At 68.1% G+C, this 54252-nt stretch carries 59 protein-coding genes, 1 tRNA gene and 1 riboswitch (1 of these 61 cut by a window edge); of the genes, 26 read left to right on the forward strand and 34 right to left on the reverse strand.

The window, feature by feature from the left end; genetic code table 11:
- On the forward strand, positions 1-3132 hold the 3' portion of the coding sequence (locus ACGFU7_RS07565; RefSeq protein ID WP_393693288.1) for a DUF3427 domain-containing protein. Its footprint begins 9 nt before the window's first position; the window shows 3132 of its 3141 coding nt (coding positions 10-3141); its start codon lies beyond the left edge, outside the window; the stop codon is at positions 3130-3132.
- Here the strand turns inward: ACGFU7_RS07565 and ACGFU7_RS07570 are convergent.
- The 7 genes from ACGFU7_RS07570 to ACGFU7_RS07600 all read right to left on the reverse strand — a co-directional run bounded on the left by ACGFU7_RS07570 (position 3129) and on the right by ACGFU7_RS07600 (position 8309).
- Complete coding sequence (locus ACGFU7_RS07570) at positions 3129-4112, reverse strand: YDG/SRA domain-containing protein (protein ID WP_393693290.1); 984 nt, start codon at positions 4110-4112, stop codon at positions 3129-3131. The two genes, ACGFU7_RS07565 and ACGFU7_RS07570, sit on opposite strands and share 4 nt — an antisense overlap.
- A gap of 546 nt (positions 4113-4658) precedes the next feature.
- Positions 4659-4997 carry a hypothetical protein gene (locus ACGFU7_RS07575; RefSeq protein ID WP_393693292.1) on the reverse strand — a complete coding sequence of 113 codons (339 nt, stop codon included), beginning with the start codon at positions 4995-4997 and terminating at the stop codon, positions 4659-4661.
- 181 nt (positions 4998-5178) lie between these two features.
- On the reverse strand, positions 5179-5400 hold the full coding sequence (locus ACGFU7_RS07580; protein WP_148020455.1) for a helix-turn-helix transcriptional regulator: 222 nt from the start codon (positions 5398-5400) through the stop codon (positions 5179-5181).
- Positions 5400-5891: a DUF2975 domain-containing protein gene (locus ACGFU7_RS07585; RefSeq protein ID WP_393693294.1), complete on the reverse strand. Its 492-nt coding sequence runs from the start codon at positions 5889-5891 to the stop codon at positions 5400-5402. Before ACGFU7_RS07585 ends, ACGFU7_RS07580 begins: the two co-directional genes overlap by 1 nt.
- 276 nt (positions 5892-6167) lie before the next feature.
- Positions 6168-6686 (reverse strand): DinB family protein, encoded by a 519-nt coding sequence (locus ACGFU7_RS07590; RefSeq protein WP_393693295.1) that lies wholly within the window; start codon positions 6684-6686, stop codon positions 6168-6170.
- Complete coding sequence (locus ACGFU7_RS07595) at positions 6683-7084, reverse strand: VOC family protein (protein WP_393693297.1); 402 nt, start codon at positions 7082-7084, stop codon at positions 6683-6685. Before ACGFU7_RS07595 ends, ACGFU7_RS07590 begins: the two co-directional genes overlap by 4 nt.
- Positions 7085-7349: 265 nt before the next feature.
- Complete coding sequence (locus ACGFU7_RS07600) at positions 7350-8309, reverse strand: hypothetical protein (RefSeq protein WP_393693299.1); 960 nt, start codon at positions 8307-8309, stop codon at positions 7350-7352.
- A 713-nt stretch (positions 8310-9022) separates the two neighbouring features.
- Here ACGFU7_RS07600 and ACGFU7_RS07605 point away from each other — a divergent pair.
- Together ACGFU7_RS07605 and ACGFU7_RS07610 are read left to right on the forward strand one after the other, a co-directional pair.
- Positions 9023-9829, forward strand: a complete 807-nt coding sequence (locus tag ACGFU7_RS07605; protein WP_393693301.1) for an alpha/beta fold hydrolase — start codon at positions 9023-9025, stop codon at positions 9827-9829.
- A 286-nt stretch (positions 9830-10115) separates the two neighbouring features.
- Positions 10116-10487 (forward strand): VOC family protein, encoded by a 372-nt coding sequence (locus ACGFU7_RS07610; RefSeq protein ID WP_393693303.1) that lies wholly within the window; start codon positions 10116-10118, stop codon positions 10485-10487.
- A gap of 222 nt (positions 10488-10709) precedes the next feature.
- Here ACGFU7_RS07610 and ACGFU7_RS07615 read toward each other — a convergent pair whose 3' ends face one another.
- Together ACGFU7_RS07615 and ACGFU7_RS07620 are read right to left on the reverse strand one after the other, a co-directional pair.
- Positions 10710-11267 (reverse strand): TetR/AcrR family transcriptional regulator, encoded by a 558-nt coding sequence (locus ACGFU7_RS07615; RefSeq protein ID WP_393693305.1) that lies wholly within the window; start codon positions 11265-11267, stop codon positions 10710-10712.
- 5 nt (positions 11268-11272) lie between these two features.
- Positions 11273-11635 carry a DUF1304 domain-containing protein gene (locus ACGFU7_RS07620; protein ID WP_393693306.1) on the reverse strand — a complete coding sequence of 121 codons (363 nt, stop codon included), beginning with the start codon at positions 11633-11635 and terminating at the stop codon, positions 11273-11275.
- A 431-nt stretch (positions 11636-12066) separates the two neighbouring features.
- On the opposite strand from ACGFU7_RS07620, the gene ACGFU7_RS07625 reads away from it, so the two are divergent.
- Complete coding sequence (locus ACGFU7_RS07625; RefSeq protein WP_393693308.1) at positions 12067-13065, forward strand: WD40 repeat domain-containing protein; 999 nt, start codon at positions 12067-12069, stop codon at positions 13063-13065.
- A 112-nt stretch (positions 13066-13177) separates the two neighbouring features.
- Here the strand turns inward: ACGFU7_RS07625 and ACGFU7_RS07630 are convergent, their stop codons facing one another.
- Positions 13178-13726: a winged helix-turn-helix transcriptional regulator gene (locus ACGFU7_RS07630; RefSeq protein WP_393693310.1), complete on the reverse strand. Its 549-nt coding sequence runs from the start codon at positions 13724-13726 to the stop codon at positions 13178-13180.
- 99 nt (positions 13727-13825) lie between these two features.
- Here ACGFU7_RS07630 and ACGFU7_RS07635 point away from each other — a divergent pair, with 99 nt between their 5' ends.
- The 8 genes from ACGFU7_RS07635 to ACGFU7_RS07670 all read left to right on the forward strand — a co-directional run bounded on the left by ACGFU7_RS07635 (position 13826) and on the right by ACGFU7_RS07670 (position 20573).
- On the forward strand, positions 13826-14608 hold the full coding sequence (locus ACGFU7_RS07635) for an SDR family oxidoreductase (RefSeq protein ID WP_393693312.1): 783 nt from the start codon (positions 13826-13828) through the stop codon (positions 14606-14608).
- A 19-nt stretch (positions 14609-14627) separates the two neighbouring features.
- Entirely contained in the window at positions 14628-14984 is a 357-nt protein-coding gene (locus ACGFU7_RS07640; RefSeq protein ID WP_393693314.1) for a nuclear transport factor 2 family protein, read from the forward strand.
- Positions 14985-15141: 157 nt separating this feature from the next.
- Positions 15142-15453, forward strand: coding sequence for an ArsR/SmtB family transcription factor (locus ACGFU7_RS07645; protein WP_393693316.1), 312 nt, complete (start codon positions 15142-15144; stop codon positions 15451-15453).
- Positions 15454-15538: 85 nt separating this feature from the next.
- Entirely contained in the window at positions 15539-16747 is a 1209-nt protein-coding gene (locus ACGFU7_RS07650; RefSeq protein WP_393693318.1) for an MFS transporter, read from the forward strand.
- Between the two features lie 117 nt (positions 16748-16864).
- Positions 16865-18754, forward strand: coding sequence for a serine/threonine-protein kinase (locus tag ACGFU7_RS07655; RefSeq protein WP_393693320.1), 1890 nt, complete (start codon positions 16865-16867; stop codon positions 18752-18754).
- 31 nt (positions 18755-18785) lie between these two features.
- Entirely contained in the window at positions 18786-18953 is a 168-nt protein-coding gene (locus ACGFU7_RS07660) for a DUF664 domain-containing protein (protein ID WP_393693322.1), read from the forward strand.
- Positions 18954-19129: 176 nt separating this feature from the next.
- A complete protein-coding gene (locus tag ACGFU7_RS07665) occupies positions 19130-19963 on the forward strand; it encodes a hypothetical protein (protein WP_393693324.1) in 834 nt (277 codons plus the stop codon).
- Between the two features lie 133 nt (positions 19964-20096).
- Positions 20097-20573 carry a GNAT family N-acetyltransferase gene (locus tag ACGFU7_RS07670; protein ID WP_393693325.1) on the forward strand — a complete coding sequence of 159 codons (477 nt, stop codon included), beginning with the start codon at positions 20097-20099 and terminating at the stop codon, positions 20571-20573.
- Between the two features lie 37 nt (positions 20574-20610).
- On the opposite strand, the gene cpt is transcribed toward ACGFU7_RS07670, so the two are convergent.
- Both cpt and ACGFU7_RS07680 read right to left on the reverse strand, forming a co-directional pair.
- Positions 20611-21132, reverse strand: a complete 522-nt coding sequence (cpt, locus tag ACGFU7_RS07675) for a chloramphenicol phosphotransferase CPT (protein WP_393693572.1) — start codon at positions 21130-21132, stop codon at positions 20611-20613.
- Between the two features lie 105 nt (positions 21133-21237).
- Entirely contained in the window at positions 21238-23061 is a 1824-nt protein-coding gene (locus ACGFU7_RS07680; RefSeq protein WP_393693574.1) for an acyl-CoA dehydrogenase, read from the reverse strand.
- A gap of 494 nt (positions 23062-23555) precedes the next feature.
- On the opposite strand from ACGFU7_RS07680, the gene ACGFU7_RS07685 reads away from it, so the two are divergent.
- Entirely contained in the window at positions 23556-23903 is a 348-nt protein-coding gene (locus tag ACGFU7_RS07685; protein ID WP_393693327.1) for a hypothetical protein, read from the forward strand.
- Positions 23904-23998: 95 nt separating this feature from the next.
- Entirely contained in the window at positions 23999-24553 is a 555-nt protein-coding gene (locus ACGFU7_RS07690) for an NADPH-dependent FMN reductase (protein WP_393693329.1), read from the forward strand.
- A gap of 36 nt (positions 24554-24589) precedes the next feature.
- On the opposite strand, the gene ACGFU7_RS07695 is transcribed toward ACGFU7_RS07690, so the two are convergent.
- Entirely contained in the window at positions 24590-25420 is an 831-nt protein-coding gene (locus ACGFU7_RS07695; protein ID WP_393693331.1) for an alpha/beta fold hydrolase, read from the reverse strand.
- A 181-nt stretch (positions 25421-25601) separates the two neighbouring features.
- Here ACGFU7_RS07695 and ACGFU7_RS07700 point away from each other — a divergent pair, with 181 nt between their 5' ends.
- Positions 25602-26114, forward strand: a complete 513-nt coding sequence (locus tag ACGFU7_RS07700) for a MepB family protein (protein WP_393693575.1) — start codon at positions 25602-25604, stop codon at positions 26112-26114.
- A gap of 23 nt (positions 26115-26137) precedes the next feature.
- Here the strand turns inward: ACGFU7_RS07700 and ACGFU7_RS07705 are convergent, their stop codons facing one another.
- From ACGFU7_RS07705 to ACGFU7_RS07715, 3 genes are read right to left on the reverse strand one after another with little or no spacing between them, the layout of a single operon-like run.
- Positions 26138-26704, reverse strand: a complete 567-nt coding sequence (locus ACGFU7_RS07705) for a hypothetical protein (protein WP_393693332.1) — start codon at positions 26702-26704, stop codon at positions 26138-26140.
- Positions 26705-26764: 60 nt separating this feature from the next.
- Positions 26765-27361: a TetR family transcriptional regulator gene (locus ACGFU7_RS07710; protein WP_393693334.1), complete on the reverse strand. Its 597-nt coding sequence runs from the start codon at positions 27359-27361 to the stop codon at positions 26765-26767.
- A complete protein-coding gene (locus ACGFU7_RS07715; RefSeq protein ID WP_393693336.1) occupies positions 27358-28860 on the reverse strand; it encodes an MFS transporter in 1503 nt (500 codons plus the stop codon). The genes ACGFU7_RS07710 and ACGFU7_RS07715 overlap by 4 nt, the downstream gene beginning before the upstream one ends.
- 176 nt (positions 28861-29036) lie before the next feature.
- Here ACGFU7_RS07715 and ACGFU7_RS07720 point away from each other — a divergent pair, with 176 nt between their 5' ends.
- Positions 29037-29339: a hypothetical protein gene (locus ACGFU7_RS07720; protein WP_393693338.1), complete on the forward strand. Its 303-nt coding sequence runs from the start codon at positions 29037-29039 to the stop codon at positions 29337-29339.
- A 147-nt stretch (positions 29340-29486) separates the two neighbouring features.
- Here ACGFU7_RS07720 and ACGFU7_RS07725 read toward each other — a convergent pair whose 3' ends face one another.
- Positions 29487-30869: a DUF445 domain-containing protein gene (locus ACGFU7_RS07725; protein ID WP_393693340.1), complete on the reverse strand. Its 1383-nt coding sequence runs from the start codon at positions 30867-30869 to the stop codon at positions 29487-29489.
- 146 nt (positions 30870-31015) lie between these two features.
- Here ACGFU7_RS07725 and ACGFU7_RS07730 point away from each other — a divergent pair, with 146 nt between their 5' ends.
- Positions 31016-32266, forward strand: coding sequence for a GDSL-type esterase/lipase family protein (locus tag ACGFU7_RS07730; protein ID WP_393693341.1), 1251 nt, complete (start codon positions 31016-31018; stop codon positions 32264-32266).
- 44 nt (positions 32267-32310) lie between these two features.
- Here ACGFU7_RS07730 and ACGFU7_RS07735 read toward each other — a convergent pair whose 3' ends face one another.
- The 4 genes from ACGFU7_RS07735 to ACGFU7_RS07750 all read right to left on the reverse strand — a co-directional run bounded on the left by ACGFU7_RS07735 (position 32311) and on the right by ACGFU7_RS07750 (position 35765).
- On the reverse strand, positions 32311-32991 hold the full coding sequence (locus ACGFU7_RS07735; protein ID WP_393693577.1) for a DUF1707 domain-containing protein: 681 nt from the start codon (positions 32989-32991) through the stop codon (positions 32311-32313).
- 69 nt (positions 32992-33060) lie between these two features.
- Positions 33061-34053: an ATP-binding cassette domain-containing protein gene (locus ACGFU7_RS07740; protein WP_393693343.1), complete on the reverse strand. Its 993-nt coding sequence runs from the start codon at positions 34051-34053 to the stop codon at positions 33061-33063.
- A gap of 37 nt (positions 34054-34090) precedes the next feature.
- Complete coding sequence (locus ACGFU7_RS07745) at positions 34091-34951, reverse strand: ABC transporter permease (RefSeq protein WP_393693579.1); 861 nt, start codon at positions 34949-34951, stop codon at positions 34091-34093.
- A gap of 13 nt (positions 34952-34964) precedes the next feature.
- Entirely contained in the window at positions 34965-35765 is an 801-nt protein-coding gene (locus ACGFU7_RS07750) for an ABC transporter permease (RefSeq protein ID WP_393693581.1), read from the reverse strand.
- Positions 35766-35935: 170 nt separating this feature from the next.
- Here ACGFU7_RS07750 and ACGFU7_RS07755 point away from each other — a divergent pair, with 170 nt between their 5' ends.
- A complete protein-coding gene (locus ACGFU7_RS07755; protein ID WP_393693345.1) occupies positions 35936-38353 on the forward strand; it encodes a transglycosylase domain-containing protein in 2418 nt (805 codons plus the stop codon).
- Here the strand turns inward: ACGFU7_RS07755 and ACGFU7_RS07760 are convergent.
- The 3 genes from ACGFU7_RS07760 to ACGFU7_RS07770 form a co-directional block, all read right to left on the reverse strand.
- Positions 38347-38667, reverse strand: a complete 321-nt coding sequence (locus ACGFU7_RS07760) for a DMT family transporter (RefSeq protein WP_393693346.1) — start codon at positions 38665-38667, stop codon at positions 38347-38349. The two genes, ACGFU7_RS07755 and ACGFU7_RS07760, sit on opposite strands and share 7 nt — an antisense overlap.
- A gap of 40 nt (positions 38668-38707) precedes the next feature.
- A riboswitch (guanidine-III (ykkC-III) riboswitch) is annotated at positions 38708-38772 on the reverse strand.
- A 62-nt stretch (positions 38773-38834) separates the two neighbouring features.
- Entirely contained in the window at positions 38835-39173 is a 339-nt protein-coding gene (locus ACGFU7_RS07765) for a GroES family chaperonin (RefSeq protein WP_393693347.1), read from the reverse strand.
- Positions 39174-39234: 61 nt separating this feature from the next.
- Positions 39235-39555, reverse strand: coding sequence for a DUF3618 domain-containing protein (locus ACGFU7_RS07770; RefSeq protein WP_393693349.1), 321 nt, complete (start codon positions 39553-39555; stop codon positions 39235-39237).
- 128 nt (positions 39556-39683) lie between these two features.
- Between ACGFU7_RS07770 and bcp the strand changes: the two genes are divergently transcribed.
- The 5 genes from bcp to ACGFU7_RS07795 all read left to right on the forward strand — a co-directional run bounded on the left by bcp (position 39684) and on the right by ACGFU7_RS07795 (position 43418).
- Complete coding sequence (gene bcp / locus ACGFU7_RS07775) at positions 39684-40151, forward strand: thioredoxin-dependent thiol peroxidase (protein ID WP_393693351.1); 468 nt, start codon at positions 39684-39686, stop codon at positions 40149-40151.
- A gap of 139 nt (positions 40152-40290) precedes the next feature.
- Entirely contained in the window at positions 40291-41787 is a 1497-nt protein-coding gene (proP, locus tag ACGFU7_RS07780) for a glycine betaine/L-proline transporter ProP (protein ID WP_393693353.1), read from the forward strand.
- A 163-nt stretch (positions 41788-41950) separates the two neighbouring features.
- Positions 41951-42610: an HNH endonuclease gene (locus ACGFU7_RS07785; RefSeq protein WP_393693355.1), complete on the forward strand. Its 660-nt coding sequence runs from the start codon at positions 41951-41953 to the stop codon at positions 42608-42610.
- A complete protein-coding gene (locus ACGFU7_RS07790) occupies positions 42607-43272 on the forward strand; it encodes an HNH endonuclease (protein WP_393693357.1) in 666 nt (221 codons plus the stop codon). The genes ACGFU7_RS07785 and ACGFU7_RS07790 overlap by 4 nt, the downstream gene beginning before the upstream one ends.
- Positions 43273-43344: 72 nt before the next feature.
- Positions 43345-43418: transfer RNA gene (locus ACGFU7_RS07795), tRNA-Leu, on the forward strand.
- Positions 43419-43469: 51 nt separating this feature from the next.
- Here the strand turns inward: ACGFU7_RS07795 and rdgB are convergent.
- The 4 genes from rdgB to ACGFU7_RS07815 form a co-directional block, all read right to left on the reverse strand.
- Positions 43470-44072, reverse strand: a complete 603-nt coding sequence (rdgB, locus tag ACGFU7_RS07800; RefSeq protein WP_393693359.1) for an RdgB/HAM1 family non-canonical purine NTP pyrophosphatase — start codon at positions 44070-44072, stop codon at positions 43470-43472.
- Between the two features lie 21 nt (positions 44073-44093).
- Complete coding sequence (locus tag ACGFU7_RS07805; RefSeq protein WP_393693361.1) at positions 44094-44486, reverse strand: hypothetical protein; 393 nt, start codon at positions 44484-44486, stop codon at positions 44094-44096.
- A 102-nt stretch (positions 44487-44588) separates the two neighbouring features.
- Positions 44589-45326 (reverse strand): ribonuclease PH, encoded by a 738-nt coding sequence (gene rph / locus ACGFU7_RS07810; RefSeq protein ID WP_393693362.1) that lies wholly within the window; start codon positions 45324-45326, stop codon positions 44589-44591.
- 146 nt (positions 45327-45472) lie between these two features.
- Positions 45473-45706: a glucose PTS transporter subunit EIIB gene (locus tag ACGFU7_RS07815; protein WP_014156020.1), complete on the reverse strand. Its 234-nt coding sequence runs from the start codon at positions 45704-45706 to the stop codon at positions 45473-45475.
- A gap of 222 nt (positions 45707-45928) precedes the next feature.
- Here ACGFU7_RS07815 and ACGFU7_RS07820 point away from each other — a divergent pair, with 222 nt between their 5' ends.
- Together ACGFU7_RS07820 and ACGFU7_RS07825 are read left to right on the forward strand one after the other, a co-directional pair.
- Positions 45929-47239, forward strand: a complete 1311-nt coding sequence (locus tag ACGFU7_RS07820) for a PTS transporter subunit EIIC (protein ID WP_393693363.1) — start codon at positions 45929-45931, stop codon at positions 47237-47239.
- A 258-nt stretch (positions 47240-47497) separates the two neighbouring features.
- Positions 47498-48763, forward strand: a complete 1266-nt coding sequence (locus ACGFU7_RS07825) for a PTS transporter subunit EIIC (protein WP_393693364.1) — start codon at positions 47498-47500, stop codon at positions 48761-48763.
- An 81-nt stretch (positions 48764-48844) separates the two neighbouring features.
- Here the strand turns inward: ACGFU7_RS07825 and ACGFU7_RS07830 are convergent, their stop codons facing one another.
- Positions 48845-49597: an MBL fold metallo-hydrolase gene (locus ACGFU7_RS07830; protein ID WP_393693366.1), complete on the reverse strand. Its 753-nt coding sequence runs from the start codon at positions 49595-49597 to the stop codon at positions 48845-48847.
- Positions 49598-49774: 177 nt separating this feature from the next.
- Between ACGFU7_RS07830 and ACGFU7_RS07835 the strand changes: the two genes are divergently transcribed.
- On the forward strand, positions 49775-50281 hold the full coding sequence (locus ACGFU7_RS07835) for a type II toxin-antitoxin system PemK/MazF family toxin (protein ID WP_393693368.1): 507 nt from the start codon (positions 49775-49777) through the stop codon (positions 50279-50281).
- Between the two features lie 296 nt (positions 50282-50577).
- On the opposite strand, the gene ACGFU7_RS07840 is transcribed toward ACGFU7_RS07835, so the two are convergent.
- From ACGFU7_RS07840 to ACGFU7_RS07860, 5 genes are all read right to left on the reverse strand, one after another.
- Entirely contained in the window at positions 50578-51528 is a 951-nt protein-coding gene (locus ACGFU7_RS07840; RefSeq protein WP_393693369.1) for a PLP-dependent cysteine synthase family protein, read from the reverse strand.
- A complete protein-coding gene (locus tag ACGFU7_RS07845) occupies positions 51528-51806 on the reverse strand; it encodes a MoaD/ThiS family protein (protein ID WP_393693370.1) in 279 nt (92 codons plus the stop codon). Before ACGFU7_RS07845 ends, ACGFU7_RS07840 begins: the two co-directional genes overlap by 1 nt.
- Before the next feature lie 106 nt (positions 51807-51912).
- Positions 51913-52038, reverse strand: coding sequence for a putative leader peptide (locus tag ACGFU7_RS07850; protein ID WP_393693372.1), 126 nt, complete (start codon positions 52036-52038; stop codon positions 51913-51915).
- 144 nt (positions 52039-52182) lie between these two features.
- Positions 52183-52614 carry a Mov34/MPN/PAD-1 family protein gene (locus tag ACGFU7_RS07855; RefSeq protein ID WP_393693374.1) on the reverse strand — a complete coding sequence of 144 codons (432 nt, stop codon included), beginning with the start codon at positions 52612-52614 and terminating at the stop codon, positions 52183-52185.
- 135 nt (positions 52615-52749) lie between these two features.
- Positions 52750-54189 carry an amino acid permease gene (locus ACGFU7_RS07860; RefSeq protein WP_393693376.1) on the reverse strand — a complete coding sequence of 480 codons (1440 nt, stop codon included), beginning with the start codon at positions 54187-54189 and terminating at the stop codon, positions 52750-52752.
- Positions 54190-54252: the final 63 nt, after the last annotated feature.

The raw sequence follows: 54252 nt of genomic DNA on the forward strand, positions 1-54252 counted from the left end.
GACTCTGCGGACGACGCGGCTCCGGTAGCTGGGCTCTACGAGACGCTGATCACCCATCGTCTCGAAGAGCGCATGAAGCAGCTCGACTCCACGGGCTGGCGCTTCATCGATGGAATAGTCGGCCATGAATCCGTGCCTCACGTGCTGTCGCGCCATATCGCGAACGTCGTGCGCCACGTCCTCCAGGGCCTCTCGCCTGCAGAGCAGGTGATCGCCGCCAACCACATCCTGGAGTCACTGAACACGATCGAGGGTGCGGCCGCGTGGGCCGATCTCGTAATTGAGGGCCCCCGACAGTTGCTTGCAGTCGCGGAGCAAGAGGCTCCTGGCGTCTACGCGATTCGCCCGGCTACGCCGCTCTCCGAGACCGCACTGATCACCAACTCACCTGACGACCCGAGTCTGGGCTTCGAGCTGCGCGCTGAGTTGGCTACGGCAGACCGTGTTGATCTCCTCTGTGCCTTTGTGAAGTGGCACGGACTCCGAGTCCTTGAGCAGTCGCTCTCCTCCGCGCGCGATCGCGGCGTCCCCGTCCGCGTGCTGACAACCACCTACATCGGAGCCACGGAACGTCGCGCGCTGGATCGCCTGGTTCGCGAGTTCGGTGCCGAGGTGAAGGTCAATTACGAACTCCGCTCAACACGCCTTCACGCCAAGGCCTGGCTCTTCCGTCGCGAGAGCGGCTTTGATACGGCGTACGTAGGCAGCTCGAACCTGTCCAAGGCCGCGCTTCTTGACGGGCTCGAATGGAACGTTCGACTGTCGTCGGTAGCCACGCCTTCCGTCCTCCGCAAGTTCGAGGCGACATTCGACGCGTACTGGAGTGAGCGCTCCTTCGAGCCGTACGACCCCGACAGCGACTCGCAGCGACTCGACGAAGCGCTGTCTCAGGCTGGCGGATCCAACCGGAACGGTGGCACCACCATCACACTCTCCGGACTTGAAGTCCGCCCCTACCCGCACCAGCGCGACATGCTGGAGCGCCTCGAAGTGGAGCGCACCGTCCACGGTCGAAACCGCAACCTTCTCGTTGCCGCGACCGGCACAGGCAAGACCGTGATGGCAGCACTGGACTTCAAGAGCCTGCGGCGGACGCTGGGCCGTGATCCGCGGCTGCTCTTCGTCGCCCATCGCAAGGAGATCCTGGAACAGTCTCTGCGCGTCTACCAGAACGTGCTGATTGACGCGAACTTCGGCGAGCTCTTCGTCGGTGGAGAGATTCCCGACAACTGGACGCATGTGTTCGCCAGCGTCCAGTCGCTCAACCCACGTGTGTTGGAGCGCTTCGCTCCAGATCACTTTGACGTCATCGTGATCGACGAGTTCCATCACGGCACGTCCCCCACGTACCGGCGGATCCTGGATCACTTCGAGCCACAGCAACTGCTGGGACTCACCGCCACTCCGGAACGCATGGATGGGCTGAACGTCCAGGACGAGTTCTTTGAGGGCCGGATCGCCGCAGAGATGCGCCTCTGGGAGGCCCTGGAGAACGACCTACTCAGTCCGTTCCACTACTTCGGCGTCACCGACAACACCGACATGAGCGCCATCACCTGGAAGCGGGGATCGTACGACGCCACGGCCCTCAGTAATCTCTTCACTGGCAATGACGCACGAGCCAGGCTCGTCGTGCAAGCCGTGAAGGACAAGGTTGCCGACCCGGGCTCGATGCGCGCTTTGGGCTTCTGCGTTTCAGTCGCGCACGCCGTCTTCATGGCCGACTTCTTCCGTCGAGCCGGCCTCAACGCGGTCGCCCTGTCCGGCGAGACCTCACGTCATGAGCGCAAGGACGCCCTAGATCAGCTCAAGGCAGGCGCGCTCCAAGTCATCTTTTCTGTCGACCTGTTGAACGAGGGTCTCGACATCCCTGACGTCGACACTCTGCTCCTCTTGCGCCCTACTTCTAGCGCCACAGTGTTCCTCCAGCAGCTGGGACGAGGCCTGCGTCGTACCGAGGACAAGGCCGTCCTCACTGTTCTGGACTTCATCGGTCAGCATCGCAAGGAGTTCCGCTTCGAGGAGCAGTTCCGCGCGCTGACCAACCTCACGCGCAATCGCCTGCTCGCCAACATCGAGCACGACTTTCCGCAGCTGCCGTCTGGCTGCCAGATCATCCTTGAGCCGAAGGCCAAGGAGCTGATCATTGACAACATCCGCAGCCAGATCAGCGTCAACGTCACTCAGCTTGCACGCGAGGTCGCCGACTACGCCGAACCTCGGCTCGCCCATTACCTCAAAGAGAGCGGTCGCGCGCTCAAGGAGCTCTACCGGGGCAACGGGAACTCATGGACGGGTCTGCTCCGCCGGGCCAAGCTCCTCCCCGAGACCGTGCCGGAGGGAGAAGCTTCGCTACTGAAGCGCGTATCGGCGTTCCTCCACGTTGATGACCCGCTCCGAGTTGCTGCGTACAGCAAGCTCCTGGCTGACGACGCCCCCACATACGGCGATCTCAGTGAACAGGAACAGGCCTACGCCCGCATGTTCTTCTTCTCGCTGTGGCCGTTGGGCAACGACTTCAGCAGCTACCAGGAGGGCTTCGACACCCTTCACCCTCAGCACGCCTTCCGCGACGAGCTCCGCCAGGTCCTCGCCCACGTCCTGGACCAGGCCGACCACGTACCCGTCCCGCTGCTCGGCGGCCATGCGAGCCTGCCGTTGGCAGTCCACGCTTCATACAGCCGCGAAGAGATCCTCCCCGCCCTGGGACAGTCCTACGTTGGCGGTTTCATGCCGGGACACTTCCGCGAAGGTGTGAAGTGGTGCGAAAACATCCAGACTGACGCACTACTCATCACCCTCGAAAAGGACGAAAAGGACTTCTCGCCAGAGACTCGCTACAAGGACTACGCGCTGAACGAGTCCCTGTTCCACTGGGAATCCCAGAACCAGACTTCAGAGACATCCCCCACCGGCATCCGCTACCAAACTCACAAGGAGAAGGACACCCACGCCCTGCTCTTCGTCCGCCGCTACAAGAAGACGGACATCGGCGGGCCGCAGCCGTGGATGCTCCTTGGCCCCGCCGAGTACGCCGAACACAAGGGCAGTAAGCCCATGGGCGTTGTCTGGAAGCTTCAACATGAGATTCCGGCGGATGTGTGGACCTACTCAGCCATTGCTGCGGGTTAGCGATCCAGATCACTTATACGCCAGAAGCGGCGGTGTGCTCGCAGGAATCGCTTCCCAATGCGGTGCTGTGCCACCGTCCTCAACGGAACCGTTAGCGAGGTCAGACCTTCTACATAGCGATCCACAACATGAAAATCATCGGTCAGATAAAGGGCACCACGGTCAAGTCGCACATGGCAGTTAGGGCATAGACACAACACATTCCCTTCGACATCGGGACCCCCGGCCGAGCCTCCAAGCGCTTGTATGTGCGCTCCCTCGGCATAGCTCTTACCCCCGGCCCCAACCGTCAGCGTCAGAGCACAGATCTGACACGTGTACTCGTGCCACCGCTTGACCCGGCGGACAACAGCCGTGTCGCGGACGATGCGTTCGACCGTGGCCTTCCGTCGCTGCGTAGCCACCCCAGGAACGTCAGCACTGTTCTCATCGGCCGCACCTTGACCTTGCCGGTCGAGGATGTCTCGGACCTGCTGCTCAACGGGCGTAAGTTCCTGCGTTTCAGCTGGGAGGCGACGCAGCCTAAACCGACAGATCCGAAAGCCGGCCTTACCGACTTCGGTCCACTCCTCGACGATCTGGTAAAGGCCGTCATACCGGTACCCGCTTGCAGGCGAATAATCTCGCTCACCTTCACTGCCCCGGATGACCCGTATAGGGTTGGCCAATATCCGACTTCTCCGGAGACCCGCGTTCCCGCGGTTCTCCCAAGTCTGATCCTCTATCTGCCGACCAGTGTTGCGATCCCGACCACCAGCACCCGTGTAAATGACCTCATCCCACTTGTCGAGATCGTCTTCATAGCCCTGATTCAGCACGATCGCATCGGCAGCTCTCTCCCCGTTGGCATCAAGTCCCCACGAGATGCCTGCCTCGCGCTCTTTATGAAGCTTGGCATCCTTAACAGCTTGCCGGGATTCAAAATGGACGCCCGGAAGGCATTCATCCACATGTCCAAAGAAAGCTCTGTACGCAGCCATGCGAACATACTTCCGGCCATTCGATCATTTTCGATCACCCCTGCCACCTTGTGAGGCTAAGTGGCTGAATTCCTCCTACACTTGACCTAAAGGTGACCACCGGCTGGGCCCGGTCCGGCACCTCGTCGGGGCCATGGCCGCGAGCACAGCCGGTGGGGAGATCGGCGATCTGGACTACTCATTGGAACGACTCGCAGCGTTCTCGTAAAAGGCCACAAGCAACTTCGAGCACACTTCGCCGATCCTCGCCAACAGATGGCTGATCGCCGCCGTCCCGGTTCCCGGGGCTGGAGGTTCGATTTCGCGCCAGTGGATGGATGCTGTGGCCAACACGATCGTCGGCGCCACTTCAACAGTGATGAGGAAGAAGTCGTCCCGCCGACCGAGGGGCACGAGTTGGTACACCGATACTCCGGGCAAGAAGCCGCAATACTGCGCAGCGCACACGAGGCACCACAGGTTGTACGAGTCTGCCCAGTCGCAGTCCGCGTCCAAGTCATCCAACTCTTCGGCGATTTCGAAAAAGTTCTTCAGACAAGGGCTGCTTCACGCCGGATCGACCGCCTCAGCCTCGAAGTGCGTTTGCGCGCAATCGAGGGCCTCGTCCGGATCACAGCCGTGGGCACGGAGCCAGTGAAGGAGGTCGACGATGAGATCGATCGCCATCTCCCTGCCCAAGGTCAGACTCAGTGGTTCATGACGGGAGTTCGCCGGGACGACGCCGAGCCCGCAAAGCCCTAACAGCGCTTCCGCCTTCGCGACTTGGGGACCATCAACGTGATCACTTGATGACCGGAGGCCGGTGGCCAGTTCGCACCAGGTGACCTTGGAGTCACCGCGCAGGATGACGCCCCAGCGATCTGCGACACCGTCCACAAGGGCCACGCCCCGCCCCGCCTCACTCTCCCCCGCTGTCGACCAGGACGTTGCGGTGCAGGTCAACCGGAATCTACCCAACGGGGTCGGGACGGCGCTGCGGGTGATCGGCGATCCACGTCCATGCGGTCCATGTGCCGTGTCACGGGCCGGTGGTGCCAGGCGCGTTGACGCCCGCCCCGGGGGTACGTCATCCGCCCGCGGCGTCCTCGGCCTCCCAGCGCAGCAGGTCGCCCGGCTGGCACTCAAGCACCTCGCAGAGCGCGGCGAGTGTCGCGAAGCGCACCGCCTTGGCGCGGCCGTTCTTGAGTACCGCCAGGTTGGCGGGCGTGATCCCTACGCGGTCCGCGAGCTCGCCCACGGACATCTTCCGCCTGGCCAGCATCACGTCGATGTCGACGGTGATCGGCATCAGATCACGTCGTCCAACTCGGCCTGCATCTGCGCCGCTTCGACGTCGCGCGCGACGGCCTGGGCGAGAAGCATCCGCAGCACGAGCACGATGAGCGCGACCCCCAGGATGGCCAGGCCAACCCCGCCCATGATGACGGTGACGCCCGGGTCGTCCCGCTGGCCCGGCGCATTGAGGACCGTGACCGCGAACCACACGAGGGCAGCCGCCACGATCGCGCCGATCACGGCGTCCACGTACCGGAATGCGGTGTGGGAGAACACGGTTCCGCGTCGCACCATCGTCACCAGCCGCCATACGCAGACCAGGGCGACCTGGGCCGACACCATGCCCAGGATCGTGATCACGCGCAGCGGGGTCAGCGGGAGCGATCCGTCTTCCGGGTCACTCCCGCCGGCCAACGCCCACACCATGCCTGCCTGTACGAACACGGTGCCGGCGAGCACCACCACGAGCACGGCGCGCAGCGCACGCACTGTCAGCTTTCCCATGACCCATCCTTCCATCGAATCACGATGGGAATCTATCGACTTTCGATAGGTGAAGCAAGGGCTGGGGCGGAGGGTGGGCGGCGGTTTCGCACCGTGGCGGGACGTCGCCGCCCCCTCCCACGGCATGGCGGTTGCGCGAACCGTCTTGATCTTGTCGAAGTCGGCCTCGCTTGAGCACAAATCGGACGCCACCCGGCTACGCCGAAGCCCCGACCCCCGGCCCACTCCACAGCCTCAGCCTCAGCCATTCTCCGGCCGGTCATCCGAGACGGGCCACTAGGCCAGGACCATCCACCGCCGACCGTCGATGAGTTCTCGTGCCGCATCGAGGTGGCCGGCGTGGCACGCGGTCTCGGTGATGACGTGCAGCAGGACGTCCCGAACGGTGTGCAAGTGCGGCTCACCGAAGAGATGTTGGGGCCACCAGGCCAAGGGGGTGTCCGCAGCCGCAGCGGTGATGACGGTGTCCGCGAGATCCGCCTCCGTGCGGTAGCGGTCGAGGACATCGGCGCCCGGAACGTCGGGCCCCACCTGCCAGGCATCGTCGATGTCGTCCAGGGCCTTGATCACGTCCTTGTCACCGGCGACCACGGCACGGAACCAGAACCGTTCGACGTCGAGCGCGAGATGCTGGACGAGCCCCAGGCAGCTCCACCCGGATGGCAGCACGGGCCGTCGCAGCGCATCCTCGTCCAGCCCGTCGAGGATGCCGAGGACATGACGGCGCTGTCCGGCCAGGAACGACAGCAGCGTTCGGATCTCAGACTCGGAGTCCGGTGTTGCGGTCGCGGTCACTGTGCGATCTCCCAGATGTGCCCGCCGGGATCACGGAAACTGGCGGTCCGTATCCCCCAGGGCCGGTCCATCGGGCCATTCAGCAGCGTCACGCCGCGGGCGGCCAGCTTCTTGCACATCGCATCCACGTCGTCCACGGGGAGGGTGAGCTGGAGGCGGGAGCCGGCGCCGGGATCGGCGACCCGTGCGGGGTCGATCAGCTCCCGTGCCGCGGTGGTCCTCAGCAGGTTGATGAGGGTGTTCCCGAAGCCGAATACGGCCGAGTTGTCGTCCTCGAACGTCACCGGCAGTCCGAAGACCTCCCGGTAGAACCGCTTCGTAGCGTCCAGGTCCTCGACGAACAGGGTGATGGCACTGATGCCTGTGGGCCACCTGAGATCGTGTGTTGTGTCGGTCACAGCTACAGAGGATCTACGAGTGGGTGTGCCGTGCATAGAGGACCGGCTCAGGAAGTCTTTTGGACTTGCTTGTGGGACTTGTTGTGCGCCTGTTTCCAGGCGAGGCAGTTCCTCGCCCTTGCGGCGACGGTGCGGCATCACCGGGCCGGTGACCGTACAGCCGCCGTCAGCGATCGTGGTGGTGCTTCCGGCGCGTCCGTACGCCGTTTGCACGTCGTCGTTACGCGGGCGAGCTCTCGGGTCGCAGTCCCGGCGGCAGGCGGCGTCACCCCTCACCCGGCGGGGCCGCCGCCGTCCCGTTGATCCTCGCGATCCGCTCCCGCCACGGGATGCGTTCCGGCTCCGGGGAAGCGCCCCCGTAGAAGGTCGTGGACGCGGTGGACCGGCGGCATGGGGCACATTCCGTCTCGTCGGCCACGGGGCGGAAGAGGTGTTTCTCGCCCTGGCCCCCGCATTCGATCAGCTCGCGGACGGGCGGGGGCTCGTAGGGCCGGTGTTGGACCTGGGACTCGGGGAGTTTCTGGATGAGGCGGTAGCGGAGGAAGCCGACGGCTGAACGCACGCCGTTCTCCGGGCGTTCGGCGAGGAGGGCCTGGCGCAGGTCGGACTCGCTCAGTCCGCGCTCCAGCCACTCGACCGCCTCCACGGCCAGTGCGCGGGCCTCGCGTACGCCCAGGTGGAGTTCGCGGCGGGAGTGGCGCAGAGAAAGCAATACCCGTTCCGCTCTGGCCAGTTGGATGGGGTCTGCTGTCGAAGCCGGCAGCTCCGGTTCGGAGGGTGGGTGGGGAGTGGTCTTATCACTGTGGTCTTCTACCGGTTTATAGCCGCCGGTCGGCCGGGCAGCCGGTTCGCCGACCGTCGGGAACTGCGTACTCGGCGGCGGGGTTGCGGTGGGCGAGACTCCTCGTACGCGTACCGCCTGCTCACTCGTCAGGGGGTTGTTCGCGACCAGTTGCTCGGTGAGCCAGCGGCCCCCGCCGCCCTGGCTTCGCCACTCGTGCACGTACCCGTGCTCGACCAGCTGTTGCTTGGCCTTCTGGTACGCGCGGCCCTTGATGCCCAGTTTCCGGGCGAGTTCGCTCAAGGGCTTGTACGCGGAGTTCTCGGGGAGGCCCTGGACGTACAGGAGCAGGATCTTCGCGTCACTGCTCAGGCGCGGATGGCGGACGACATCGTGCGATGCCTTCGTATAGCGCGCGGACGGCGCGATAGCATGACGCAGCATTTCCGGTGGCCTCTGGTTCCACTGGTGGTGTAGGCCCTCGGTTGGTGTTGACGCACCGCCGGGGGCCGCTCCATGTGCGCGTGAACACACAGAGCGTGATGATTTCGTCACCGTACCGCATTGTTTTCATCTCCCGCCATGTGAACGGGATTTCACGCCGCACCCTCAGCTCCGGTCAGGCGAGCCAGATCGAGCTGTGCCGGTGGTTCGCCGGTGGTACGTCCACCGTGTCTGCGGCTTCGCGCGCGAGTTCTCCGGTGGGTGTGTTCACCAGGCACCGGAGGATTCCTGTCCGCATGCGGAGGCGTTGGCGGGCCCTGCGTTCTGCCAGGGCTGAACCCCGTGAGACCCCGCGGTCGCGGTTGTGTCGGGGGAAGCAGTAGACATCCACCCGGCGCCGGACACGTTGCGGCCGGGGTCTGCGCCCCTCGCCTGCCGCTTCGGTGAGGCTTCGGGTGCTGTATCGGAGATCGTTCAGGGCCACGGAGTGCCAAGGACTGCTCACTCGGTCGTCATAGGTCTTCTTGGTCTGCGAAGGGGGAAGGTGATGAGCGGTGCGTGCCACAGGGCTCCGTCGGTAGCAACCAGCAGGGATGGATCTCCTGGCGGACTACCGAGAAGGGCATCCGCCGGGGCGGGCGGCCGCTGTCGGCGGCACGGAATGTCGGCAGACTGTCGGCGCGATGTCGGCCGACAGGTCCAGACTTGTGCGCATGACTGAGCTTCTCGCATCATCCGATGACGGTCGACTCATTACCGCTCTCGACGACGGACGCGGGCCGAACCTGCTGGTGGTCCACCCGGGCGGCGGAGACGCGACAACCTGGGGCGGCGTCACACGTCAACTGACCGACGACTTCCGCGTCGTCAGGATCCACCGACGGGTCTACGCTCCCGGGGCGGACATCGCGCTGCTCCATTCGATGGCCGTCGAGGCAGCCGACATCGTCGCCGTCGCCGAACTCCTCAAGCCCCCTGTGCTTCTCGTGGGGCATTCCTCGGGTGCCGTCGCCGCGATGGAAGCCGCATTGCTCGCACCGTCGGCGTTCGCCGGGCTGTTTCTCTACGAACCTCCCATGCCCACCCGGGAGTTGGTCGCCGGAGAGGCGGGAGTTCGCGCCCGTTCCGCGCTCGACGCGGGCGATCCGGTCGAGGCGATGCGGATCCACATGTGCGACATCGTCCGCATGCCCGCAGACGCGGTCGATGCGATGTTCGCCGACCAGCGGGTGCGAGCGGCGTTCTCCGCCCACGCGGCGGCGCAGATCGCCGACGACGAGGCGATCGACGCGCTCGGCGTCGGCATGGATCGCTTCGCAACGCTCGGAATGCCGACGCCCCTGGTCGAGGGTGATCTCAGTCCCGCCCACTTGCGCGAGCGCCTGGCCGACCTGGCGGCAACCCTGCCGAACGCGCGGATCATCACACTCGCCGGCCAGGGACACATCGCCCACCTCACCGCTCCTGACACCCTGGCCGACGCGGTCCGGGAGATGGCGGAACAGGTTCTCCACGCATGAGGCATCCGGGCCGCTCCGTCAGCCACCTTGCCTGCCTTTGACCGGCGGAGCGCCTCCACGCCTGTTGTGCCTGCCCGGCCATGGCCGATGGGAGGACCTTGTCCGTGGACTCGGAGCATGCTCTTCCCCGGTGTCCTGTCCCGGATAACCGTGGGCAGGGCGAGGCTCTGACCTGCGGCGCCTACGGTGTTCTGGGACAAAGTGGGTGGTCGGTGTCCCGCTCATCCGTAGGCATCCGCCTCTAGGGTGTTCATTGCGGAAGTCCAGTGGTCGCCCCGGAGGTGTCATGCCCCTGCAGATGAAGTTGAGCGCGATAACACTCGACTGCCCTGATCCGTTGGCTCTGGCGGCGTTCTATCAGCAAGCCACCGGCCTCGAACCGCACCCGAAGTCGGACGCCGACTTCGCGGGTCTCAACCGTGAGGACGGCCTCTTCATCGGTTTTCAACGGGTCGACGGCTACCGGGCTCCACGCTGGCCCGACCAGACCGTTCCCCAACAACTGCACCTTTGCTTCGACGTCGTGGATCTGGACGAGGCCGAGGCCCGGCTGCTGGAGCTGGGCGCGGGCAAGCCGGATCACCAGCCTCATGAGGCCGCCAGGGCGCGGGTTCTCACTGACCCGGCCGGTCATCCCTTCTGCATCTGCCAAGGCTGACCGGGGGATTCAGGAGGCTTCGATCTGTCTGGCTGTGGCCGTGATGGTTGTGCTGAGCCATGTTCGGCTGGTGCCCCTGCACATGACCGGGGCCCAGCCGTACATGCCTGCAGAAGAGCGGGACTGCCTGCACAACACGCGCTTCGCGCCGGCGCCGACTCGCCCCGGGGCACTGGCGGTCAGCGGCGACATGAGGCGGGGCCCGTCACGGCAGGGGGCCCGTCACGGCAGGGGGGTTCGGTGGAGTGCGACGAGCAGGCGCCAGGTCTGGTGAGCGATCTCGGTGGGGGTCTTCTCGATGAGCCCGTGCAGCCAGTCGGCGAGCACTCCCGCGAAGGTCGCGGCCACGGCCGAGGCGATCAGGTCGGGCTGTGGTGCCCCGGCCAGGGTGCGCTCAGTACGGCTGCGGGCGCGCAGGTCCTGATGGAGTACGTGGCCGAGAGGGCCGCCGCCTCCCGGACGCAGCAGCGCCCGGTAGAGGCCGGCGTGCGGGGCAAGGCCGGTGAAGAAGGCGATGAGTGCGGGCGGCGGGGAGGCGGGGTCGGGGGTGCCGCGCCATGCGTGCAGGGCATCCACGGCGTCGCGGACGACGTCGGCACAGGCATCGACGGCCAGCGCTTCCAAGTCGCTGTAGTGGAGGTAGAAGGTGGCGCGGCCGACTCCGGCCCGGCGCACCAGCGCGGCGACACTGACGTCCGTCAGCGGGTGCTGCGCGCACTCGTCCAGCAGGGCCCGGCGCAGTTTGGCCCGGGTCCGGGCGGCCCGGGGGTCTTCCTGCATGGCGGTCATCGGGCCAGAAGGACGGCGGCGAGGGCCAGCGCGCCGGGCAGTGCCTGCGCAATGAGGATGCGCCGGTTCGCGGTGACGCCGCCGTACAGGCCGGCGACGACCACGCAGACGAGGAAGAAGATCTGGACCCGGAATCCGGTCGGGTCACCGGCGATCAGGCCCCAGACCAGCCCGGCGGACAGGAATCCGTTGTAGAGGCCCTGGTTCGCGGCCAGCGGTGCGGTGGCGCGGGCCATGGCGGCGTCGAAACCGGAGAGCTTGCGGCCCGGCTTCTTCTCCCACAGGAACATCTCCAGAACCAGGATGTACATGTGCAAGGCGGACACCAGGCCGACCAGAACATGTGCCGTCGTCTCCATCGTCATCACCACCGCCTACTCGAATCTCATGGACAGGTGTCCAGCATACATGGACAGCTGTCCAGGAAGTCCATTCGTTGCACCTCAGGGCTCCGGGGACCCTGCGCCACGGCGTCCGCCCCGGCGGGCGCGGATCGGAAACGGCACCCGCCCAGGGGCCCTGCGCCCAAGATCCCGATCACCCAACGCGGCACCGTCGCCCGCACGGGTAGCGAGCACGTCAAGCCGGCCCTGTCCCCCGCACACAAAACTGACCCACCGCCAACTCCCGAAGGATTTCGGGCGTCGGCCACCAAGGGTCGTCGGGGTCTTCTGACTGGCCCGACACTGCAGGTCGGCGTGGAAGGGAACGATTCCGAGGCCGACAGTGTCCCTACCGATGACGCCGGCCGGGCGGTCCAGATGTCAGAGCCGGGCCCTACCCTCGCCGTATGTCTGACGCACCGCTGCTGCTGAGCAGCGAAATACCTTCCTCGTCCCCGATCATCGACCTTGCGGTGGTCGAGGTGGGCGGCGGTCCACTGGTGGTCTGCGCCGACCGCGACGATGCCGTGTGGACCTGGGATCCGCAGCGGGACCTGTGGCAGAAGCGGTTATTGGCATACGCCTTTGCCGGAGATCCACTCGCCGTCCAGTATCCCGATGCTGAGAACGAGCTGGATTCGGTGACCGCGGCCGTTTCCGGCGGCCGCGTGCTGCTGGCGGCCGGTGGCCCTGAACAGGGCTCCGCCCTCTGGGATTTGGAGAGCGGCGAGGTGCTCCGGGGGGCGATGTACGGCGATCCCTACGTCGGGTCCATGGCCACCGTGAAGGGGGAGGGGCCACCTCGGTTCGTGACGGGTTCGGATGCCGGAGTCCGGGTGTGGGGACTGTCCGTCGAGGAGCCCCTGGTGGAGCTGCCGGACAGCGATATCGACGGCATCTGCACGGTCGCCACCGCACGGATCAACGGCCGCTCGCTGGTCGTGGCCGGCGGTAGCGACGTGGGCGTGTGGGATCTCGCGGGGGACGAGCAACTGGCTTCGTTCTACCCGGATGACGGCAGGATCGAAGCGGTCGCTGTGTCCCGGATCGCCGATCGTCCGATCGTGGTGGCGGCGGCGGATCCGGGAGAGATTTACGTATGGGGACTGTCGGGGGACGAGGCCGGTGAACCGATCCACGATCCGATCACGGGTCACGAGGGCAGCATCTGCGCCATGGACACCGCCACGGTCGGCAATCGGTCCCTCGCGGTGACCGGTGGCGCGGACGCGACCGTACGCATGTGGGACCTGGCCGAGGGCGTGGGAATCGGTGCCCCGCTGACCGGCCATCGGGACGGCGTCGCGGCAGTGCGGACCACAGTGCTCCGCGGCCGCGAAGTCGCCCTGAGTGCGGGCGGGGACGGCGTGATACGCATCTGGGACCTGGCCGCCTTGTTGTCGTAGCGGTCGGCTTCGGAGGTCCTTCGGCGGTTGATCAGGCAGCGAGCACGGCGGAGAACCACCGATCAGCACACGTCGCCTTCCGGGTGATCGGCGAGGACTTCGTGCGCACGGTTCACCCGGAAGCCGGGGCGGCGCCCTGGTCGTGTGTCTCCCGGACACGCGCGTGGCGCTGCCGCTCAAGTTCGGTGTAGCGGGCGCGCATTGCCTCACTGGCGCCCGGACCCGCGGTGAAGACGAAGGTCTCGCTGTCGTCCAGGTTTCGCCCGGTACGCGCGTCCACCACGACGGGTTCGGCCTCCTCGCCGGTCCGCGCGTCGACCAGGATCATGGTGCGGTCCTCCGGCGCGAGGTGCTGATTGCCCCAGGCGGCCAGGGCGACGACCACAGGCCGCAGGGACCGGCCGCGTTCGGTCAGTACGTATTCGTGACGCACCGGATTGGTCTGGTAGGGGCGCCGCTCCAGAAGGCCGTCGGCCACCAGGGTCTTCAGCCGGGTGGTGAGCATGCTGGTGGAGATGTTCAGGCTCTGCTGGAACTGGTCGAAGCGCGTGTAGCCGTCGAAGGCGTCGTGGAGGATCAGCAGCGTCCACCACTCCCCGACGTGCTGCACCGTCGTCGACAGCGGGCAGTCACGGTCCTCCAGCCTGATCCGGCTTGCCATGGCGACACCCTCCCGAGTTACTGCTAATGTGAAAGTTACTAGGTTCTAGTTTAGCAGTAACAAGGGACGTGCCCTGCGTGCATCCCGGAACGGACAGCCTTGTCTGCCACCATCGACGATTCCCTCGCCGGCCGTCGCGCACTGGTGACCGGCGGCACCAAGGGCACGGGAGCAGCGATCGCGGCCCGGCTGCGGAAGGCCGGTGCGACCGTACTGGTCACCGCCCGCTCCAAGCCCGACGACGTCCCCGAGGAAGACTTTGTCGGCGCCGACCTGACCACGCCGGAAGGCGCCGAGTACGTCGCGCACGAGACGCAGCAGCGACTGGGCGGCACCGACATCCTGGTCCACACGCTCGGCGGCTCGGCCGCGCCCGCCGGCGGCTTCGAGGCAATGTCCGAGGAGGTCTGGCAGCAGGAGCTCAGCCAGAACCTGCTCGCCGCGGTCCGCCTGGACCGCGCCCTGATCCCGAGCGTGATCGAACAGCGGCGGGGTGCGGTGGTTCATGTCTCCTCGATCCAGCGACGCATGCCGCTGTGGAACGGCACTCTGGCCTACGCCGCCGCCAAGGCCGCCCTGAGCACCTACAGCAAGGGCCTGGCGAACCAGGTGGCACCGCACGGTGTACGCGTGAACACGGTCTCCCCCGGGTTCATCCGGACCGGCGCGGCCGACGCACTCATCGACCGCATCGCCCAGCAGACCGGTGACCGCGAATCCGCCCTGGCGTCCCTCATGGACTCCCTCGGCGGCATCCCTCTCGGACGCCCCAACCGCCCCGAAGAAGTCGCCGAACTCGTCGCCTTCCTCGTCTCCGACCGGGCCTCCGCCATCGTCGGCGCCGAGCACGTCATCGACGGCGGAACCGTCCCCACCCTCTGAAACCATCAGCGAGGCAGTCATGACCGACACCACCACGCCCATCGACGCCACCGACCTGCCCGACGCCATCAAGCAGTATCTGAAGGCGCACGACGAGCGCGACGCCCCTGCGGCCTCAGCCGCGCTGACGTCGGACGCGACCGTCGTCGACGACGGCCACACCTACGAGGGGATCCCGGCCATCGAACAGTGGCTGAACCATGCCGCGTCCGAGTACACCTACACCACCACGCTCATCGGGGCCGCGCACGACGGCCCGGACCGCTACACCGTCACCCAGCACCTCGAAGGCAACTTCCCCGGCGGCACCGTCGACCTGCACTACCGCTTCACCCTGAATGAGGGGCTGATCAGCCACCTCACCATCGCTCCCTGACGTACCGGCAGCACTCCGAAGCCCCTGCTCGTCGAAGGCGTGGATGACATCGCGCACACAGTTCTCGCCGACCTGGTGGAACATCGATTTGACTTGCCACTACATATCGCGAAAGCTAGATGCATCCCGGTGGAGAGGCAGACGGAGAGGCAGACCGGTGGACCCCCTGGCCGTACACAAGGCGCTCGCCAACCCCGCGCGCCTGCAGTTCATGCAGTGGCTCAGGGAGCCGTCGAAGTACTTCGACGAGGATTCCTACCGGCAGCAGGGGCTCGGCTTCCATGTCGGTGTGTGCGTCGGCGACATCCAGAAGCGTGCCGGGCTGGCGCAGTCCGTGGTGTCCGGGTACCTGCAGACCCTGAAGGACGCGGGGCTGCTCACCTCGGAGCGCATCGGCAAGTGGACGTACTACCGGCGCAATGAGCCGGCGATCGCGGAGTTCGCCGCGCACGTCCGCGACGAGCTGTAGCCCAGCCGGTTCCCGCACATGCCCTGCACATGCTCTGCTCCACAGCTCAATGCATCTACTTTTCTAGATTTGATGAAAGGTCACGATGAGAAAGACCTCCCTCACCGTCCTGGTACTCGCCCTGGGCGTGTTCGGGATCATCACCACCGAGATGGGCATGGTCGGCGTGCTCCCCCAGGTCTCGGCCGAACTCGGTGTCACGCCGTCCGCCGCGGGGTGGCTCGTCGGGGTCTTTGCCCTGGTCATCGCCGTGTCGGGGCCGTTCACCACACTGCTCGCCTCCGGCGTCGACCGTAAGAAGGTGCTCGCCGCCGCAATCGCGGTGTTCGCCGTCTCCAATGCCGTCTACGCACTCACCACGCAGTACGAGGTGATGCTGGCCTTCCGCGTCGTTCCCGCCCTCTTCCATCCGGTGTTCTTCGCGGTCGCGCTCGCGACCGCCGCACGGCTGGTGCCCGCCGGGGACGCGACCCGCGCCACGACGACCGTGTTCGGCGGAGTCACCGTCGGCTTCGCCTTCGGGGTGCCGCTCACCTCGTACCTCGCCGAGCATGCGTCCCTGGCGTCGGCGTTCTGGTTCGGCGCGCTCGTCAACCTGATCGCCTTCCTCGGCATCCTGCGGTTCGTACCGTCGACGCCTGTCGGGCAACGGGTGTCCTACGGTGCACAGTTGAGCATTCTCAAGCGGTCCCGGATGTGGCTGACCATCGCGTCGGTCGTCCTCGTCTTCGCGGCGATGTTCTCGGTCTACGGCTACTTCGCCGAGTACCTGGGCCAGGTCACGCACATGGACGGCACCTGGGTCAGTGCCATGCTGATGGCGTTCGGGATGGTGATGATCCTTGGAAACTTCGCCTTCGGTGGGCTGTTGCGGCGCGATCCGACTCGTACCGTGGTCGCCTACCCAATTCTGTGTCTGCTCGTCTACGTGCTCCTGTACGCCGTCGGCCCGATGTTCGCGCCGATGGTCCTGGCCGTACTGGTCTGGGGGGCCGTGCACTCCGGCGGGCTCATCGTGAGCCAGAGCTGGCTGGGGAGGGAAGCCGTCGACGCACCCGAGTTCGGCAACAGCCTCTTCATCTCGTTCTCGAACCTCGGCATCACCGTCGGAACCGCGGTCGGGGGCTGGATCATGGCCGAGTACGGTGCCCGTCAACTCGCCTGGGCAGGAAGCGGGTTCGCGGTCGCCGCTCTGATTGCCATCGCTCTGCGGCTGGGACTGGACCGTACCGGTGCGCGGCAGGCGCCGGTGTCCGGCCAGGACGTACGTACGCTCGGAGAGGTTCGGAGTTGAGACGACCGGTCCGGGCATCGGGGCTCCGGCGGCCCCGGTCGCCCGAACAGGCGCCGACGGCCGTCCTTGGATAGGGTGCCGTTCGATATCGGCGCTCTTCGGGGGAGAAGTGAATTGATGAGCAGTCAGCAGCCGGAACGAGGCAATGCCTCGCAAGTCTTCCAGCCACTCGCGGCGGACGACCCGACCACCATCGCCGGATACCGGCTCGCCGCCAAGCTCGGCGCGGGCGGCATGGGCAAGGTGTATCTGTCGTACACGCCCGGCGGACGGCCCGTGGCCATCAAGGTGATCCGGCCGGAGTTCGGGGAGGACCCCGAGTTCCGTCGTCGGTTCGCCCAGGAAGTGCAGTCCGCGCAGCGCGTCCAGGGCCTGTTCACCGCGCCCGTCATCGACGCAGACACCAACGGCGCGCAGCCCTGGCTGGCCACCGCGTACGTGCCGGGCCCCTCGCTCGCCGATGCGGTCGTCGCGCACGGGGCGCTGCCTGCCGAGGCGGTGCTGCTGCTGATCGCCGGCATGGCCGAGGCGTTGCACGTCATCCACGGCGCGGGCATCGTGCACCGCGACCTCAAGCCGTCCAATGTGCTGCTCGCCGCCGACGGGCCCCGCGTCATCGACTTCGGTATCGCCTACGCCGCCGACGCGACCTCGCTCACCGGTAGCGGCGTCACCATCGGCACCCCCTCGTTCATGGCCCCCGAGCAGGCTGCGGGGCGCAAGGTGACCCCGGCCACCGACATCTTCGCGCTCGGCCAGGTCGCGGCGTACGCGGCCACCGGATCCCCGGCCTTCGGCGAGGGGACCTCGCACGGCGTGCTCTACCGGATCGTCCACGAGGAGCCCGATCTCACCGCGGTCCCCGAGAAGCTGGTCGAGCTGGTCACCCGCTGCCTCGCCAAGGACCCCGAGGCCAGGCCGACGATCACCGAGATCATCGCGCTCTGCCAGTCCGCGAACGCCGAGACGGTGCTGCGCCGCCCCGAGGACTGGCTGCCGGGCTCGGTCGCCGCCGACATCACCGTACGCGCGGCGGCCCCCGCCCCGGTCCAGACCCCGCCTCCCCCGTCCTCCGCCCCGCCCGCGGCCTACTCGCCCACCACGCCGGCGGCCCCGGCCACCCCGCCGCCGGGTTACGGCCCGCCCGTGACGCACCAGCCCACCCAGCACGCACAGCCCACTCAGGCCGCTCAGCACGCACAGCCCACTCAGGCCGCTCAACCCGCACAGCCCCGCGGGCCGTACGCGCAGCCCCAGGGGCCGTACCGCACACCGGCCCAGGCTCAGTCACCGGCCCAGGCGCAGGCACAGGCCCGCGCCTACGCCCCGACCCAGGTCCCGACGCACGCGCAGATGCACCCCGGCCGCCCCGTGCCCCTGACGCCCCAGCCCGCGAAGCGTGCGGGCAACCGGGGCGCGGTCATCGCCCTCGCCGCCGCGCTGATCTTCGGGATTGCCGGTGGCGGCACGGCGTACTTCCTGCTCAAGGACAACGGGAAGCAGACGCAGAGCGACGACTCCGCACAGGGAAACAACTCTTCACCGGGCAGCGAGAAGAAGAGCGACGGGGGCACGGAGAGCAGCCCGAAGCCGAGCGCCAAACCCGAGCCGAAGCCCATCGACTACAAGGGCATCAACCTCACCGCCGGCTACCACCTGACTCTCGGGGACGACAGTGTCCGGCCCCAGGAGGGCGAGGACGGTGGGTACGAACTGTCCTACGACACCGGTGGATACCTCGACGCGGAAAGCGTGGACGGAAACCTGGTCCTGCTCGATCCGGGGCAGGAGGGATCGCTCGCCGCCTGCCGCGCGGACACCCGATTCACCGAGACCATCTACGTGAACAAGCTCTCGAAGGGGCGGCAGGTCTGCGTCATCACAGGTACGGGACACATGGGCCTCGTAACGGTCCAGGGCTTCTCGTCCGAGGACTCGCCCAGTACGTACATGACGCTGGACCTGACTGTCTGGCGCAACGCTGTGAGTTCCGGCTCGGGCAACTGAGCCTCCGGCGGGCGGCATGGATCCCCTGGCCATGACCGTCCGCCACGTGCTGTTGCATGTCTTCCGGGAGATCGCGCACCACAGTGGGCACGCGGACATCATCCGCGAGGCGGCCGGACGGTGCCGGCGCTACGGCTGGAGGAGGGTCGAAGGAGGGGCCGGCTCCGACGAAGCATGTGAAGCAGGTGCGGCCAAATGAGTGCCGATCCGGCCATCTCCGGGACGCGCGGCAGGGAGTTTCAGGAGACTGGCAGCCAGTGCTGAAAGTGGCTCCTGGCAGTTCGCGCAGAAGGTCGATTTCCGGCCACAACACAACGCCCCGTACGCTGCAACACATCGGTCACCAACGGTCGGCCGGGACAGAAGGACGACACCATGACCTCCGAGATCAACACGCTCGACACCATTGATGCAACAACTGCCTTGCTGCAGGCGGAACTTCCGCGCCTGGAAGAGCACCAGCAGGCTCTGGAAAAGGAACTCGCGACGGTCACCGAGCGTCTGGAGTCGGTGCGGACTGCTCTGACGGCCCTGCGTGTGCTGTCCACTGCTCCTGCTCCCGTCGCGAACGCGGAGGTGAAGGCGGACGACGTCAAGGCTGAGGACGTCAAGGCCGAGGTGGCGACGGAGAGCGTTGCCGCTCTCAAGATTCCGCAGCAGGCGAAGGGGTCCATCGACTCCGCCGTCCCGGCAGAGGCCCCGCAGGAGCCGGCAGCGGCCGCCCCCGCGCGCCGCACCGCCCGGAAGACGTCTGCGCCCAAGGGCCGCAAGCAGGCTCCCGCCAAGCCGAAGAGCGAGCGCGGGCAGGCCAAGAAGGCCGTCGCCACCAAGTCTGCGAAGGCTGCCGCGCCCGCCAAGGACGTCAAGGACGCCAAGCCCGCGAAGGCCGCCGCTCCTGCGAAGGCCGCCGCCCCCGCGAAGGCCGCCGCTCCTGCCAAGGCCGCCGCCCCCGCGAAGGCCAGGGCGCCGAAGAAGGCAGCGCCTGCCGCGCCGGCCGTCGACGACAGCGGCAACCTCACCGAGATGGCCATGAAGGTGCTGTCCACGTTCGGCGACGCCCCTGTCCGCGCCCGTGAGGTCACGAAGGCTCTGGGGCGTGAGCTCACCCCCAACAGCATCAACACCGTACGCAGCACCCTCGACCGGCTCGTCGCCACCTCCCGGGCGCACCGCGCCGGCCGAGGCCTGTACCAGGCGCCCGCCAACTGACGCTTCCCGCAAGGGACTCGGTGCAGACGCCCCCGTCACGGCCCGAAGGCCGTAGCGGGGGCGAAGGCGCTCCCGCATCGTGCGTCAGCGGTTAATCCCGGTGGCTTTCCGGCACGCTCTGTAGGTTGCAGACATGCCTTCATCACTTCGCCTCGAAAAGGTCACGTCCGACAACGTCGAGGCCGCCTGCCTGCTGAAAGTACGCCCCGACCAGGACGGGCTCGTGAAGCCGGTCGCCTGGTCGCTGGCTCAGGCGTACGCCGCACCCGAGGTCGCCTGGCCCCGGCTGGTCTTCGACGGTGAGCGGCTCGTGGGCTTCGTCATGGCCTTCTTCGATGTCCGGTTCGATCCGGACAAGCCGGATGACAGGCTCCGCTCCGGGCTCTGGCGGCTGAACATCGCCGCCGATGGACAGGGTCGCGGTTACGGCCGCTTCGCCGTGGAGGCCGTGTGTGAGGAGATACGGCGGCGCGGGCAGACGCGTACGACCGTGACCTGGGTTCCCGGGGCGCACGGGCCCGAGAAGTTCTATCTGAAGCTCGGGTTCCGGCCGACCGGGGAGATGAGCGGGGATCAGGTCGTCGGCGAGCTGGAGCTCGGCGACGTGTAGTGCTGTGGCCGGAAACGGATAACAGCGACCCAACGGATCACTCGATGCGGTCGGCGATGATCCGCGCGCACTCCATGGACTCGCTCCGCGTCGTGTCCACCTCCAGGTCGTAGATCACGCCCTGGTGGACCACGTCCGCCTGCGACGCCGCCATTCCCGTGACCCGGTCGCCGCGCGCGACCTCACGGGCTGCGGCAACCGCACTCTCACACCGGACGCCGACCCACAACACCCGCACCCCACCGAGCGCCTTCTGCCATCGCTGCTGGGACGCCGCTCCGCCGAGGAAGATCTCGTCGACGACGACCCTGGCTCCGGCACGGGCCATCGTGGCGACCCCCTCGATCCACGCCGTCTCCAACGTACGGAACTCGGGGCCGGCCATCACCTCACCGTCCGGAGCGAACTCGATGCCCGCGTCCGACGCACGCATGGACGCGGGCATCGCCTGGATCAGTGTGTCGACCCCGAAAGCCGGCCAGGGGTCCGGCAGGACCGCCTGCAGACACCGGGCGATCCCGGACTTCCCCGAGCTGGAGCCACCGTTGAGCACGATCATCCGGGTCGTCACGGCGCACTCCATGGTTGTGTCCCATGTGGTGACACACCCATTCCCGGCGCGACGCCGCCGTGCGCACGGCGCGGAGATCTCACTCCGAGGCCGTCACCGGGGCAGCAGGCTGCCGTCGATGCCGTCGAAGGCAGCAGGATGGTTGATGGGATGGTCGAGGAGAACGTCCTCCACGGCGGCGAATCCGTTCGTGAGGGTCAGGGCCTCGGGTGCGAGGTCTGCGACGACACCCTCGGCCGCGTCGGGGAGCTGCCTCACCTGCGCGCTGGTCAGGTACCCCTCCGCAAGCAGGTCTCCACTGTGAGCCGCTACACGGCGCAGGGTGAACAGGCGGTGCAGCAGACGCAGCTGCTGCTGCGCTTCGGGGTGGGGAGCCTGGCCGGCGGCATCCAGAAGAGCTTGGGCGGCCTGGCGGTGTGCGTAGGCGTCGACCAGTTCCAGAGCCGGTGTGACGGTGTTGTTCCATCGGTTGAGGGGATTGCCGGCCGTTCCGCTACGCAGGCGCGTACGTGCACGCTGGTGCCAGATGCGTTCGATGTCCGCCAACAGGTCTTGGAGGAAGACCGGATCGTCGAGGTCGCGAGCCTCGGGCGGCGCGTCATGGGGCTCCTTCGGAGTGAAGTGTCCAAGAAGCATTTCACCGGCGGCCTTGACCCAGATGACGAGGTTGTCACCCTCCGCTGTGATGGTTCCCTCGTTGGCTGCCAACTGGCCCGCGATTCCGTTGGCCAGGAAGAGCCCCTGCGCACCGCAGCGTTCGCGGCACTCGGTCATGACGGCGCGGGCCCGCCAGGTGACCCAGCCCTTGACTATGGCTGCGAACCGCTCACCGTCCTCCCGCTCCGGCTCCGTTGCCTGCGCCCACTGCCGTACCGCGGCGCGGTGCAGGAGAGTCGCTGCGTAGGTGGTGGCAATGGCGTCGAGGAGCGGAGCGTGGTGGCTGCGGTGAGCGAACAGCGGAACGGTGCCGCCGGCTGTCACGCCGGAAGTCTGCCTCGCGTGGGCGTGCCGTACGGCTACGGCGAGCGCGTGGCGCGTGACACCGAGGCTGTAGGCGCTCATACAGAGCTTGCCGGCGGTGACGCGACCGATGGAGTGCAGGAAGCGCTTGCGAGGGCTGCCGATCGAACTGGTGAAGACGCCTTCCGGTGTGAGACGTCCGTGGTCGGACTGCAGAAGCGCTTCGTGTGGCAGACGGACGTTGTCAAAGGAGGTGATGCAGTGGTCCACAGGGGCGGTGGCTGTCTGTGGCAGCCTGCGTATCCCGACTCCCGGCATCGGGAGCCCGGTCTCGTCGCTGAGCTGAGCGAGAAACAGGAAGACGCCCTGGTCCTTGCCATCCGTGATGAGACGTGCGGCGACAACAGCGGTTTTGGGACCGCCGGTGGAGCTGGTGTTCGGCATGAACTTGCGGGCGGCCGCACTGGGAGTGTTCAGCACGAACTCGCCCGCGGTCCGGTCGTACGTGGCGGTGGTCTCCAGTTGCGATGCGCTGTTGCCGTGCCCGACCTCCGTACACAGAAACGTTCCTGTACGCCGCAGCTCGACGAACTCCCGCAGATCGCGGTTCGGGCCCGAGGTGTGTTCGAGGAGGCTGCCGAGGAAGAGGTTGTAGTGGATGCTCGCCACCGTTCCCAATCCTGCGTCCACCGGGCCGACCCATTCGTGGAGTGCCGTGAGTCGTTCCACATCGACCACGAAGTCCTCGGGGTCGTCGAGCGCTTCGTTGATCAGACGTAAACGCTCGTAGGACAGTGCGGCACGTTCATCGGGTGACAGCCCTTCTCTGAAGCTGAATGGCTCAGTACTGAACAGCTTGCGCCAGGGCTCGTGGAGCTGATCCAGTCGTTCGCCGAAGAGCGCCCGCGTCAGCGCTGCGACGGTTGAAGATGCCTGGTCAGAGGGGAGCGAGGTGATGATCACGTTCCGGAACGCTAGCTCATACGCTCAGTCAGCACGGCGTGATGATCAACACGATTGAGATCACCTGGATGTTGGTACTTGCTCGCTCCAGGCTCGGGCCGATTGCGAGAAATTCACCGAGTCGCGCTCGCACGCCTTGCCGGGAATCCGTGTGCGCGCGGGCAGCAATCACCACCGCCGCAACCGGCGGCGGAGCACAAGTACGCTCCAGGAAAAGGACGTTGAGCCGAAGAGATCCAACAGGACGCCGCCCACGACTCCGCCACCGGCCATGGCCGCGTTCCACAGTGTGACGAGCATGGCCTGCGCGCCCTGCGCCGCGTCGCGGCGGTCAACTCCGCGAGCCGGGCGCATGACCCACATGGCCGTCGGCAGAACCGATTCGGCAGCTCCCGTCCGGGTGACGGAACCCCACATCTGACAGTAACCGCAGGTCAGCGGCACAGACTTGAGCCGGTTCCGATTTTTTCGCACAAGGAGTGCCCTTCATGCGTCTTCGTTCCACCGTGGCTGCCGCCTTCGGCGCGCTCGCGCTCATCGTGGCTGTGCCGTCCTCGGCCAGTGCGGCCACCGGCGAGTTCAGCTACACGTACAGCGGTCTCGACGGCTCCCCGCAGGTCGCCTTCCTGTTCGACCCGCCGAGCAGGGTGTGCATCACCCTGCCCGAGGTCGCCGACCCCGGTTCGTCGAACCCGGCCCACACTCCGTGGAACCACACCGACGCAACCGCCACGGTCTTCAGCGGCGTCGACTGCGAGGGCGAGTACTTCTCCCTCCGTCCGTTCGGTGGCCATGCCTCCAGCCGGCTGAAGCTCCGTTCCGTCATCTTCAGCTGATCCCGCCACCACCGCACAGACCGAGAGGGGCCGTCCCGGGGGCGGCCCCTCTCTCATGCGGGGAATGAGGCCCGGCCTTCGCCGGTTGACCGGACATGTCGACGCCCCGTGTGATCCTTCTGCTGTCCGGAAGTCTGCGCAGCGGTTCCTCCAACGAGACCGTGCTGCGCACCGCGCAGGCCGTGGCGCCTGCGGGTGTACGGACTGTTTTCTACGGTGGCCTCGCGGCGCTCCCGCACTTCAATCCCGATGACGACGCCGAGCCGCTGCCGGAGCCGGTGACCGCGCTGCGTACGGCGATCGACGAGGCGGATGCCGTTCTCGTCTGTACGCCGGAGTACGCGGGAACCCTGCCGGGGTCGTTCAAGAACCTGCTGGACTGGACCGTCGGCGGCACCGAGATCTGCGACAAGCCGGTCGCCTGGGTGAACGCCGCCGCCCCCGGCCGCGGCCAGGGCGCCGAGGCCACGCTGCGGACGGTGCTCGGCTACACCGGTGCGGACATCGTGGAGCCGGCCTGCGTACGGATCGCCGTGGACCGGAATGCGGTCGACGCGGACGGCCTCCTCACCGATCCGGACGCCCGCGAGCAGCTCGGGAACGTGCTCGGGCTGCTGACGGGGCGGGCCGCGGAGATCGAACAGGGGTAGGGCGGCTCCCCTTGGTGACCGGCCCCGTGCCCGCCCTCACCCCGCCAGCGTCCTCCGCAGCACCTCGGCGAACTCCTCGGGCCGGCCCAGGAAGCCGCCGTGGTCGCCGGGGAACTCGACCGGCGGCGTACCAAGGAGCTCGGCCAGGGCGATGGACGTCCGATACGTGAGCAGGCCTCCCGAGGCGGCGCCGACCCCGACGACGACGCGGGCCGGTGCGGCCTTCAGCGCGGCGATGTCGGGCACGTAGCGGGCGGTGCCCCGCAACTCGTGGCCGAAGAAACGGGCGCCGTTGGCGATGTCCTGCAGCGAGGGCTCCCCCGGCGGCGGTGTGGGGGCGCCGCCGCAGTCGCCGTCACCACCACCGTCGCCGCTGTCGAATCCGGCGCCGGCCATGAACTTCATCCAGGCCGCCCCCTGCCCCTCCCGGTGGAAGGTCTCGACGATGTCGTCGGTCATGGCGCGCTGCTCGGCGGCGTCGGGAAGGAGTTCCATGACGGGAGGCTCGTGCGCGACGAGCGTCCCTACCCGGTCCGGGTGCCGTGCGACCAGCGCGAGCCCGGTCACCGCGCCGCCGCTGCTGCCGAACACGTCGGCGGAATCGGCCCCGAGCGCGTCCAGGAGGGCTGCCATGTCGTCCGCGCGCAGCTCGGGCGTGGAGTCCTGGTCGGGGTCGTCGTGGGTGCTGCCCGAGATGCCGCGCGGGTCGTGGGTGACGACGGTGTGGTCGCCGGCGAGCACGTCGGCCAGCGGCGCAAAGGCCCCGGCGTCCATCGGCGACCCCACGACCAGAAGCAGTGGTCCCGCGCCGCGGACCTCGTAGTGCAGGTGCGCGCCCGGGACGTCGAGGGTGTGGGTGGCAGTCATGCCGGTGGTCCTTCCTCATGTGGCCGCCCGCGATTGCGGTGACAGAGGTAGGACTCCGCACTACGGGGAAACTCATCGCCCGCCCGGTCGGCGTGCTGACAGAATGGGGTGAATGATGACGTCTCGCGAACCCACGCCCGAGCCCGATCCCGAGCCCGAGGCCTGGTCGTCAGGCGGCCCGATGCACGCCGACCTTCTCGCGGCGAAGGCGCTGGTCTACGACCCGAGCGGGTTCATATGCTCCCGGCCGGTGCCCGAGGCGGAGAGTGCCGAGTACGGGGCGCATGTCTTCACCGTGGACGGCGCCGCCGTCAGGTTCCGGGTGGCCAGGACGACCCCGACGAAGGTCGGCCAGTTCGTGACGGTGTGGAAGCGGTCCGCCGGCGGGCCGATTCAGCCCTACGACTCCGAGGACCCTGTCGATCTCTTCGTCATCAGCACCCGTGACGCCGACCATTTCGGGCAGTTCGTGTTTCCGCGGAACGTGCTCTGCGAGCAGGGCATCGTGTCGCGGAACGGTTCCGGTGGGAAGCGCGCCTTCCGCGTCTATCCGCCCTGGGTGACGACGACCAATCGCCAGGCCGGCCGTACGCAGGAGTGGCAGGCGGACTATTTCCTGCGAATCGGCGGCCTGCCTGCGGAAGAGGCTGGGGCGGTCGACCCGGTCCGGTCCCGGGCGCTCTATCACCCGTGACCGGACCGCCGGGTCCGGCGGTGTCAGCGGTAGTCCTCCGGGTGGCCCTGCATCCAGGTGTTGATGCGGTCGCGGGTGCCGATCAGTTCGGAGCGGTGCTTCTCCAGGTTTTCCGTGGAGGTGTCGCCGTCCAGCGTCTTGCGCAGGGTGCTGATCCGGGCCAGCGGTTCCTTGAAGTGGCCGGGGCCCTGAGCGTCCGCCTTCATGGCCTTGTCCAGGCGGGCCAGTTCGTCGTTGACCCGGCCCAGGAAGTAGGCGCAGTTCGCCGATCCCGGGGTGCAGTTGTCGTACAAGGTGGCCTGGAGGCCCGCGAAGGCGTCGCGTACGGCCTCTGGCCTGTTCCTGGCGGCCTCGGCCGCCGCGGCGTCCTCCGCTCTCGCGCTCGCCTCGTCCGAGGCGCTCTTCGCGGCGGCGGCGTCGTCGGCCGCCTTGGCCGCGACTGCCGCGTTCACGGACGGGGCCACGTAGGGAACGTCGTCACCCGGTCCCTGCGAAGTGGTGGCGCTGGTGCAGCCCACCAGGAACGCGCCGAGAACTGCTGCCGCTGCCATGGCCGTCGTAGCGCCGCGCGCGTTGGTGCGGATGAACATGAGGCCCCCCTCGTCCGGTTGGCCCAGACCATACAACCCCGGCCCGGTGTCGCGGCTTCCTCACCCCGTGATCAGGGTCTGCAGCGCGGGCGCGTACAGGTCCGCGAGGTGTTCGGGGGTGGCCTGTGCGCCTGCGCCCTCGCGGTGGAGGCTGAGGGTGGCGCCGAGGCCGAGGAGGTGGCCGGCGATCAGTTCGGCGCGCAGGGTGCGTTCGGGGCCGGTGAGGCGGGCAGCCAGGGCGTCGGTGACCTGTTCGTGGAAGCGGTCGCGCAGCAGGGAGCGTTCGTCGCGGTTGCCGAGCGAGAAGACGACCCGCAGCAGGGGGTCGGACTGCAGTACCCGGCGGCGGCTCACCAGTGTCACCACCATGTGGCGGCCCAGCATGTCGAGCGGGGCATCGAAGAGTTCGGCGGCCGCCGGACCGAAGTCGGCGACGGTGTTGAAGAGTTCTTCCTTGCGGCCGAAGTGCTTGACGACCAGGGACGGGCTCACTCCGGCGTCGGCCGCGATCCCCCTGATGGTCACCTCGGCGTACGGACGCTGTGTGAACGCCCGGCGGGCGGCGCGCAGGATCGCGTCCCGGCCCGTGCCCGGATCGACAGCGGCCGGGGCCGGCTCCGGAGCCGGAGCCGGAACGGTGGCCTGGCGGCTGGTCATGCGCCCTCCTGGATCGGCATCGTCCGCACACCGTCCTTCCGGTCGCCCGGGGTGTTGCGGCTCTCTTCGACCGTACCCGCCGCGGGCGTACGGCTGCCCGGCAGGCACAGCGTGACCAGCAGCGCAGCGAGCGCCGCGCCCGCCGCGATCAGGAAGACCAGCTGGTAGGCGTGGAGCGTCGGGGCCGTCCGGCCGCCCACCAGGAACGTGATGTTGGCGAGGACCGCGGCCACCGTCGCGCTGCAGAAGGCCTGCCCGATCGACCGCATCAGAGTGTTGAGGCCGTTGGCCGCGCCCGTCTCGCTGACCGGGACACCGCGCATGACCAGCGCGGGCAGCGCCGAGTACGCGATGGCCGTGCCGGACGCGACGACCGTCGCACCGGCGATGATCAACCAGAGGCTGTGGCTGGTGAAGTACCGCACCACATATCCGGCCGCGATCACCCCCGCCGCCAGCGCCAGGCTGACCTTCGGACCGTATTTCGCGGAGATCCGCGCCGAGACCGGCGAGAGCGCCACCATCATCACGCCGCCCGGCAGCAGACACAGCCCACTGACGACGAGCGAGGCGCCGAGGCCGTAACCCGTCGCCTTCGGCTCCTGCACCATCTGCGCGGTGACCAGGGAGTTCGCATAGAAGGCGAAGCCGATCAGGAGGGCGGCGACGTTGGTGAGCAGGACGGCCGGGCGGGCCGAGACCCGCAGATCGACCATGGGCGACGGGACGCGGAGCTCGTACGCACCCCAGACCAGCGCCACGACGACGGCGGCCACCAGCAGACCGGCCGTCCGCGGCGATGTCCAGCCCCAGTCGGCGCCCTGGGTGACCGCGAGCAGCAGACAGACCAGGGCCCCGGACAGCCCCAGCGCGCCGAGGGCGTCGAAACGGCCGCGGGTGCGGAGCGGGGATTCCGGTACGCACCACAGCACCAGCACGATGTCGATGACGCCGATCACTCCCGAGACCCAGAACATCGTGTGCCAGTCGAAGTTCTCGACGACGAGCGCCGCGACCGGCAGCCCGACCGCCGCGCCGATGCCGAGCGTCGAGCTCATCAGCGCCACGGCGGACAGCACCCGCTCGGGCGGGAGTTCGTCGCGCAGGATGCTGATGCCCAGCGGTACGACGGCGAGCGCCGCACCCTGCAGGGCGCGGCCGGTGATCAGTACTCCGATGTGCGAGCTGACCGCGCACAGGACCGAGCCCACCACCAGCACCATGAGCGAGGCGACGAGCACCCGCCGCTTGCCGTACATGTCACCGACCCGGCCCAGGACGGGCGTGAAGACGGCGCCGGTGAGCAGGGTGACGGTGACCAGCCAGCTGGCGGCGGCCGGGGTGGCGCCGGTGAGGGCCGGGATGTGCGGGAGCAGCGGTACGACGATCGTCTGCATGACCGCGACCACCACACCGCAGAAGGCCAGCACGCCGACGGCGAAGCGGGGGTGCGGGGCCTCATCGGCGGTGGTGGTCGGGGCGGGTATGTCCGCGGGCATGGCTCTCCGTACGGTGCTCGTCGGCAAGGGCGTCGCGCAGGGGTGCACGCTCGTTCACCCCCTAGGGTAAACGCTTGTGCACCCCCTCGGCGACAGGAAGTCCCTGCGCCGCGTTAGCCTCGAAGACCCGGGCTACGGGTCCGGGCGACACAGACAAGAAGGCGAAGGTGGCTGCGATGGCGAAGGTTCCGGCAGCGGCGGTGGCGGCGAGCGGGCTGGTCGGCGGGTACGCCGTCGCGCGGTGGACCAGGAAGCGGCCGCTGGGCGGGGTCGCGCTGGCCGCCGCGGGCACCGTCGCCGCGTACGAGTGGAACCGGCAGGCCGGACCGCGTGCGGCCGTCGGGCTGACCACCGCGTATGTCGCCGCGTTCGCCGGTTCGCACCCGCTGGCCAAGAAGGTCGGCGCCTGGCCCGCCGTCTTCGCCGTGGCGGGCGGCGTGGCCGCCGCGTCGTGGGCGGTCACCCGCCGGGCCGCCTGAGAAATTTCCCTCCGCGGGGCTGAACGCCGGCGCGGCGGGGCCCGTATTCAAGGGCACTCCCCCGCGTAAGCCGGGTGCGTATCCGTACGACAGGACGGGTACGCACCCGGAACCCTCAAGGCCCGGACGAGCCGGAACCCCCGGGCCCTACGCTCCCAGCGCCCGCGACACCGTATAGATCAGCAGCCCCGCCAGCGCACCCACCACCGTGCCGTTGATCCGGATGAACTGCAGGTCACGGCCGATGTGCGCCTCGATCTTCTTCGACGTCTGGTCCGCGTCCCAGCCCGCGACCGTGTCACTGATCAGCGAGGTGATCTCCGCGCGGTACGTCGTGACGACATAGACCGCCGCGTCCTCCAGCCAGCCCTCCAGCTTGGCCTGCATCCGCCCGTCCGTCGCCAGCCGCGCGCCGAACGTCAGCAGTGAGGCCCGCGCCCGCAGCCGCAGCTCGCTCTGCTCGTCCTCCGCAGCCGCGATTATCATCGTGCGCACCGACGACCAGGCCGACGCGATGACGTCCTGGACCTCGCCGCGCCCCAGGATCTCCGACTTCAGCCGCTCCACCCGCGCCCGGGTGTCCGAGTCCGTCTGGAGGTCGGCCGCGAAGTCCGTCAGGAACGTGTCGATCGAACCGCGCGCCGGGTGCCCCGGCATGTCCCGCATCTCCGTGATGAAGCGCAGCAGTTCCTTGTAGACCCGCTCCCCCACCCGCTTGTCGACGAACCGCGGCGTCCAGCCCGGCGCCCCGCCCTGCACCGCGTCCATCACCGAATCGCCGTGCAGCACCAGCCAGTCGTGGGCGCGTACACAGATCAGGTCCACCATCCTGCGGTGGCCGCCGTCCGCGACGATCTTCTCCAGCATCTTGCCGAGGCCGGGGGCGATCTCCGCCGCATTGGCCCGCCGGGTGATCGCCTCACCCACCACGGCCTGCACATCGGAGTCCCGCAGGACCGTCAGCGCACCGCGCAGCGCGGTCGACAACTCGGCGGTGACCCGGTCGGCGTGATCCGGCTCGGCCAGCCAGGCACCGAGCCGGCCACCGATGCCCAGGGCATGGATACGGCTCCGTACGACATCGCCGGAGAGAAAATTCTCGCCGACGAAGGAACCCAGGGAGGCTCCGAGCTGGTCCTTCTTGGAGGGGATGATGGCGGTGTGCGGGATCGGCAGGCCGAGCGGACGCTTGAACAGCGCCGTGACAGCGAACCAGTCGGCCAGCGCACCCACCATCCCCGCCTCGGCGGCCGCGGCGACGAAGCCCGGCCAGCCGCCCACACCCGCGTTCTTCGCCCAGGTGGCGAGGACGTACACGAGCGCGACCAGCAGAAGGAGGCCCGTGGCCGTGGTCTTCATCCGGCGTACGCCACGGCGCTTCTCCTCGTCGGCTGCGGTGTACGCGAACGAGGTGAGCGGGGCCGGGCGGCCGCCGGGCGCGGGACGGGCCGCGCCCGCCACCTGCTCCCGGGCTGGCTCCGGCTGCCCCGCACCCTGTTCACCGGGTCCGGTCCCATCGATCCGTTCCATCCGCTCCACCCGTCCGCGTACGCATCGCCCCCGGTGTCCCGTACGCATTGTCCTTACCTGACCTACTCCCGAGCCGCACGTCGAGTTCCCGACACGTTGCCCCATCATGGGATCAGTCCGATTAACCACGAGGAGACACACCGTCCATGCCCAGGCGCCAGGGGTACGCCCTGCTCATCGCCCTCGTGGCGGGCACCGCCGCGCTCGCCGCCGGCGTGGCGTTCGCCGGCTCCCTGCTGTTCTCCGGTTCCGGCGCCCGGTCGAAGCAGATCGCCGCGCCCGATCCGCGGTCCGTGGCCCGTACGCCCGCCGCACCGGCCCACTCCACCGGCCTCTGGCTCGGCACCTGGGCGGCGGCCCCCACCACCGGGGTGATCGACACGTACAACGGCAGCGACCCGGCCCGGCGCACCATCCGTAACGTCGTGCACACCAGCATCGGCGGCGACGCGGCCCGCATCACCCTCTCCAACCTCTTCGGTACGCACCCGCTGACCGTGGACCACGCCACGGTGAACACCCGCCCCGTGACCTTCCGGGGCGTCGCCGCCGTGACCGTCGCCGCGGGCGGACAGATCGTCAGCGACCCGGTCGCCGTCCCGGTCGCCGCCGACGCCGATCTCGTCGTCACCCTGCGCACCCCCACCGCCGAGGGGCCCGTCACCATCCACCCGGGCACCCACCAGACGTCGTACGTGGAGGACGAGCGCGGCACCTGGCGCACCACCGACTGGCGCTACCTCACCGCCGTCGACGTACACAACCAGGCCGCCGCCGGAACGATCGCGGTGATCGGCGACTCGCTCACCGCGGGCACCGGCTCCACCCTCGACGCGAACAGCCGCTGGCCCGACGTGCTCGCCGACCGGCTGCGCGGCCGGTACGGAGTGGTCAACGCGGGCATCGCGGGCAACCGCATCCTGCGCGACGGCCGCGGCGTACGGGCGAGCGCCCGCTTCGACCGCGACGTACTGGACGTCGCCGGGGTGAAGACGGTCGTCATCGCGCTCGGCATCAACGATGTGCAGCAGTTCCCGCAGGAGACCGACCCGCAGCGCATCGCGGACGCACTGCGGTCCATGACCCGGCGCGCCCACGCGCACGGGCTGCGGGCCGTCGGGGCGACGCTGATGCCGTACGAGGGGTTCCGCACCTGGACACCCGCGCAGAACGCCGTACGGGAACGGGTCAACGAGCTGATCCGGGCGGGCGGGATCTTCGACTCGTTCATCGACTTCGACAAGGCGGCCCACGACCCGTACCACCCGACCCGGCTGCTGCCCGCCTACGACTCCGGCGACCATCTCCACCTGAACGACACGGGCTACCGGCGACTGGGCTCACTGGTGGACCTGCCTGCCCTGCACCACGACCGGCCCGTCTCCGACCAGCTCTGACGGAAGACAGGAGGGCGGTTCGGGCTCAGGGGCCCGGTCGTGGCTCAGTCCTCGGACCGGTCCGAGGACCCCCGCCCCTTCTCCAGCCGGCCCCGCGCCCGCTCCGCTTCCCTCAGCCGCTGCTTCTGCGCCTTGCTGCGCTTGCGCTCCACACCGACGCCGCCCATCAGTGCGAGCCCGGTGATCCGCACCCGCGGAGAATCCGGTGACGGAACTCCCTCGTCCTTCGAGTGCTCGCCGAAGCCGCCCATGATGCCGATCCCCCTGACCTCGACATTCAGCTCCGGCGGGACCGTCACCTGCATACCGCCCATGATCGCGAAGCAGCGGATGACCACCTCGCGGTCCTCGAAGTTGGCCTCGCGCAGATCGATCTCACCGCCGCCCCACATCGCGAACGCGGTGAACCTGCGGCCCACCGTCCAGTTCCCCCGGCGGCCGAACCCGCCCCAGAACGCGAACGCACCACCCGACGTGGCGGGCTTGCCGATACGGTCCGCCCAGCGCACCGCCGAACCGGCCGGCACCGGGGCCGCACCCAACGGGGCCACCGCCGCGCCCGGCGCCGGAAGGTCACGGACGAGCGGTTCCAACTCCCCATGCGTACGCGCCTTGTAGGCCGCTTCGAGCCGCTGCTCGAACTCCTCCATCTCCAGCCGGCCCTCGGCCACCGCCTCGCGCAGGGTCTCGGCAATACGCTCGCGCTCGGCATCGGAAGCACGCATGTCCGGGAGGTCACTTGTCATACCGCGCAGCCTATTGAACGTGTACGCTCCCGTCACCGATCTGCCGGTCTACAGGCCACCGGCCGACGCGTACATCTTCGCGATCACGGCCTCGATGTCGGGCTCCCGCACCGAAAGGTCGACCAGCGGGTAGTCCGCGGCGATCCGGGCGACCAGCGGTGCGGCCGACTCCGAGGACGGGAAGGCCAGCCACTGGCGCGGCCCCTCCACCTTCACCGTACGGACCGAAGGCGCCGACTCCAGCCGGATGGGCGGGAGTTGACGCTCCAGGTCGACCACCAGCATCCGCTCGCTCTCGCCCACCTCATGCAGTCCGGCGAGCGCCCCGTCGTACATCAGCCGGCCGTGGTCGATCACCATCACGCGCTTGCAGAGCTGCTCGATGTCCGTCAGATCGTGCGTGGTGAGCAGTACGGTCGTGCCGCGTTCGGCATTCAAGTCCCTCAGGAATCCACGGACTCTGGACTTGGAGACCACGTCCAGGCCGATCGTCGGCTCGTCCAGGTACAGCACCTCGGGATCGTGCAGCAGAGCCGCCGCGATGTCGCCGCGCATCCGCTGGCCGAGTGACAGCTGCCGTACGGGCACGTCCAACAGCTCGCCCAGATCGAGGAGTTCGATGCAGCGGTCCAGATTCTCCCGGTAGCGGGCGTCGGGAATGCGGTACATCCGGTGCATCAGCCGGTACGAGTCGCGCAGCGGCAGGTCCCACCAGAGCGTGGTGCGCTGGCCGAACACCACACCGATCCGGTGCGCCAGCCTCGTACGCTCCCTGGACGGGTCGATGCCCGCCACCCGCAGCCGGCCGCCGCTCGGGGTGAGGATGCCGGTCAGCATCTTGATCGTGGTCGACTTCCCGGCACCGTTGGGGCCGATGTAGCCGACCATCTCGCCGCGCGCGACGCGGAAACTGATGGAGTCGACCGCTCGCACCTGGCGGCGTTCACTGCGCATGAAGCCGGTCCTGCGGCGCACGTCGAAGACCTTTTCGACGTTGTCGAGCTCGATGAAGCCGGTGTCGGTGCCGGTGTCTGCGTACATGTCCGTTGTCCTTGCCCTCGCCCTGCCCGGTGTTCCGTCAACTTCCTGTGCTGCGGTACGCGCGCAGGCCCGAGCGCCAGGCCAGGCCCGCGAGCAGCCAGCACAGGCCCGCCACCACCGGGGGCAGGAACGCCACCCAGTCCGGCAGGTCCAGCGGATAGTCGCGGCCCAGCACATACAGCGCGGGCAGCCAGTTCACGAAGGCCAGCGGCACCACGAACGTGACTCCGCGCACCAGGTCCTGCGCGAAGATCGACGGCGGGTACTGGAGCAGTGTGGTCCCCCCGTACGTGAAGGAGTTCTGCACCTCGGAGGCATCCTGCGCGACGAACTGGAACGCCGCCCCGGCCACGAACACCGCCGCGAAGATCGCCGCCCCGCTCAGCAGCATCAGCGGGATCATCACCACCTTCAGCGGTGTCCACCCGATGTCCAGCGTCACCAGCGCGTACCCGAGGACCAGCGCCCCCTGGGTGATCCGTCCCAGCCTGCGCAGCGCGAACCGGTCCGCCGCGACCTGGGCGAGCACCGGCACCGGCCGTACCAGCAGCGTGTCCAGAGTGCCGTCGCGCACCCGCCGCCCCAGCCGGTCCATCGATCCCATCACCAGGTCGGCGAGACCGAACGCGGTGCCCGAGGCGCCGTACAGCAGCGCGATCTCCGGCAGTGTGTAACCGCCCAGCGCATCCACGTGCTGAAACATCAGCAGGATCGCGACGAAGTCGAAGGCGGTCACCGCGAAGTTCCCGAACGCCGTCATCGCGAACGAGGCGCGGTACGCCATCGTCGAGCGCAGCCACATCATCGCGATCAGCCCGTACGCCCGGACCCCCTCGGCGAGCCTCGACCGCTCGACGAACACCACCTCGGGCGCGTCCGCCGCCTCGGCCACTTCCACCGCACCGACTGTCTCAGCCACCCTGAACCACCACCCTCCTCGTCGCCACCGACTGCACCAACCGCCCCACCAGCAGCAGCGTCAGCGCCCAGCCGCCCTGGAAGGCGTACGCCTCCACCAGCCCCCACCCCGTGCTCTTGCCGAGCAGCACATCGGCCGGCACCTGGAGCAGCGACGACCACGGCAGCACCCGCGCCACGTCGCCCAGCACCCCGGGGAACAGCGTCAGCGGCAGCAGCATCCCGGAAAAGAACATCCCGGCCAGGGCCGTCATCTGCGACACCCCCGCCCCGTCCAGCAGCCAGAACGCGGAGAGGGCCACCAGATAGCGGATCGCGAAGCTGACCACGACACCGAGCGCCACCGAGACCAGAAAGGCCAGCCAGATCCCCGGCGAGGCGGGCAGCGCCAGATCGAAGGCGAGCGAGCCCAGCAGCATCGGCACGATGCCGCGACCCAGCAGATGGAACGTCGCCCGCCCCACATCGCCCGCCAACCACCACAGTTGGAGGTCCACCGGCCGGTAGAGATCGACCGCGACATCGCCCGTGCGGATCCGCTCGATCAGCTCGTCCTCGAAACCGCCGCCCATCATGGCGCAGGTCATCAGCAACGCCTGCCCCAGCCACACATAGGTGAGCGCCTGGGACATGTCGTAACCGCCGAGTTGCGGACGCTCGTCCCACAGCGCCACATAGGTGTAGGCCATGATGAAACCGAAGACGGTGTTGGTGAACACCCCCGCCGCCGTCGCGGTCCGGTAAGTGGCATAGCGCCGGAACCCACCCGCCGCCACCACCGCGTACAGCCGCACCGCAACCACCCCCATCGCCCGGGCGCCCAATGGCGTTGGACACCAAAGCGCAAGACCTTAGTCCAACGGAGACGGCCGCCGCGACCGCTTTTCAGGGGTCGATCCGGTGCTTATTCCATAGAAAAGGGCACTATGGGGGAACTGACCGCGGCCTAGGAGACTGCACGGACATGAGCGACGAGCCACAGCAGCCGGGCGGGGAACACGAACCCCGGGCCTGGGCCTTCAGGGATCCGTCCGCCCACGGCAGCAACGGTGGAGAACAGGGCGGCGGAGGCGGCGGAGGCGGAGGCGGCGAAGGCGGCCGGGCGAAGAAGCCCAAGCGGCCCAAGCGCACCGGCTGGCGCCGCGCCGTCCCCACCTGGCGGATGGTCCTCGGCGCAGTCCTCCTCCTCGCCCTGCTCCTGATCGGCGGCTTCATCGCCGGATACCGGCTCGTCGACATCCCGCCCGCCAACGCCAGCGCCACCGCGCAGTCCAACGTCTACCTCTACAAGGACGGCAGCGTCATCGCCCGCTCCGGCGAGGTCAACCGGGAGAACGTCAAGCTCGCCCAGGTCCCGCTCACCGTCCAGCACGCCGTCCTCGCCGCCGAGGACCGCGACTTCTACTCCGAACGGGCCGTCGACTTCAAAGCCATGACCCGCGCCGCCTGGAACACCCTCACCGGCAAGGGCAAACAGGGCGGCTCGACCATCACCCAGCAGTACGTCAAGAACTACTACCTCGGCCAGGAACAGACCATCCTCCGCAAGATCAAGGAGTTCTTCATCGCGGTCAAACTCAACCGCGAGGAGTCCAAGAACCAGATCTTCGAGGGTTACCTCAACACCAGCTACTTCGGCCGCAACGCCTACGGTATCCAGGCCGCCGCACAGGCCTACTACGGCAAGGACATCGGCGACATCACCACCGCCGAGGGCGCCTACCTCGCCTCCCTGCTCAACGCCCCCAGCGCGTACGACGTCGTCGTCCACCCCGAGAACAAGGCCGCGGCCCTCGCCCGCTGGAACTACGTACTCGACGGCATGGTCAAGGAGAAGTGGCTCGACCCCGGCGACCGCGCCGCCATGACATTCCCCGTACCCGGCAAGGTCAAGTCGTCCACCGGACTCTCCGGACAGCGCGGCTACATCGTCCAGGCCGTCGAGGACTACCTCACCAGCAACAAGGTCATCGACGAGAACACCCTGGCCACCGGCGGCTACCGGATCACCACCACACTGGAGAAGAAGAAACAGAACGCGCTCGTCAAGGCCGTCGACGACAACGTCATGTCCCGGACGAGCACCGAGCGCGAGGCCGACCGCAACGTCCGCGTCGGCGGCGCCTCCATCGACTCCGGCACCGGCCGGGTCGTCGCCATGTACGGCGGCGTCGACTACACCAAGCAGTACGTGAACAACGCGACCCGCCACGACTACCAGGTCGGCTCCACCTTCAAGCCGTTCGTCTTCACCTCCGCCGTCGCGGGCGGCTCCACCACCCAGGACGGCCGGCGCATCACGCCCAACACCGTGTACGACGGCACCAACAAACGCATGGTCCAGGGCCCGACCGGACCCACCGGATACGCCCCCTCCAACGAGGACGACATCAGCTACGGGCCCATCACCGTCCGCACCGCCACCGACAAGTCCGTCAACGCCGTCTACGCCCAGATGGCCGAGGACGTCGGCCCCGACAAGGTCGAGCAGACCGCCATCGGCCTCGGCATCCCCAAGAACACCCCCGACCTCACCGCCTCCCCGTCCATCGCGCTCGGCGTCGCCACCGCCAGCGTCCTCGACATGACCGAGGCGTACGCCACCCTCGCCAACCACGGCAGGCACAGCGCGCACATCCTCGTCGACAAGGTCAGCAAGGACGGCGAGGACCTGGAGCTCCCCGGCAGGAACACCAGGCAGGCCGTCAGCCGCGAAGCCGCCGACACCACCACCGCCATCCTCCAGAGCGTCGTCGAGAGCGGCTCCGGCACCGCCGCCCAGGAGGCCGGCCGCCCCGCCGCGGGCAAGACCGGCACCGCCGAGGAGGACAAGGCGGCCTGGTTCGCCGGCTACACCCCCGACCTCACCACCGTCATCGCCGTCATGGGCCAGGACCCCGACACCGGCGTACAGAAACCGCTCTACGGAGCACTCGGACTGGCCCGCATCAACGGCGGCGGCGCGCCCGCCCAGACCTGGGGCCAGTACACCGAGGCCGCGCTGCGCGGCACCACGGTCGAGAACTTCGACCTCAGCCTCGAAAACGGCGCCGAAGAAACCGCCCGGCCCACCGAGGAGAACTCCAGCCCCGGCAACACCGGGACACCGTCCGAACCCCCCTCCAGCACACCGCCCAGCAGCCCCGGAAGCGCGCCGCCCAGCAGCCCGCCGAGCCCCGGAAGCAACGAACCCGCCACCGGCGGCACGGACACCGGCAGGCCGACCGGCGGCGGAACGGAAATCGGCGGCGCGGAGAACGGCGGCGGGGACAACGGCGGCCCCCGCGGCGGCTACAACCGCGGCGGCCGCGACAGCTACGACTTCCTCCCGGGCCCCCAGGGCACCCCGGCACCCGCGGCACCCCCGGCACCGCCTCAGTGACCCGAGGTCGCCTTCAGCCCCACCACGGCCACCAGCAGCAGAGAGACGAAGAAGATCCGGGCGGCAGTCACCGGCTCACCCAGCACCACCATGCCGAGAACCGCCGCACCGGCCGCACCGATACCGACCCACACGCCGTACGCCGTACCGATCGGCAGCGTCCTCGCCGCATGGGACAGCAACACCATGCTCGCCACGATCCCGAGACCCGTGAACACACTCGGCCACAGCCGGGTGAACCCCTCGGTGTACTTCATCCCGATCGACCAGCCCACTTCCAGCAGACCGGCGACAACTAGCAGAACCCAAGCCATGACGGCACCTCCGACGAGACAGAACACGCGAACAACACGGGGTGCGTCGTCTTTGCAGGGCCCGGTACGGCGCGTCTCGTCGGGATCACTCCACCGTAGCAAAGAACATGCAAAGGGCCTGGTGACAACGGTCACCAGGCCCTACGTCGATCACTGCCGCGGGCGGCCTACAGATACAGCCCGGTGGAATCCACCGATCCCTCGAACCGGTCCGCCGCCACCGCATGCAGATCCCGCTCGCGCATCAGCACATACGCCACACCGCGCACCTCGACCTCCGCACGGTCCTCGGGGTCGTACAGCACCCGGTCGCCCGGCTCCACCGTCCGCACGTTCTGCCCCACCGCGACCACCACGGCCCAGCCCAGCCGGCGGCCGACCGCAGCCGTCGCCGGAATCAGAATGCCGCCACCCGAACGCCGCTCGCCCTCCGGCGTATCGGACCGGACCAGCACACGGTCATGCAGCATGCGGATGGGCAGCTTGTCGTCGGTGTTCTCACTCACGCCCCGCAACCTACCTGCCCACCGCGGCTCCGCACGCCTCCGGGGTACACGGACCGCGGCATCAGTTCTTCCGCCGCCGCTTCGACACCGCGAGCAGACCCACGACACCCACCGCGAGCAACACCGCCGGAATCACCCGCTCCAGACGCGGGGCGCCGTCCCCGGACACAAACTGCGCCTTCACGTCCGACACCGTCCGGTTCACCGCGACAAAAGCCCGCCCGGCCGTCCGGTCCACGGCCTCGGCGGCCTTGGCCTTCGCATCACCCATGATCGTCTTCGGGTGCACCCGCACCCCGATCTCATCGAGCACCACCGCAAGCTGCTCACGCCTGCTGATGATGTCCGCCTCGATCTGCGCAGGGGTCCTGGCATCCGACACTGCGCCGCCTCCGTGGTCCTCGTCCGGTACACCTTCATCGACAGTCTGTCAGCTCGGCCGCCCACGCACCCGGCGGCACCCCTATTACGCTCGGTCCCGTACACCCCACGTACCACCTGAGGAGAACCATGAGCGAGCGACTCCAGCCCGGCGACACCGCCCCCGCCTTCACCCTCCCCGACGCCGACGGCAACGACATCTCGCTCGCCGACCACAAGGGCCGCAAGGTCATCGTCTACTTCTACCCGGCCGCCCTCACCCCCGGCTGCACCAAGCAGGCCTGCGACTTCACCGACAACCTGGACCTGCTCACCGGCGCCGGATACGACGTCATCGGCGTCTCCCCCGACAAGCCCGAGAAGCTCGCCAAGTTCCGCGAGAAGGAAGACCTCAAGGTCACCCTGGTCGGCGACCCCTCCAAGGAAACCCTTGAGGCATACGGCGCCTTCGGCGAGAAGAAGCTCTACGGCAAAACGGTGACGGGCGTCATCCGCTCCACGATCGTCGTGGACGAAGAGGGCAAGGTCGAACGAGCCCTCTACAACGTCAAGGCCACCGGCCACGTAGCCAAGATCATCAAGGACCTCGGGATCTGAGACCCGAGCCCGCCCCGGGCCGACCCGTATGACCGGAAGCATGTGAGCGACATCCCATTCGGCCCTCAATCGGGTTTGCAACCGCCATGACCGCGCAGAAGCCTTTCCTGGAACATCCACCCGAGGAAAGGACCCGGCCATGGCGGCCTCCGACCCCCAACAGGCGGCCGATCCGGAAGCGGTCAAGCGCCACCCCACCCTCTTCCGCGCCATCCGGCAACGGCGAAATCCGAGGCTGCGCCGGACGGACATCACCGTCACCGACGACCGGGCGGTCAAGCGGGCAGTCAAGGCGGCATCGCTCGGGAACGCCATGGAGTGGTTCGACTTCGGGATCTACTCCTATCTCGCCGTCACCCTGGGCCATGTCTTCTTCCCGTCCGGGAACGACACCACCCAGCTCCTCTCCTCCTTCGCCACCTTCGCCGTCGCCTTCCTCGTACGGCCCCTCGGCGGAATGTTCTTCGGCCCCATGGGCGACAGGATCGGCCGCAAGAAGGTCCTCGCCCTCACCATGATCATGATGGCGGTCGGCACCTTCGCGATCGGAGTCATCCCGTCCCACGACTCCATCGGCCTCTGGGCCCCCGCCCTGCTGATCTTCTTCCGCCTGGTCCAGGGCTTCTCCACCGGCGGCGAGTACGGCGGCGCCTCCACCTTCATCGCCGAGTACGCCCCCGACAAACGTCGCGGCTACTTCGGCAGCTTCCTCGAATTCGGCACACTGGCCGGCTACGTCGGCGCCGCCGGACTCGTCACCGCACTGACCGCGATCCTCGACCCCGGCCAGATGGACGCCTGGGGCTGGCGCATACCGTTCCTCGTCGCGGGCCCCCTCGGCCTGGTCGGCCTCTACCTGCGACTGCGCCTCGACGAAACCCCCGCCTTCCAGAAACTGGAGGGCGGCACCGCCCAGGCCACGGAGGCCGCCGACGGTATCGAGACCACCGCCAAGGGCGACCTCGCCAAGATCTTCCGGCAGTACTGGCCGACGCTGATCCTCTGCATCTGCCTGGTCGGCGCGTACAACATCACCGACTACATGCTGCTGTCGTACATGCCGACCTACCTCTCCGACGAACTCGGCTACAGCGAGACCCACGGCCTGCTCATCCTGCTCGCCGTCATGGCCTTCCTGATGCTGATCATCAGTCAGGTCGGCAAGCTCTCCGACCGCTTCGGCCGCAAGCCGCTCCTGATGACCGGCATGCTCGGCTTCTTCTTCCTCTCCCTCCCCGCCTTCCTCCTCATCCGCCAGGGCGGCATCCCCGCCATCACGACCGGCATGCTGATGCTGGGCCTCTCCCTTGTCTGCATGCTCGGCACCATGTCCGCAGCCCTCCCGGCCCTCTTCCCCACCCAGGTCCGCTACGGCTCCCTCTCGGTGGGCTACAACCTCTCGGCCTCCCTCTTCGGCGGTACGACCCCGCTGGTGATCACGGCCCTGATCAGCTGGAGCGGCACCAACCTGATGCCGGCCTACTACGCGATGGCGGCGGCCCTGGTCGGCGTGATCGCCGTGGCCTGCATGAAGGAGACCGCCCAGAAGCCCCTGGCCGGCTCCCCGCCGTCGGTGGAGACGCATGAGGAGGCGGCAGAACTGGCCGCGGCCCAGACACCGGATCCGAGGTTCTGACCCCGGGACTCCGCCCCCCAATGGAATGGCTCGCACCGCTTCAACCTCGGCAGAAGCGGTGCGAGCCATTCCACATTTTGTCGGATATCGGACGTGACTTACCGATAAACGGTTCGTTGTTCCGTACGAGGTCGCGAACATGTGGTCGGATACGGAGGGGACCATGCCGGTAAGCCCATACACGCGCGAGCGCCTGGAGCAGGCTGTCTCGTCATCGAGAACGCTGTCCGAGGCGCTGACGAAGCTCGGGGTCGATCCGAAGAGTTCAACACGGCGATACATCACCGATCGCATGAGGAAAATGGGCATAGCCACCGGACACTTCGAGCGCGAGGGCACGCGCTGGACAAGGGAAGTCCTGGAGCCTGTGATCGCTTCCTCGACAAACATGTGCCAGGTACTGCGGAGCCTTGGCCTTGAATTGGTGGGTGGTCATCACGCTCACATCAGCCGCCGAGTGAAAGCTCTCGGCATCGACACATCGCACTTTGCGCAGCCCCGCAGGAGGGGGGAAACAAGACGCCGTCGCCCCGAGGAACTTCTGATCGACCAGGATCCATCCAATGCGCGCCGGATACCGGGAGACCGACTCAAGCGCGCCATGACTGCCATCGGCACCGAGGAGCGCTGTGCGATGTGCGGCGCAGAGCCGACCTGGCGGGGCCTACCGCTCCCGCTTGAGGTCGATCACATCGACGGCAACTGGCGGAACAATCAACCCCGGAATCTACGTCTGCTCTGCCCTAACTGCCACTCGACGACAGATACTTACCGGGGTCGCGGTAAAGGACGTCATAACTCGGCGGCAGGTACGACGCAGTGAGCACCGGCATCCGATACACACGCGAACGGCTGGCTGAAGCAGCCGAGAAATGCGACGACATCGACGAAGTCATCGCTTTCCTGGGCACACGTCCTTACGGACATCTCCGCCGTTATCTCTTCAAGCGCTTCGAACACTTCGGCATCGACGTCTCACACCTCCGCAGCCGCGTCTACCGCAGAACCGGGCCACGTCCCTCCAAAGCGGAGCTCAGCGAAGCCGTCGCCGCGTCCGTTTCCATCGCGGGCACGCTCCGGCTAGTGGGGCGGCTCAACACCACGAGCGAGCGGAACCATCTGCGGCGTTGGATCGCCGAGGACGGTCTCACCACTGCACATTTTCTGGGCCAGGGGCATCAGCGAGGGCGAGCTGGCCCCACCCCGCTGAAGACCGCCAAGCATGTGCTGCTCAAGCACGATGGCGAGCGCCGCACGAAGACCGTCCTACTCCGTCGCGCTCTGCTGGAGATCGGCGCCCCGGAGGAATGCGCCGAGTGCGGAACCGGCGCCGTGTGGCAGGGCAAGCCGATGACGCTGGAAATCGATCACATCAATGGCGACTGGCGCGATGACCGTCAGGAGAACCTCCGTCTGCTCTGCCCGAACTGTCATGCTGTCACCGCAACTTGGTGTAGAGGTGGCAACCTGCGCCGTGACGACTGACACTGGCAACAGGGGTCTTCCTCGTACCCGCCACCGTCAGCCCACAGAGGGAAGTAAGCTGGGCGCTGCTGCGCGCCCGTACGCCATCTGGTTGAGCGGCGATCTTTAGGTGGTCGTGTATGTCGGTTCGAATCCGACCGGGCGCACCGAACACAGAGATGCCTGTCTCCTCCCGGGAGGAGACAGGCATCTCTGTGTCACCCCACCAGCTCCCGCACCACCGGTACCAGCGCCCGGAACGCCTTCCCGCGGTGGCTGATCGCGTTCTTCTCCGCCGGGGTCAGCTCCGCGCAAGTGCGGGTCTCGCCGTCCGGCTGGAGGATCGGGTCGTAGCCGAAGCCGTTCGTGCCGGACGGGGTGTGGCGCAGGGTGCCCAGCAGGCGGCCCTCGACCACGCGTTCCGTGCCGTCCGGGAGGGCCAGGGCTGCCGCGCAGGCGAAGTGGGCCCGGCGGTGGGGGTCGTCGATGTCGGAGAGCTGGGCCAGGAGCAGGTCCAGGTTGGCCCGGTCGTCGCCGTGGGTGCCGGCCCAGCGGGCGGAGAAGATGCCGGGGGCGCCGCCGAGTACGTCCACGCAGAGGCCGGAGTCGTCGGCGATGGCGGGGTGGCCGGTGGCCTTCGCGAGGGCGTGGGCCTTGAGGAGGGCGTTCTCGGCGAAGGTGACGCCGGTTTCCTTGACGTCGGGGATGTGCGGGTACGCGTCCGCGCCGACGAGCTCGTGGTCGAGGCCTGCGTCGGCGAGGATCGCGTGGAGTTCGGTGATCTTCCCGGCGTTGCGGGTGGCAAGGATGAGGCGGGTCATGTCACCCAGTATCGGGGGTGGTCAGGGGGTGCAGACCTTGCCGATTTCCTTGGCGGCGTCGGTGACCGGGGTGATGTCGGGGGTGGCGTCGCCCTTGTCGATGGAGTCGCGGACGTTGCCGACGCCGGACTGGAGGTCGTCGACGGCCTTGCTGAGGTCGGCGTTGTCGGTCTTGTCGCCGAGGTTGCCGAGCTCCTTCTCGATGTCGTCGAGGGCTTCGGATGCCTGGGTGGGGTCGTTCGAGGCGTTGGAGACGGCCTGTTGGAGGTTGTCGACGCTGGTGGCGATGGCGTCTGCGGTGCGGACGCAGTCGAGTGCCTTGTCGACGGCTCCGCAGCCGGCTGTCGCGGTGAGCGCGAGGGCGGTCAGGGTCAGCGCGACGGTGATGTGGCGGTGGCGGGTGGCCTTGGCCATGGTGCGGTTCCTCCCCAGGTACGGATACGCGGACGGGCGCACGGTTCGACCCGTGCGCCCGTGTTCGTAACGACGCGTTGTGGTGCGTACTTGGTTGCTTCTTTACTCGCCGAGGGTGCGGGCGAGGGCCTCGTTCTGGAAGGCGGTGAGGTCTGTGCAGCCGGCGGTGGCGAGGTCGAGGAGGGCGCCCAGTTCCTTGCGGTCGAAGGGGGTGGCCTCGGCGGTGCCCTGGACTTCGACGAAGCGGCCGTCGCCCGTGCAGACGACGTTCATGTCGGTCTCGGCGCGGACGTCCTCCTCGTAGCAGAGGTCGAGGAGGGGGGCGCCGTCGACGATGCCGACGCTGATCGCGGAGACGGTGTCGGTCAGCGGCTTGCGGCCGTGCTTGATGAGCTTCTTGCGCTGGGCCCAGGTGACGGCGTCGGCGAGGGCGACGTAGGCGCCGGTGATGGCGGCGGTGCGGGTGCCGCCGTCGGCCTGGAGGACGTCGCAGTCGAGGACGATGGTGTTCTCGCCGAGGGCCTTGTAGTCGACGACGGCGCGCAGGGAGCGGCCGATGAGCCGGCTGATCTCGTGGGTGCGGCCGCCGATCTTGCCGCGTACGGATTCGCGGTCGCCGCGGGTGTTGGTGGAGCGGGGCAGCATGGAGTATTCGGCGGTGACCCAGCCTTCGCCGCTGCCCTTGCGCCAGCGGGGGACGCCTTCGGTGACGGAGGCGGTGCAGAAGACCTTGGTGTCGCCGAAGGAGATGAGTACGGAGCCTTCGGCGTGCTTGCTCCATCCGCGTTCGATGGTGACGGGGCGGAGCTGTTCGGGGGTGCGGCCGTCGATACGAGACATGGCGTCGACTTTATCGGGTGCGGGGGTGGCGGCCGTTCGGGTGCGGCGCAGGCCCCGTCCGGGGGGTGGGCGGGGCCTGCGGAGTGCTGAGCGGGTTCGGCTCAGCGGGGGTTCGCCGGGGGTTCAGCGGAGGGTTCGGCGGCTGGTCACATCATGTCTTCGATGTCGGCGGCGATGGGGTCGGCGTCGGTGCCGATGACGACCTGGATCGCGGTTCCCATCTTGACGACACCGTGGGCTCCGGCGGCCTTGAGCGCGGCTTCGTCGACCTTGCTGGGGTCGTGGACCTCGGTGCGGAGGCGCGTGATGCAGCCTTCGATCTCGTCGATGTTCTCGATACCGCCGAGCCCGGCGACGATCTTCTCAGCCTTGCTGGCCATGGCCTTCTCCCTGGTTGTTCACATGCATGCGACGGCCCACCATGGGTCCGTTTCGTCACCGTAACGCACGTTTGGCCCAGCTTCGCGAGCGAGTAACTGGACCGTCCTCAATGATGACGATCACCGGCGCCCTGTCTTCCAGGCGGGTTACGCACCGTACCTCAACTGGTCTACACCAGTCTGCAACGACCGCCGACCGCGCCTTGTTCCGGGAGGATGCCGATGAGCTCGAGCAGCGCCGCAGTGCCGCAGAAGGCGTGGTGGAACGGCCTCTTCCAGGGCCTCCAGAAGATGGGACGCAGCCTCCAGCTCCCGATCGCCGTCCTGCCGGCGGCAGGCATTCTCAACCGGCTGGGCCAGCCGGACGTATTCGGCGACGAGGGCCTGGGCTGGGGCAATGTCGCCAAGGTGTTCGCGGCCGCGGGTGGCGCGCTGCTCGACTCGGGGCTCGGCCTTCCGCTGCTGTTCTGCATCGGTGTCGCCATCGGCATGGCGAAGAAGTCGGACGGTTCGACCGCGCTCGCCGCGGTGACCGGCTTCCTCGTCTATTACGCGGTGCTGCATGCCTTCCCGGTGGACTGCGCACCCGGTTCGACGTTCACCTCGGGCGGTACCTGGTTCGGCACTTGTGTCAGCGGTGATGCCAAGGTCACGGCCGCGGCGTATCAGAACCCCGGAGTGTTCGGCGGCATCGTGATGGGTCTGCTGTCCGCCTGGTTCTGGCAGCGTTACCACCGGGTCAAGCTGGTGGACTGGCTGGGCTTCTTCAACGGCCGCCGGCTCGTCCCGATCATCATGGCGTTCGTCGGCCTCTGCTTCGCGGCGCTGTGCGCATGGCTCTGGCAGCCGATCGGCGACGGTCTGACCAGCTTCTCCAAGTGGCTGGTGGACCTGGACTGGGTGGGCTCCGGCATCTTCGGTATCGCCAACCGTGCGTTGCTGGTCATCGGCCTCCACCAGTTCCTGAACACCTTCGTCTGGTTCCAGTTCGGCGACTTCACCAAGCCGGACGGCACGGTCGTGCACGGTGACATCAACCGGTTCCTGGCGGGTGACCCGACGGCCGGTCAGTTCACCTCGGGCTTCTTCCCGATCATGATGTTCGCCCTCCCGGCGGCGGCGCTGGCGATCTACCACTGCGCCAAACCACATCGCCGCAAGGCGGTCGGCGGCATGATGCTCTCGGTCGGCCTGACGTCGTTCGTGACGGGGATCACCGAGCCGATCGAGTACTCGTTCCTCTTCGTCGCACCGCTGCTGTACGTGATCCACGCGGTGCTCACCGGTGTCTCGATGGCGGTGACATGGGCGATCGGGGTCAAGGACGGCTTCAGCTTCTCCGCGGGTCTGATCGACTACGTCATCAACTGGAGCCTGGCGACCAAACCATGGCTGATCATTCCGATCGGCCTGGTCTTCGCCGTCGCGTACTACGTGATCTTCCGGTTCGCGATCACCAAATTCAATCTCCAGACTCCGGGCCGGGAGCCCGACGAGCTGGAGGAGGAGATCGAGAGGAACCTCACTAAGTAGCACTTCAGCCGGGTCTGCCGACCCGGCTGAGGCAGGCCCTCGGACCCTGTGGTCCGGGGGCCTTCGTCATGTCACCGAGCGTGGGTGATAGCTCATGCGAAGTAGTCGGAAATTGCAGGTTCCTTATCCAGCCCACACCGTGCTAAAACTGGTCTACACCACTGAGTGGTCCAGACCGCGTGCGTTCTGCCGCGTTTCTCGAGTCGCCGCCTCCCCCCTTCAACGACCTGGGCGGCGCCTTGTCCAATGGAGGAATTGATGTCCACGGCAGACACCGCACCTGCGGTCACCAAGAAGAAGGGCGCCGGCGTGATGGCGGTCATGCAGCGCATCGGCCGCAGCCTCATGCTGCCGGTCGCAGTGCTGCCCGCGGCCGCGCTGCTGGTGCGTCTCGGCAACGCCGACATGCTCGGCCGCGACTCGTTCCCGACCTTCATCACGAAGCTCGCCGGCTACATGTCCGCGGGCGGCGGAGCCATTCTCGACAACATGGCGCTGCTGTTCGCCGTGGGTATCGCGATCGGTTTCGCCAAGAAGTCGGACGGCTCGACGGCCCTCGCCGCGGTCACCGGCTACCTGGTCTTCCAGAAGGTGCTCGCCACCTTCACCGACAGCAACCTGCCCCAGGTCGCGAGCGTCGTGGACGGCAAGATCGTCATGAATGACGCGCCGGTCAACGCCGGTGTGCTCGGCGGTGTCGTGATCGGCATAGTCGTGGCCCTGCTCTACCAGAAGTTCTACCGGACGAAGCTGCCCGACTGGGCGGGCTTCTTCAGCGGCCGTCGCCTCGTCCCGATCCTGTCGGCCTTCGCGGGCCTGATCATCGGCATCATCTTCGGTCTGATCTGGCCGGTCCTCGGCAGCGTCCTGCACAACTTCGGTGAGTGGCTGGTCAACTCCGGCGCCGTCGGCGCGGGCATCTTCGGTGTCGCCAACCGTGCGCTGATCCCGGTCGGCATGCACCACCTGCTGAACTCGTTCCCGTGGTTCCAGGCGGGCGACTACAACGGCGCCCACGGCGACATCGCCCGGTTCCTGGCCGGTGACCCGCAGGCCGGACAGTTCATGACCGGCTTCTTCCCGATCATGATGTTCGCCCTCCCGGCGGCCTGCCTCGCGATCGTCCACTGCGCCCGCCCCGAGCGCCGCAAGGTCGTCGGCGGCATGATGTTCTCCCTCGCGCTCACCTCGTTCGTCACCGGTGTGACCGAGCCGATCGAGTTCACGTTCATGTTCATCGCCCCGGCGCTGTACGCGATCCACGCGGTGCTCACGGGTGTGTCCATGGCTCTGACCTGGGCGCTCGGCATAAAGGATGGCTTCGGCTTCTCGGCCGGCCTGGTCGACTTCGGCCTGAACCTCGGCATCGCGAGCAAGCCATGGCTGCTGGTGCTGGTCGGTCTCTGCTTCGCGGTCATCTACTACGTGGTCTTCCGCTTCGCGATCACCAAGTTCAATCTGCCGACCCCGGGCCGCGAGTCCGACGAGGAGCTTGCCGAGCTCCTCAAGGCCGAGGCGAAGTAGCTTTCACCCCGGCGCACGACAAAGCCCTCACCTTCCCCGCGGGAGGTGGGGGCTTCGTCGTGCACCAGGTGTGCGGGACGGCTAGATCTCGTAGACCGCGCCCGGTGCCGCCACCTCCACCGGCCCGCCGTAGAGCAGGCGGGCATCGGCCAGGTTGCGGTCGGCGTCGGTCCACGGCGGGATGTGGGTGAGGACGAGCTGTCCCACTCCGGCGCGGGCGGCGATGTCGCCCGCCTCGCGGCCGTTGAGGTGGAGGTCCGGGATGTCCTCCTTGCCATGGACGAACGATGCTTCGCAGAGGAACAGATCGACGCCCTCGGCAAGTTCGTCCAGGGCCTCGCAGGCCCCCGTGTCGCCGGAGTACGTGAGCGAGCGGCCGCCGTGCTCGATCCGGATGGCGTAGGAGTCGACCGGGTGGCAGACCTTCTCCGTACGGACCGAGAAGGGGCCGATCTCGAACGATCCCGGCTTCAGCGTGTGGAAGTCGAAGACCTCGCTCATCGCCCGCTCGGACGGGGTGTCGCCGTGGGCGGTGGTCAGCCGCTGCTCGGTGCCGTCGGGGCCGTAGACCGGGAGGGGGGCGGGGCGGCCCCCGTCGTGCCGGTAGTAGCGGACGACGAAGTACGCGCACATGTCGATGCAGTGATCGACATGGAGGTGGCTGAGGAAGATTGCGTCGAGGTCATAGAGACCGACATGGCGCTGCAGCTCGCCGAGGGCGCCGTTGCCCATGTCGAGGAGCAGCCTGAAGCCGTCGGCCTCTACGAGGTAGCTCGAACACGCTGATCCCGCGGACGGGAACGAGCCGGAGCAGCCGACGACGGTGAGCTTCATGGAGCGTGAACCTCCGAGACGTGGGAACGGGGAGGGTTCGTACGGTCTGTTGAGCGGTTTGTCGAGCGTAAGGCGCGAAACAGCCGGTCGCTCCTCCACGGCCGTCCGTTGTGGGGGAACTCACCTGCTCTGTCACCGGTTCGATGGAAGAGGCGGGGACGCCGGTACGGTCGGGACATGGACATGTCCTGGTGGTGGATCGCGTTTGCCGTTGTCGTGCTGCTCGCGCTCGTAGCGGCGGTCGCCGATGGACGGGGGCGGGGCGGCCGACGGCCGGGGGGCCGTTCCGGCAGGTCGGCGGGTACGCGCTCCGGTGGGCGTCCGGGCGGGCGGACGCGTCCGCCGGCGGGCCCGGGGCGTGGGCCGGGGCCGGAGCACAGGCCGCGGCCGGGTGAGATCTGGTGGGCCGAGGTGCCGTACGAGGACGGGCCCGGGGCGAAGGACCGGCCCTGCCTGGTGCTGTCGGTACGGGGTGGCTCGGCGCTCGTCGCGAAGATCACCAGCAAGTATCACGAGGAGCGGCCCGGGGTGATCGCGCTGCCCGCGGGGACGGTGCGGGATGCGCAGGGGCGGGAGAGCTTCCTGGAGACGGATGAGTTGCGGGAGGTTGCCGTGCGGGGGTTCCGGCGGCGGGTGGGGGTGGTGGATCCGGGGGTGTGGGAGCGGGTGCGGGGGCTGGGGTGAGGTGGGGCGCGTGACCGTGGGGCGCGTGGCCGTCAGGCGCCTGCGGCGGGCTGTCCCCTTCCCGCCCCTTCCCGTAACCGGGGCGCTGCCCCGGGCCCCGGTCCTCAAAACGCCGGACGGGCTGGGGGGTGCACGCGGGGCTCCGCCCCGGCCCCGGTCCTCAAACGCCGGACAGGCCGGGGTGCACACGGGCTCCGCCCCGGACCCCCGCTCCTCAAACGCCGGAGGGGCTGAAAGATGCCCTCAAACGCCGGGCGGGCTGAATTTTCCGGCCCGTCCGGCGGTTCAGGATGTGGCTACGCCCAGAGCTGGCCGTGCAGCGCTTCGATGGCCGCTTCCGTCGTCGGGGCCGTATAGACGCCCGTCGACAGGTACTTCCAGCCGCCGTCCGCGACCACGAAGACGATGTCGGCCGACTCCCCCGCCTTGACGGCCTTGTTTCCCACTCCGATCGCGGCGTGCAGCGCGGCGCCGGTGGAGACGCCCGCGAAGATGCCCTCCTGCTGGAGGAGTTCGCGGGTGCGGGTGACGGCGTCCGCCGAGCCGACGGAGAAGCGGGTGGTGAGGACCGAGGCGTCGTAGAGCTCGGGGACGAAGCCCTCGTCGAGGTTGCGGAGCCCGTAGACCAGGTCGTCGTAGCGCGGCTCGGCGGCGACGATCTTGATGTCGGGCTTGTGCTCGCGCAGGTAGCGGCCGACGCCCATGAGCGTGCCGGTGGTGCCGAGGCCCGCCACGAAGTGGGTGACGGACGGGAGGTCGGTGAGGATCTCCGGGCCGGTGGTGGCGTAGTGGGCGCCCGCGTTGTCCGGGTTGCCGTACTGGTAGAGCATGACCCAGTCGGGGTGCTCGGCGGCCAGCTCCTTGGCGACGCGCACGGCCGTGTTGGAGCCGCCCGCCGCCGGGGAGGAGATGATCTCGGCGCCCCACATGGCGAGCAGGTCGCGCCGCTCCTGGGAGGTGTTCTCCGGCATGACGCACACGATGCGGTAGCCCTTGAGCCTGGCCGCCATGGCGAGCGAGATGCCGGTGTTGCCGCTGGTGGGTTCCAGGATGGTGCAGCCTGGGGTCAACCGGCCGTCCTTCTCGGCCTGTTCGACCATGTGGAGCGCCGGGCGGTCCTTGATCGAGCCGGTGGGGTTGCGGTCCTCCAGCTTGGCCCAGATGCGGACGTCGTCCGACGGTGACAGCCGCGGCAGGCGGACGAGCGGGGTGTTGCCCACCGCAGCGAGCGGGCTGTCGTACCGCATCAGTTCATGCCGCCGGCGACGGCCGGGAGGATGGTGACGTTGTCGCCGTCGCTGAGCTTGGTGGAGATGCCGTCGAGGAAGCGGACGTCCTCGTCGTTGAGGTAGACGTTCACGAAGCGGCGGAGTACGTCGCCGTCGACGATGCGCTCACGGATGCCGTTGTGGCGGCTGTCCAGGTCCGTGAAGAGGTCGGCGAGAGTCTCTCCGTTGCCCTCGACGGCCTTGGCGCCGTCGGTGTAGGTGCGGAGGATGGTCGGGATGCGGACCTCGATGGCCATGGCGTGGGCTCCTGTCGAAAACGGAGAGGTGGCGTGGGGCGCGCGGCTCTGCCCCCGCGCAGGGGTTGGTGCGTTACGCATGGGTTGCTCGCGCCGCGAGCCCGGCTCAGGCCCTGCGGCCGGCGGGCAGGCGGCTCGTACAGATCGCGCTGGAGAGCCTGCACAGGTCGACGTGCAGCCGCGCGACGAGCAGTGTGCCCGGCGTCCTGTCGCTCACGTCATGGGGAACCATGCGGTCATCGTATCGATTCCCGGTCCATGAACCAGAATGTGATCTCACCTGATGGATGGTCCGTGTTCGACAGGTGGACGAGGCCGTGGCGGGCCCGGCCCCGTCCGGCCGGCGGAGTGGCCGGGGCCGGGCGGTGCGAGGAGGTCAGGCGGCCTCGTACGCCTCGACGACCTCGACGTCCTCCTCGGTGATCTCGCCATCCACGATCCGGTAGGAGCGGAACTGGAAGGGGCCCGCGTCGTCGGTGTCCGCGGTGGAGACGAGGACGTAGTGGGCGCCGGGTTCATTGGCATACGTGATGTCGGTGCGGGAGGGGTAGGCCTCGGTCGCGGTGTGGGAGTGGTAGACGATCACCGGCTCCTCGTCGCGGTCGTCCATCTCTCGGTAGAGCTTGAGGAGGTCGCCCGAGTCGAACTCGTAGAAGGTGGGCGAGCGGGCGGCGTTGAGCATGGGGATGAACCGTTCGGCGCGGTCGGTTCCGGCCGGTCCCGCGACCACGCCGCACGCCTCGTCGGGGTGGTCGGCGCGGGAGTGCGCGACGATCTGGTCGTAGAGCGCCTGGGTGATGGTCAGCATGGCGCCAGGATAGGCATGCGGGCCCCCGCGTACCGAGGTGTGGTACGCGGGGGCCCGCATCGTGGACGCGACCGTTGGGGCGGCCGGTCGTCCGGGGATGGTTCGGGGGCGGCTCGGGGCCGTCCGGCAGTGGGCTCAGTTCTTCGCGAAGGCCTTGTTCTCGGGGTTACGGGCCTTGAGCACCAGGTACGAGACGCCGAGGATGGCCGCCCAGAGCGGGGCGCAGTACAGCGAGACCCTGGCGTCCTTGTCGACGCCCATCATCACGATGACCATGCCGATGAAGGCCAGCGCGAAGACGCTGGTGTACGGGGCGCCGGGGGCCCGGAAGGTGGACTGCGGGAGCACGCCGCGGTCTGCGAGGCCGCGGTAGCGGATCTGGCAGACGAGGATCATGATCCAGGCCCACATGCCGGAGATGGTGGCGAAGGAGACGACGTAGGTGAAGGCGTCGCCGGGCCACTGGTAGTTGATCCAGACGCCGACGAGCATCAGGGCGGCGGAGAAGGTGGTGCCGACGAGCGGGGTGCCGCTCTTCGTCAGCTTGGTGAAGAACTTCGGGCCCTGTCCGTTGAGCGCGAGGTCGCGCAGCATGCGGCCGGTGGAGTACATGCCGGAGTTGCAGGAGGAGAGCGCCGCGGTCAGCACGACGAAGTTGACGATGCCCGCTCCGACACCGAGGCCCATCTTCTGGAAAGCGGCGACGAACGGCGAGATGCCGGGCTGGAACTCGGTCCAGGGGACGACCGAGAGGATCATGATGAGGGCGCCGACGTAGAAGACGGCGATGCGCCACGGCACGGTGTTGATGGCCTTGGGCAGGACGGTCTTCGGGTCCTTGGACTCGCCCGCGGTGACGCCGACGAGTTCCACGGCGAGGAAGGCGAACATCACGATCTGCAGGGTCATGAGCGTGCCGCTGATGCCGTGCGGGAAGAAGCCGCCGTCGGCCCAGAGGTGGGTGACGGACGCGGTGTCCCCGGCGTCGGAGAAGCCGAGGGTGAGAATTCCGGCGCAGATGAGGATCATGCCGACGATGGCGGTCACCTTGACCATCGAGAACCAGAATTCGAGTTCCCCGAAAAGCTTTACGGAGATCAGGTTCACGCCGTACAGGATGATCGTGAAGATCAGTGCCGACACCCATTGAGGAATGTCGAACCAGAACGTCATGTACTGGGCGGCCGCGGTGACTTCGGTGATTCCGGTGACGACCCAGAACAGCCAGTAGGTCCAGCCGGTGACAAAGCCGGCGAAGGGGCCGATGAATTCGCGGGCGTACTCCGAGAAGGAGCCCGACACCGGGCGGTACATGAGGAGTTCACCCAGGGCCCGCATGATGAAGAAGATCACCAGGCCCGCGATGGCATAGGCCAGGATGAGGCTGGGTCCGGCCTTGGCTATCGCCTTTCCCGCACCGAGGAAAAGGCCGGTGCCGATGGCCCCGCCGATGGCGATCATCTGGATCTGGCGGGCACCGAGGGCCCGCTGGTAGCCCTCGCCCGCCGTGCCGGCATCCGCGACCGCTGTGGCCTGCGAGCCGTCCTGTCCCTTGTCGACCTGCGCCGATGTCATGTGCTGCGCCTTTCTCCACGCCGATCCGCGCCGTTGAGGCTGCGGATCAGGTCCTGATCCCCC

This window comes from Streptomyces sp. NPDC048473, assembly GCF_043200155.1.
Lineage (GTDB): Bacteria > Actinomycetota > Actinomycetes > Streptomycetales > Streptomycetaceae > Streptomyces.

Coding starts and splice junctions, on each gene's coding strand:
- ACGFU7_RS07570 (WP_393693290.1), bottom strand. CDS start 4,112: ATGGCTGCGTACAGAGCTTTCTTTGGACATGTGGATGAATGCCTTCCG.
- ACGFU7_RS07580 (WP_148020455.1), bottom strand. CDS start 5,400: ATGCCGATCACCGTCGACATCGACGTGATGCTGGCCAGGCGGAAGATG.
- ACGFU7_RS07585 (WP_393693294.1), bottom strand. CDS start 5,891: ATGGGAAAGCTGACAGTGCGTGCGCTGCGCGCCGTGCTCGTGGTGGTG.
- ACGFU7_RS07600 (WP_393693299.1), bottom strand. CDS start 8,309: ATGCTGCGTCATGCTATCGCGCCGTCCGCGCGCTATACGAAGGCATCG.
- ACGFU7_RS07605 (WP_393693301.1), top strand. CDS start 9,023: ATGACTGAGCTTCTCGCATCATCCGATGACGGTCGACTCATTACCGCT.
- ACGFU7_RS07610 (WP_393693303.1), top strand. CDS start 10,116: ATGCCCCTGCAGATGAAGTTGAGCGCGATAACACTCGACTGCCCTGAT.
- ACGFU7_RS07615 (WP_393693305.1), bottom strand. CDS start 11,267: ATGCAGGAAGACCCCCGGGCCGCCCGGACCCGGGCCAAACTGCGCCGG.
- ACGFU7_RS07620 (WP_393693306.1), bottom strand. CDS start 11,635: ATGGAGACGACGGCACATGTTCTGGTCGGCCTGGTGTCCGCCTTGCAC.
- ACGFU7_RS07625 (WP_393693308.1), top strand. CDS start 12,067: ATGTCTGACGCACCGCTGCTGCTGAGCAGCGAAATACCTTCCTCGTCC.
- ACGFU7_RS07630 (WP_393693310.1), bottom strand. CDS start 13,726: ATGGCAAGCCGGATCAGGCTGGAGGACCGTGACTGCCCGCTGTCGACG.
- ACGFU7_RS07640 (WP_393693314.1), top strand. CDS start 14,628: ATGACCGACACCACCACGCCCATCGACGCCACCGACCTGCCCGACGCC.
- ACGFU7_RS07650 (WP_393693318.1), top strand. CDS start 15,539: ATGAGAAAGACCTCCCTCACCGTCCTGGTACTCGCCCTGGGCGTGTTC.
- ACGFU7_RS07655 (WP_393693320.1), top strand. CDS start 16,865: ATGAGCAGTCAGCAGCCGGAACGAGGCAATGCCTCGCAAGTCTTCCAG.
- ACGFU7_RS07660 (WP_393693322.1), top strand. CDS start 18,786: ATGACCGTCCGCCACGTGCTGTTGCATGTCTTCCGGGAGATCGCGCAC.
- ACGFU7_RS07665 (WP_393693324.1), top strand. CDS start 19,130: ATGACCTCCGAGATCAACACGCTCGACACCATTGATGCAACAACTGCC.
- ACGFU7_RS07670 (WP_393693325.1), top strand. CDS start 20,097: ATGCCTTCATCACTTCGCCTCGAAAAGGTCACGTCCGACAACGTCGAG.
- cpt (WP_393693572.1), bottom strand. CDS start 21,132: ATGATCGTGCTCAACGGTGGCTCCAGCTCGGGGAAGTCCGGGATCGCC.
- ACGFU7_RS07685 (WP_393693327.1), top strand. CDS start 23,556: ATGCGTCTTCGTTCCACCGTGGCTGCCGCCTTCGGCGCGCTCGCGCTC.
- ACGFU7_RS07690 (WP_393693329.1), top strand. CDS start 23,999: ATGTCGACGCCCCGTGTGATCCTTCTGCTGTCCGGAAGTCTGCGCAGC.
- ACGFU7_RS07695 (WP_393693331.1), bottom strand. CDS start 25,420: ATGACTGCCACCCACACCCTCGACGTCCCGGGCGCGCACCTGCACTAC.
- ACGFU7_RS07700 (WP_393693575.1), top strand. CDS start 25,602: ATGCACGCCGACCTTCTCGCGGCGAAGGCGCTGGTCTACGACCCGAGC.
- ACGFU7_RS07705 (WP_393693332.1), bottom strand. CDS start 26,704: ATGTTCATCCGCACCAACGCGCGCGGCGCTACGACGGCCATGGCAGCG.
- ACGFU7_RS07710 (WP_393693334.1), bottom strand. CDS start 27,361: ATGACCAGCCGCCAGGCCACCGTTCCGGCTCCGGCTCCGGAGCCGGCC.
- ACGFU7_RS07715 (WP_393693336.1), bottom strand. CDS start 28,860: ATGCCCGCGGACATACCCGCCCCGACCACCACCGCCGATGAGGCCCCG.
- ACGFU7_RS07720 (WP_393693338.1), top strand. CDS start 29,037: ATGGCGAAGGTTCCGGCAGCGGCGGTGGCGGCGAGCGGGCTGGTCGGC.
- ACGFU7_RS07725 (WP_393693340.1), bottom strand. CDS start 30,869: ATGGAACGGATCGATGGGACCGGACCCGGTGAACAGGGTGCGGGGCAG.
- ACGFU7_RS07730 (WP_393693341.1), top strand. CDS start 31,016: ATGCCCAGGCGCCAGGGGTACGCCCTGCTCATCGCCCTCGTGGCGGGC.
- ACGFU7_RS07735 (WP_393693577.1), bottom strand. CDS start 32,991: ATGCGTGCTTCCGATGCCGAGCGCGAGCGTATTGCCGAGACCCTGCGC.
- ACGFU7_RS07740 (WP_393693343.1), bottom strand. CDS start 34,053: ATGTACGCAGACACCGGCACCGACACCGGCTTCATCGAGCTCGACAAC.
- ACGFU7_RS07755 (WP_393693345.1), top strand. CDS start 35,936: ATGAGCGACGAGCCACAGCAGCCGGGCGGGGAACACGAACCCCGGGCC.
- ACGFU7_RS07760 (WP_393693346.1), bottom strand. CDS start 38,667: ATGGCTTGGGTTCTGCTAGTTGTCGCCGGTCTGCTGGAAGTGGGCTGG.
- bcp (WP_393693351.1), top strand. CDS start 39,684: ATGAGCGAGCGACTCCAGCCCGGCGACACCGCCCCCGCCTTCACCCTC.
- proP (WP_393693353.1), top strand. CDS start 40,291: ATGGCGGCCTCCGACCCCCAACAGGCGGCCGATCCGGAAGCGGTCAAG.
- ACGFU7_RS07785 (WP_393693355.1), top strand. CDS start 41,951: ATGCCGGTAAGCCCATACACGCGCGAGCGCCTGGAGCAGGCTGTCTCG.
- rdgB (WP_393693359.1), bottom strand. CDS start 44,072: ATGACCCGCCTCATCCTTGCCACCCGCAACGCCGGGAAGATCACCGAA.
- ACGFU7_RS07805 (WP_393693361.1), bottom strand. CDS start 44,486: ATGGCCAAGGCCACCCGCCACCGCCACATCACCGTCGCGCTGACCCTG.
- rph (WP_393693362.1), bottom strand. CDS start 45,326: ATGTCTCGTATCGACGGCCGCACCCCCGAACAGCTCCGCCCCGTCACC.
- ACGFU7_RS07815 (WP_014156020.1), bottom strand. CDS start 45,706: ATGGCCAGCAAGGCTGAGAAGATCGTCGCCGGGCTCGGCGGTATCGAG.
- ACGFU7_RS07820 (WP_393693363.1), top strand. CDS start 45,929: ATGAGCTCGAGCAGCGCCGCAGTGCCGCAGAAGGCGTGGTGGAACGGC.
- ACGFU7_RS07825 (WP_393693364.1), top strand. CDS start 47,498: ATGTCCACGGCAGACACCGCACCTGCGGTCACCAAGAAGAAGGGCGCC.
- ACGFU7_RS07830 (WP_393693366.1), bottom strand. CDS start 49,597: ATGAAGCTCACCGTCGTCGGCTGCTCCGGCTCGTTCCCGTCCGCGGGA.
- ACGFU7_RS07835 (WP_393693368.1), top strand. CDS start 49,775: ATGGACATGTCCTGGTGGTGGATCGCGTTTGCCGTTGTCGTGCTGCTC.
- ACGFU7_RS07840 (WP_393693369.1), bottom strand. CDS start 51,528: ATGCGGTACGACAGCCCGCTCGCTGCGGTGGGCAACACCCCGCTCGTC.
- ACGFU7_RS07845 (WP_393693370.1), bottom strand. CDS start 51,806: ATGGCCATCGAGGTCCGCATCCCGACCATCCTCCGCACCTACACCGAC.
- ACGFU7_RS07850 (WP_393693372.1), bottom strand. CDS start 52,038: ATGGTTCCCCATGACGTGAGCGACAGGACGCCGGGCACACTGCTCGTC.
- ACGFU7_RS07855 (WP_393693374.1), bottom strand. CDS start 52,614: ATGCTGACCATCACCCAGGCGCTCTACGACCAGATCGTCGCGCACTCC.
- ACGFU7_RS07860 (WP_393693376.1), bottom strand. CDS start 54,189: ATGACATCGGCGCAGGTCGACAAGGGACAGGACGGCTCGCAGGCCACA.